The organism is Curtobacterium sp. ME-Dv--P-122a (genome assembly GCF_030209645.1).
In the GTDB taxonomy this organism is placed as follows: domain Bacteria; phylum Actinomycetota; class Actinomycetes; order Actinomycetales; family Microbacteriaceae; genus Curtobacterium; species Curtobacterium flaccumfaciens.
Genome location: NZ_JARVRO010000001.1, coordinates 1 through 57,671 on the forward strand (window position 1 = coordinate 1; position 57,671 = coordinate 57,671).

Here is a 57,671-nt window from a genome sequence, read left to right on the forward strand (position 1 = left end):
GACTGTTGACTGTCTACTGACAATCTTCAATCCAAAAGGAATTGCTTCATGACCCAGTCAGCAAGCCGACCAGGCACGAGGTCAATCAATAAATTGGCATTGACAATGTGCACGCTGTTGAGTTCTCAAGGACCAGACGCACTTGCTCCTCGGCTCGAGTTCGAGCTTCAGCCACAAGGCTTGTGTTCTTGGCTTGCCACCGGTTGTTCGTCGGACCCGGAGGTCCAGTGGCTCATCCCGAGGGGAGAGAACCGGTGGGCTTGTCATCCTAGGCGTCGAAGCGATCCGGCGCAAGGCCCGATCTGAACTTCAGTGGAGGATGGTCCCGCTTGAGGGCCGACGTGCTCTGGGCTTTCGCTCCAGCCGCTCCGCCGCACCTTTGGGGTGACGAGTAAGAACTATACGCAGCCCTCAGCGAGTGCGCCAAGCCAGCCCCCATCCCGGGCGTGTCGCGTTGTGCAACACGCGTCGCCCGGACGCAGCGATGCCCGGTTCCACAGGGGAACCGGGCATCACAGGGGTCGAGCAACCGGGATCAGGCGAGCGTCACTCCGGCGAGGGTCTTCTTGCCACGACGGAGGACGAGCACTCCCCCGGGCAGGGCGAGGTCGGACAGCGGGGCGGCCGGGTCCTCGGCCCGGACGTTGTTCACGGAGACGCCGCCCTGGTCGATCGCGCGGCGGGCTTCACCGAGGGACTTCACGAGTCCGGTCTCCACGAGTGCCCGTGCGATGTCCGCTCCGGAGTCGAGCGTGACCGACCCCGGCAGCGCGGCGATCGCCGACCGCAGGGTCTCCGGGTCGAGCGCACCGAGGTCACCGTTGCCGAACAGCGCGGCCGCGGCATCGATCGCCGCCTGGGTCGCCGCCACTCCGTGCACGATCGAGGTGACCTCGAAGGCCAGGGTCCGCTGGGCCTCTCGTCGGAAGGGCTCGTCGGCGACGGCCTGCTCGAGTCGTTCGATCTCGGCGCGCGTCAGGAACGTGAACTGCCGCAGCCGGGCGATCACGTCGGCGTCGGTCGTGTTGAGCCAGAACTGGTACATGGCGTAGGGCGAGGTCATCTCGGCGTCGAGCCAGATCGCATTGCCCTCGCTCTTGCCGAACTTCGTGCCGTCGGAGTTCGTGATGAGCGGGGTCCCGAGGGCGTGCACCGTGGCACCTTCGGCACGACGGACGAGCTCGGTGCCCGAGGTCAGGTTGCCCCACTGGTCAGACCCACCGGTCTGCAGCGTGCACCCGTACTGTCGCCAGAGTTCGCGGTAGTCGAGCCCCTGCAGGATCTGGTAGCTGAACTCGGTGTAGCTGATCCCTGCATCGGAGTTCAGGCGCGCGGCCACCGCATCCTTCTTGAGCATCGAGTTGACGCGGAAGTACTTGCCGACGTCGCGCAGGAAGTCGATCGCGGACAACGGTGCGGTCCAGTCGAGGTTGTTCACCAGGCGGACGCCGTTGTCGCCGTCCGGACTGAGGAACCGGGACACCTGTGCCTGCAGTCGGGACACCCACTCCGCCACGGTCTCCGGCGTGTTCAACGTGCGCTCGGCTGTGGGACGCGGATCGCCGATGAGACCGGTCGACCCGCCCACCAACGCGAGCGGCTTGTGCCCCGCGAGCTGCAGCCGACGCATGGTCAGGAGCTGCAGGAGGTTGCCGCAGTGCAGCGACGGCGCGGTGGGGTCGAAGCCGCAGTAGTACGTGATCGGTTCACCGTCGAGGGCCTCTTGCAGCGCGGTCTCGTCGGTCGAGACCTGCACCAGCCCGCGCCACTGCAGTTCGTCCCACACCGAGTCGAAGGCGGGGTCGTTCTGCTGGCGCGTCAGGACGTCTTGAGCGGTATCACTGGACACCCCGCCATCGTAGCGGCGACGGACGTCCGACAGGCGCGGCAGCCGGGAGGCCCGTGGCCGGGTTCACGAGTCGAGGGCGCCCTTGTGCCGTCGGTACGTCGAGACCGTGGGGTCACCCGTCAGCCAGAAGCGCCAGGGGTACCGCACCCCGCCGGCGATGCCGCCGACGCCGGTGCGCGGGCCGCGGGAGATCCGTGGGACCGCAGCGCTCGCGGGCGGACCGGCCAGGGTCTCGGACAGGAGCTCGTCGATCACGTGGGCCGGTCCGGCGGAGGCGACCCGGGCCTCCAGGCCGGGTGCCAGGGTGAGCACGAACGGGCCGGACCCGTCGAGGAGCGACGTGCCGTCGTCCTGCCCGAGGACCGCTCCGAGCGCACCACCGAGGTTGCCGGGCCCGCGTGCCAAGGCGACGTCCGCGACCTTCGACCCGCGACGCGCTCGCGCGACGTCGAGTCCTTCGACGACCTGCGCACCGCGCAGCAGGGAGCCCGACGAGGTGCCGGCCGGCCCGCTCACGACGTTGACGCAGGTGTGGATGCCGTACGAGCGGTAGGCGTACAGCGTGCCGGGCGGACCGAAGAGGTGGCGGTTGCGCTCCGTCATACCCCGGTGACCGTGTGATCCCGGATCGGTGGGGCCGGAGTAGGCCTCGACCTCGGTGATGCGGAGCGCTACGCCGCGCCCCGCGATGGTCGCACCGAGCAGGGCCGGCGCGGCGATCGGGGCGGGCTCGGCGAGCAGCGCGGCGATCCCCTCGGTCATCGCGAGAAGGGTGCGCCCTCGGCCAGGTCGCGGACGCGGCGGGTGACGGACGCGAGTTGCTCGGCGACCCGGTCGGGTGCGGTGCCCCCGACGCCGGAGCGCGATGCGACGCTGCCCTCGATGGTCAGGACGGAACGGACGTCGGGCGTGAGGTGCTCGGACACCGACCGGTACTCCTCGTCGGTCGGCTCGTCGAGCTCGATGCCGCGCTCCTCGCAGTACCGGACGAGCGCGCCGGAGACCTCGTGCGCATCCCGGAACGGGACCCCCTGGCGGACCAGCCACTCGGCGACGTCCGTCGCGAGCGAGAACCCCTGCGGCGCGAGCTCGGCCATCCGGTCGGTGTCGAAGGTCAGGGTCGCGATCATGCCGGTGAACGCGGGCAGCAGGACCTCGAGCGTGGCGACGGAGTCGAAGACCGGCTCCTTGTCCTCCTGCAGGTCGCGGTTGTAGGCCAGCGGCAGGCCCTTGAGGGTCGCGAGGAGCCCGGTCAGGTTGCCGATCAGGCGCCCGGACTTGCCCCGGGCGAGCTCGGCGATGTCAGGGTTCTTCTTCTGCGGCATGATGCTCGAGCCGGTCGAGAAGGCGTCGTGGAGCCGGACGAAGCCGAACTCCTTCGTGTTCCAGAGGATGACCTCTTCCGACAGGCGCGAGACGTCGATGCCGATCTGCGCGAGGACGAACGCGAACTCGGCGACGACGTCGCGGGCGGCCGTGGCGTCGATCGAGTTGTCCGCCGGGCGGTCGAAGCCGAGCTCCGCGGCGATCGCGGCGGGGTCGAGACCGAGCGAACTGCCCGCCAGCGCACCGGCGCCGTACGGGCTGACGCTCGCGCGGCCGGCCCAGTCGCGGAGGCGCTCGAGGTCGCGGACGAGCGGCCAGGCGTGCGCGAGCAGGTGGTGGGCCAGGAGCACGGGCTGCGCGTGCTGCAGGTGCGTGCGGCCCGGCATGATCGCGGCCGGGTGCTCGGTCGCCTGCTGGGTGATCGCGTCGACGAGGTCGATCACGAGCCGGCCGATGCGCCGCCCGTGGTCGAGCATGTGCATGCGACCGAGGGTGGCGATCTGGTCGTTGCGGCTCCGACCAGCGCGGAGCTTGCCGCCGAGCTCGGGACCGAGGTCGGCGATGAGCAGGCGTTCCAGGGCGCCGTGGACGTCCTCGTCGGAGTCGTCGGGCTGCAGGCTCCCGTCGACGTGCGCCGCTTCGAGCCGGTCGAGGCCGGCGAGCATGCGTTCGAGCTCGTCGGCGGTCAAGTAGCCCGCGGTGTGCAGCGCTCGGGCGTGGGCTCGGGACCCCGCGATGTCGTACGGCGCGAGCTGCCAGTCGAAGTGCGTCGACTTCGAGAGCGCGGCGAGGGCCGCACTCGGGCCGTCGGCGAAGCGGCCGCCCCAGAGGGCACCGGTGTTGGTGGCGTCGGTCTTCTCGTCGGTCATGTCGTCCTGCGTCGTTTCGTCTGTGGTGCGGCTGTTGGTCAGTTCGCCGCGTCACGGCGGGCGGAGATCTTGCTGGGCAGTGACCAGAGCTCGATGAACCCCCTGGACACGGACTGGTCGAACGCGTCGCCGGTGTCCGACGTCGCCAGGTCGAAGTCGTAGAGGCTCTGCTCCGACCGACGGCCCGTCACGGTGGCACGCCCGCCCTGCAGCCGCAACCGGACGTCGCCGGAGACGTGCTGCTGGGTGTGCTCGACGAAGGCGTCGAGACTGCGCTTGAGTCCGCCGAACCACAGGCCGTCGTAGACCAGGTCGGCCCACTCGGACTCGACGCCGCGTTTGAACCGGGCGACGTCGCGCTCGAGGGTGAGGCTCTCGAGCTCCTCGTGCGCAGCGATGAGCGCGATCGCGGCCGGCGCCTCGTAGACCTCGCGCGACTTGATGCCGACCACCCGGTCCTCGACGACGTCGATCCGCCCGACGCCGTGCTTGCCGGCGACCGCGTTGAGCTCCTGCACCATGCGCAGCACGCTGAACCGCTGCCCGTCGAGGGCGACCGGGACACCGCGGTCGAAGGTGATCGTGACCTCGTCGGGCTGCTGCGGGAGCGCCGGGTCCTGCGTGGTCGCGTAGAGGTCGGCGGCGGGGGCGGTCCACGGGTCCTCGAGGAGCCCGGTCTCGATCGCTCGGCCCCACACGTTCTGGTCGACCGACCACGGCTCCCGTTCCGAGTGCTGGATCGGCAGCCGGTGCTCCTGCGCGTAGGCGATGGCGCGGTCGCGGGTCAGGGCGAGGTCCCGCACCGGTGCGACGGTCCGCAGGTCCGGTGCGATCGCCGCGACGGCTGCCTCGAAGCGGACCTGGTCGTTGCCCTTGCCGGTGGAGCCGTGCGCGACGCTGTCGGCACCGAGTTGCTTCGCCGTCAGCGCGAGGTGCTTCGCGATGAGCGGGCGGCTCAGTGCCGAGACGAGCGGGTACCGCTTCTGGTAGAGCGCGTTGGCCCGGAGCGCCGGCACGATGTACTCGTCGGCGAACTCGTCCTTGGCGTCTACGACGAGTGACTCGACGGCGCCGCAGTCGAGCGCACGCTGCCGGACCGCCTCGAGGTCCTCGCCGCCCTGGCCGACGTCGACCACGAGTGCGACGACGTCCTTGCCGGTGGCGTCGCGCAGCCAGCCGATCCCGACGGAGGTGTCGAGACCGCCGGAGTACGCGAGGACGACGCGGTCAGCCACTGGTGTCCGATCCGTCGGCTAGTCGTTGGCGAGCAGCCAGGCCAGCAACGCCTTCTGGGCGTGCAGACGGTTCTCCGCCTCGTCCCAGATGATGCTGCGGGGGCCGTCGATGACGTCGGCGGTCACTTCGAACCCCCGGTCGGCCGGCAGGCAGTGCATGAAGACGGCGTCGTCGGCGGCGTGCGCCATGAGCGCGTCGTCGACGCGGTACCCCGCGAAGGTGTCGAGGCGCGACTGCTTCTCGGACTCCTTGCCCATCGACACCCAGGTGTCGGTGACGACCACGTCGGCACCCGCGACCGCGGCCACCGGGTCGCTCACCACGAGGACGGAGCCGCCCGTCACGGCGGCGCGTTCCTCGGCGTCGGTGACGACCTGCGCCGACGGGGAGAACTCGGCGGGTGCGGCGACGCGGACGTGCATGCCCGCCGTCGCCCCGGCGAGCAGGTACGACTGCGCCATGTTGCTCGCACCGTCGCCGATGAACGCCACGGTCTGCCCGGCGAGGGCGCCGCGGTGCTCCCGGATGGTGAGCAGGTCGGCGAGGAGCTGGCAGGGGTGGAAGTCGTCGGACAGCGCGTTGACGACGGGGACCGTCGTGCCGGCGGCCATCTCCTCGAGCCCGGCCTGACCGTAGGTGCGCCACACGATCGCCGACACCATGCGCTCGAGCACGCGGGCGGTGTCCGACGGGGTCTCCTTGCCGCCGAGCTGGCTGTTCGCCGTCGAGATGATCAGCGGGCTGCCGCCGAGGTCGGAGATGCCGACGTGGAAGGACACCCGGGTTCGGGTCGACGACTTGTCGAAGATCACCGCGACGCTCTGCGGACCGGCCAGCGGCTTCTCCGCCCAGCGGTCGGCCTTCATGCGGTCGGCGATGTCGAGGATCGCGGACTGCTCGGCCTGGCTCAGGTCGTCGTCGCGGAGGAAGTGGCGGGTCATGCGGTGGGCTCCTGCGCTGCGGCGACGGCCGCGAGGCTCTGGGCGAGGATCGACAGGAACTCGTCGATCTCGGCATCGGACACGATGAGCGGCGGCGCGATGCGCAGGCTCGACTCGTTGGGGGCGTTGATGATGAGGCCGCGCTCGAGGGCGGCTGCGTTGACGGCCGGGCCGATCGGACCGGTCAGACCGACGCCGATGAGCAGGCCGGTGCCACGGACCTCTTCCACCAGCGGGGACCCGATGGCGCGGATGCCGTCACGGATCCGCTCGCCCTTGACCACTGCGCTGGCGACGAGCTCCGCACGCTCGATCTCCTCGAGCACCGCGTTGGCGACGCGGGTGCCGAGCGGGTTGCCGCCGAACGTCGACCCGTGCTGGCCGGCCGAGAACAGGTCGGACGCCCAGCCGAACGTGACGAGGGCGCCGATGGGGAAGCCCCCGGCGATGCCCTTCGCGACGGTGATGGCGTCCGGCGTCACCCCGTGGCCCTGGAACGCGAACCAGTTGCCCGTCCGGCCGACACCCGTCTGGATCTCGTCGAGGATCAGCAGTGCGCCGTGCTCCGCGGTCAGTCGGCGTGCCGCCAGCAGGAAGCCCTCGGGCAGGTCGACCACGCCGGCCTCACCCTTGATCGGTTCGAGGATCAGGGCGGCGACGGAGTCGTCGATGGACGCTTCGAGCGCCTCGATCGAGGTGTCGATGTGCTCGACGCCCGGGATCATCGGCAGGAAGTCCTGCTGCAGCGCGGGCTTGCCGGTGAGCGCGAGGGCACCCATCGTGCGCCCGTGGAAGCCCTGCTTGAGCGCGAGGATCCGGGTCTTCGTGCCGTCCGCACCCTTGTTGAGGCGGGCCAGCTTGAACGCGGCCTCGTTCGCCTCGGCACCGGAGTTACCGAAGTAGACACGGCCGGCGTCGCCCGCACCGGTGATGCGCTTGAGGCGCTCGGCGAGTTCGAGCTGCGGCGGGGTGGCGAAGTAGTTCGACACGTGCACGAGCTTCGCGGCCTGGTCGGCGATCGCCTCCACCAGGGCGGGGTGCGCGTGGCCGAGCGAGTTCACCGCGATGCCGGCGAGGAAGTCGAGGTACTCGTTGCCGTCGACGTCCCAGACGCGGCAGCCCTGGCCACGCTCGAGCATGATCTTGGGCGGGGTCAGGGATCGCATGAGCGACGCCCCGAACCGGTCGTTCCAGGTCTCGGTCTGCGTCTCGGTGCTCACTGCTGGTGTCCCTTCTCGTCCGTACCCGCCACGTGCTGGCCGGTACTGCTGTCGATCGACGGCGACGCCACGCGACGGCCGATCTCGGCGTGGGTCATCTGGTTCTCGGTTCGTCGGCTCGGGTCCGGGATCACCTCGGTGCCCGCACCCCGCAGGGTGAAGACCTCGAGCAGGATCGAGTGCGGGATCCGGCCGTCGATGATCGTCGCACCGCCGACCCCGCCGACCACGGCGTCGAGGCACGCGGTCATCTTGGGGATCATCCCCGACTCGAGGCTCGGCAGGAGTTCGCGGAGTTCGTCGACCGCGATGAGGTCGACGATCGAGTCACGGTCGGGCCAGTTGCGGTACAGGCCGGGGACGTCGGTGAGCATCATGAGCTTCGAGGCCCGCAGCGCGATCGCCAGGGCACCCGCCGCAGCGTCCGCGTTCACGTTGAGTGCCTGGTCGGGGTGCGCGTCGTCGATGGCGATGCTCGAGACGACCGGGATCCGGCCGGCCTCGATCGCGGCGAGCACACCCGACGGGTCGACGTGGGTGATGTCCCCGACGTGGCCCAGGTCGTACTCCTGCCCTTCGACGACGACGCCCTTCTTCTCGCCGGTGAACAACGAGCCGCCGTCGCCGAACACGCCGACGGCCAGGCCCTCGCCGTGTTCGTTCATCAAGTCGACGATCTCGCGGTTGACCTCGCCGGCCAGGACGTCGCGGACGACGGTGATCGCCTCGGTCGTCGTGACGCGGTAGCCGCCGCGGAACTCGGACTCGATGCCCTGTTCCTTGAGGGCGGCGGAGATCTGCGGCCCCCCGCCGTGCACGACGACGGGGTGCAGGCCGGCGTAGCGCAGGTAGACCATGTCCTCGGCGAAGGCGCGCTTCAGGTCCTCGTTCACCATGGCGTTGCCGCCGAACTTGACCACGACGACCTTGCCCGAGAAGCGCTTCAGCCAGGGCAGCGACTCGATGAGCGTCGCGGCCTTGACCGCGGCGAACTCGTGTTCTTCTTCCTTCGTGAGGGGCGTACCGGCCCCGTTCGTGTCCGCCGCCATCAGCTGGAGTACGCGCTGTTCTCGTGCACGTAGTCGTGCGTGAGGTCGTTGGTCAGGATCGTGGCCGAGTGCGTGCCGACACCGAGGTCGATGCGCACGTGGGTGTCACGCGGCGTCAGGTCGACGGCGTCGCTCGGCTCGTCGGGTGCGCCCGCGTGGCAGACCCGGACGCCGTTCATGCTGACGTCCACCGCGTACGGGTCGAACTCGGCGTCGGTGGTGCCGATCGCCGCGAGCACCCGGCCCCAGTTCGGGTCGTTGCCGAAGACGGCCGCCTTGAACAGGTTGTTCCGGGCGACGCTCCGGCCGACGGTCACGGCGTCGTCCTCCGTCGCGGCGTGCACGACCTCGATCGCGATGTCGTGGCTCGCGCCCTCGGCGTCCTGCTGCAGCTGGCGGGCCAGATCGGCGCAGACCGCGGTCAGGGCTTCCTGGAAGTCACCGACCTCGGGCGTCACGCCACTCGCACCCGACGACAGCAGCACGACGGTGTCGTTCGTGGACATGCAGCCGTCGGAGTCGACCCGGTCGAACGTGATGCGGGTGGCGGCACGGAGCGCCTGGTCGAGCTGGTCCGGCGTCTGCACGGCGTCGGTCGTGATGACGACGAGCATCGTCGCGAGGCCCGGGGCGAGCATCCCGGCACCCTTGGCCATGCCGCCGACGGTCCAGCCGTCCTCGGTCACGACGGACTGCTTGGCCTTCGTGTCCGTCGTCATGATCGCGGTCGCCGCATCCGGACCGCCGTCGCTGCTGAGTGCGGCGCTCGCCAGGTCGACGCCGCGGAGCACGTTGTCGCGGAAGGTCTGGTCGCCCACTCCGATGAGCCCGGTGGAGCAGACGACGACGTCGCCGGCTCCGATCCCGAGGGCGTCGCCCGCGGCTTCGGCCGTCAGGTGCGTGGTCTGGAAGCCGAACGGGCCGGTGAAGCAGTTCGCGCCGCCGGAGTTCAGGACGACGGCACGGGCGACGCCGTCCCCGACGACCTGGCGGGACCAGATGACGGGGTGCGCCTGGGCTCGGTTGCTGGTGAAGACGGCCGCCACGGCCGCGTCGGGACCGTCGTTGACGACGAGGGCCACGTCCGGCTTGCCGCTCGTCTTGAGGCCTGCGGTGACACCGGCGGCGCGGAAGCCCGCTGCCGCGGTGACGCCCTGGAGGCCCGGCTCGGTCTGGGTGGTCGTGCCTGCGTCGGTCACGGTGCGACTCCGTCCACGCTGAGGCCCGTGGTCTCGGGGAGACCGAGGGCGATGTTCGCCGACTGGACCGCGGCGCCGGCCGTGCCCTTGGCGAGGTTGTCGAGCGCGGTCACCGCGACGACGCGGCCTGCGGCCTCGTCGACGGCGATGCCGACGAGCGCGGTGTTCGCACCGATCGTGTCCGCGACCCGGGGGAACTCGCCCTCGGGCAGCAGGTGGACGAACGGCTCGTCGGCGTAGGCCTGCTCCCAGGCGAGCCGGACGTCGCGTGCGCTGACGCCGGGCGAGAGCTTCGCGGTGGTGGTCGCCAGGATCCCCCGCGACATCGGGACCAGGACCGGCGTGAACGAAATCGTCACGTCGGCGGCCCCCGCGACCTGCAGGTTCTGCTGGATCTCGGGGACGTGCCGGTGCGAGCCACCGACGGCGTAGGCGCTGGCGGACCCCATGATCTCGGAGGCCAGGTAGGTGGTGCTGAGCTTCTTGCCGGCGCCGCTCGGGCCGACGCTGAGCACCGCGACGAGGTCGTCGGACTCGACGAGGCCGGCCTGGATGCCCGGCTGGATGCCGAGCGTCACCGCGGTGACGTTGCATCCGGGGACCGCGATGCGCTTCGTGCCGACCAGGGCGGAACGCTGCTTGCCCTGCGACGCGATGTCGTCGACCTCGCGCCATTCATCGGCCGAACCCGGGGTGGGCGCCGCGAGCAGGAGCTCGGGCAGCCCGTAGGTCCACGCGCCGAAGTAGTCACCGCCGTAGAACCGCTCCCACGCCGCCGGGTCCGTCAGCCGGTGGTCGGCGCCGCAGTCGATGACGAGCGCGTCGTCGCCGAGTTCCGCGGTGATCCCACCCGACTGCCCGTGCGGCAGCGCCAGGAACACCACGTCGTGCCCGCGCAGCGTCTCGGCCGTCGTCTCCGTCAGCGTCAGGTGCGACAGGGAACGGAGGTGCGGCTGCGTCGCGATCAGGGGCTGTCCGGCGTTCGAGAACGCCGTCACCGTCCTGACCTCGAACTCGGGGTGGGCGGAGAGCACGCGCAGGAGCTCACCACCCGCGTAGCCGGAGGCTCCCGCCACGGCGACGGATACGGACATGGGATTCCACCTTTGGTCGGACTGGTCGTCGAGAGAGTCGGAGGCGGCGACCCCGGGCGGTGCTGATCCCGTGTGGGTCAGTCGCGCAGGGTCGCCCCGAATCGCTCGCCGGCACGTCGGACAGCGCCGTCACGGGCCTCGGTGGCCTCGGCAGCGGTCAGCGTGCGGTCCGTGGCACGGAAGCGCAGCGCGAACGTCAGGGACTTCTGTCCCTCGTCCACGCCGGAGCCCCGGTAGTCATCCACGAGCCGAGCATACTCCAACAGGTCTCCGGCGCCAGAGCGCACCGCATCCAGCACGTCACCGGCCGGCACGCCGGCATCGACGACGAGCGAGAGGTCCTGCGTCGCCGCCGGGTAGGAGACGATCGGCGCGACCGCGACGAGTTCCGGGGCAGCGGCGACGAGCGCGTCGAGGTCGAGCTCGACGACCGCCACCACCCGGGGCAGGACGGCGGCCTCGGCCAGTTCGGGCAGGAGCTCACCGGCGACGCCCACGACCGTGCCGTCGACGAGCAGCGACGCGGCCCGGCCCGGGTGCAGGGACGGGTGGGTCGTCTGCGCGACGGTGAGTTCCACACCGACGGCCCAGGCGACCTGGCGGGCAACGTCGATCGCGTCGGCGATGCCGAACGGTTCCGCCGTGGTGCCGGGCTGCTTGACGACCCGGTGGCCGGTGAGCAGTGCGGCGACGTGGAAGGGCTGGGCGGGCAGCGAGGCGTCCAGCGCCTCGAGCGTCGCACGGTCGGGCCGGGTGGCGCCCGCCGGGACCTCGTCGGTGCCGAGCGTCACGCCCGTCACCGGCAGGAACACCCGGGACGTCTCGTAGAGCGCGACGTCGACGAGCCCGCGCGACACGTTGCGACGGGCGGCGTCGACCAGGGCCGGAACGCCGCTCCGGCGCAGGAGGTTCTGCTCGCTGTCCAGGGCATTCGCGAGCACGACGCTCGGTCCGCCCTGCGGGTCGATCCCCGGGTAGGCGTCCTGCGTGGCGGCCGACACGAACGGCGCCGTGACGACCTCGGTCAGGCCCGCCGCGGCCAGCGCCGAGGCGACCCGACGACGAGCCTGCTGGTGCCGGGTCAGGCCACGGCCGGGCGGGGCGACCGGCAGCACGCTCGGGATCCGGTCGTAGCCGACGATGCGCGCGACCTCTTCGACGAGGGTGGTGTCGTCGGTCAGGTCGGGACGCCAGGTGGGCGGCGTGACCGCGAGCTGCTCACCGTCGGTCTCGACCGTCGCGCCGATCGCGCGGAGCGTGTCGATGACCTCGGCGTCGGTGTACTCGACGCCGACGAGCTCGGCCGGACGCGTGAGGCGCATCGTCACGGTCGCCCGCGGCTCGGTGTCGACGAGCGTGGACCCGAGGGCGTCAGCGGTGCCGCCGGCGAGCTCGACGAGGAGCTCGACGGCACGGTTCGCCGCGGCCTCGGCCACCTGCGGGTCGACCCCGCGCTCGAAGCGACGGGATGCCTCGCTGGGGAGCTTGTGGCGACGAGCGGTGCGGGCAATGGAGACCTGGTCGAACCCGGCGGCCTCGATCAGGACGTCGGTGGTGCTCGCCGAGATCTCGGTGCGGGCTCCGCCCATGACGCCGGCGAGGCCGACGGGACCGTCGTCGTCGGTGATGACGAGGTCTTCGGGGTCGAGCTTCCGAACGGCGCCGTCGAGGGTCTCGAGCGTCTCGCCAGCGGTCGCCCGGCGCACGCCGAGGCCGCCCGCGATGGTCTGCAGGTCGTAGCCGTGGAGCGGCTGGCCGAGCTCGAACATGACGTAGTTCGTGATGTCGACGGGCAGGGAGATGGAACGCACCCCTGCCAGCGACAGACGCGACACCATCCAGGACGGTGTCTTCGCGGCCGGATCGATCCCGCGGACGACGCGGGTGACGAACGTCGACGCTCCGACCCGACCCCGCACCGGGGCCTGGTCGTCGATCGTGACCCGGAAGCCCTCGGCCGCACGCGGCGCGACGCGGTCGACGGGGTCGTGGAAGCTGGCTCCGGTGGCGTGCGCGTACTCACGGGCGACACCACGCATGCTGAGCACGTAGCCGCGGTCCGGCGTGACGTTGATCTCGACCGCGGCGTCGTCGAGGCCGAGGAGCGCGATGGCGTCGGCACCGACGGTGGGGTCCATGCCGAGGTCGGCGAAGCGCAGGATGCCGTCGTGCTCGTCGCCCAGCCCGAGCTCGCGGGCCGAGGCGATCATGCCGTCGGACACGTGCCCGTAGGTCTTGCGGGCGGCGATCGGGAACGGCCCCGGCAGCACTGCGCCGGGCAGCGTGACGACGACGAGGTCGCCGACGTCGAAGTTGTGCGCGCCGCAGACGATGCCGCGGGGCTCGGCTTCGCCGACGTCCACCTGGCACCAGTTGATGGTCTTGCCGTTCTTCTGCGGCTCGGGGACGCGCTCGAGGACCCGACCGACCACGATGGGACCGGTCAGGTCGAAGGTGTGGACGTCCTCTTCCTCGAAGCCGACCGACACGAGCGCCGCGTGGACGTGCTCGAGGGTGACGTCCTCGGGGAGGTCGACGGACTCACCGAGCCAACGGAGTGGGACGCGCATCAGACCACCGTTCCGAACTGCTGCGAGAAGCGGATGTCGCCCTCGAGGAAGTCACGCATGTCGTTCAGGCCGTTGCGGAACTGCAGAGTCCGCTCGATGCCCATGCCGAACGCGAAGCCCTGGTACTCGTCCGGGTCGATGCCGGCGGCACGCAGGACGTTGGGGTTCACCATGCCGCAGCCACCCCACTCGACCCACCGCGCGCCACCCTTGGCGTTCGGCTGCCAGACGTCCATCTCGGCGCTGGGCTCGGTGAACGGGAAGTAGTTCGGGCGGAGCCGGATCTGCGCCTCGGCGCCGAACATCTGCCGGGCGAAGTGCTCGAGCGTGCCGCGCAGGTGCGCCATCGTCAGGCCCTTGTCGATCGCGATGCCCTCGACCTGGGTGAAGACCGGCAGGTGCGTGGCGTCGAGCTCGTCGGCACGGTAGACGCGACCGGGCGCGATCACGTAAAGCGGGAGGTCACGCGACAGCAGCGACCGCACCTGCACCGGCGAGGTGTGGGTGCGCATGACCAGGTGCCGGTCGACGGGCTCGACGAAGATCGTGTCCGCCATGGCCCGGGCCGGGTGGTCCTGGTCGAAGTTCAGGGCGTCGAAGTTGAACCACTCGTGCTCGAGCTCGGGGCCTTCTGCCACTTCCCACCCCATGCCGACGAAGATGTCGGCGACGGCTTCGTTCAGCAGCGAGAGCGGGTGGCGGGAGCCGGTGGCGCGGTGGACCGGCAACGCGGTGACGTCGACGCGCTCGGCTTCGAGCCGTGCGTGTTCCTCGGCCACCGCGAGGACGGATTCCTGCTCGGCGATCGCCGCGTTCACCCGCCCACGGGCCTGCCCGACGAGCTTGCCCGCCGCGGCCTTCTGCTCCGGCGGCACACTGCGCATCGATGCGTTCATCCGCGCCAACGGTGACTGCTCACCGGTGTGCTCGGCCCTGGCCTGCTTCAGTTCGGCGACCGTCGTCGTGGCACGGACGGCGGCGAGGGCCGCGTCCACCGCGTCGGCGACGGCCGATTCGCTGATCTCGAGAGGTTCTGACACGAGACCCAAGCCTACCGGCCGTCGGGATACCACCCACCTGCACCGAGCGGACGGTGGATGACCGATGCCGACGACCGGCCTGGGGAGGGAGGAGCGTCAGCTCCGGAGCGCGAAGGCCGACTCGTACAGGCACACCGACGCGGCCGTGGCGAGGTTCATCGACTCCGCCTGCCCGTAGATCGGCACCTTGACGGCCCGGTCGACGAGCGCCAGGTCGTCGGCGGTGAGTCCGCGGGCCTCGTTGCCGAAGACCCACGCGGTCGGTCCGTCGAGCATCCCCTCGGCGCGGACCACCGGCAGGTCGTCGCCGGAGACGTCCGCCGCGAGCACCGTGTAGCCGAGGGCCTTCGCCCGCTCGATCGTGTCGGCCAGGGTCACGCCGACGGACACCGGGACGTGGAACAGGGACCCGGTCGTCGACCGGACGACCTTCGGGTTGTACGGGTCGACCGAGCGTCCGGTCAGCACCACCGCGTCGGCGCCGGCCGCGTCGGCGGCCCGTATGATCGTGCCGGCGTTCCCCGGGTCCCGGACCTCTTCGAGGATGGCGACCAGTCCGGGCAACGCGGCCTGCTCGTCGGACGCATCACGGGCCTCCCGGTCGGCGGCGGCCGCAGCGCGGTCCGGGAAGACGTCCTTCACCGACGTCGGGAACTGCTGGCACACCGCCACCACGCCCTGCGGGGTGACCGTGTCGGCCATCGCGTCGAGCACCTGCTCGGTCACGAACCAGGTGTCCACCGGCGCGTCGTCCAGCCCGTAGCGGGCTGCGGCGGTCGGCGTCACGTAGAGCTCGCGCAGGAGCTCCGGGGCGTACTCCAGCGCTTCGCGGACGGCTTGGGGCCCTTCCAGCAGGAACAGGCCGGTCTCGGCCCGGACGTCCTTCTTGGCCAGGGCCGCAACGGCCTTCACGCGTCCGGCACGGGGGTTCTCGAGGAGATCGCTCACGACCCAAGTCTAGGAACGACGAAACCCCCGCCGTGCGGCGGGGGTTTCGCGAGCAGAAGAACTGACTACGCAGCCTTCGGGGCCGAGGTGTCGGCCGGGAGGGCCTTCTTCGCGGTCTCGACGAGCGCGGTGAAGGTCTCGGGGTTGTTCACCGCGAGGTCGGCGAGGATGCGACGGTCGACCTCGACGCCGGCCAGGTTGAGACCCTGGATGAGGCGGTTGTAGGTCAGGCCGTTCGCACGTGACGCAGCGTTGATGCGCTGGATCCACAGGCGACGGAACTCGCCCTTCTTCGCGTGACGGTCGCGGTACGCGTAGACGAGGGAGTGGGTGACCTGCTCCTTGGCCTTGCGGTACAGGCGCGAACGCTGGCCGCGGTAGCCCTCGGCGCGTTCGAGGATGACGCGGCGCTTCTTGGCGGCGTTGACCGCTCTCTTTACTCGTGCCATTGCACTATTCCTTTACGATCCGGGGGCTCAGTGGCCGAGGAGCTTCTTGACGTTCTTCGCGTCACCCTTGGAGAGGACCTGGTCCTCGTTCAGGCGGGCCTTGCGCTTGGAGCTCTTGACCTCGAGGTTGTGACGCATACCGGCCTGCTGCTTCATGATCTTGCCGGTACCGGTGACCTTGAAGCGCTTCTTCGACCCGGAGTGGGTCTTCTGCTTGGGCATGGTGGTGCCTTTCCGTGGGATGGATGGGGGGCCGCGTCGTTGCGGGTTCGGTCCGGGGACCTATTCGGCCGCGGCGTCCGTGGATTCCGCAGCTGCCTCGGACGTGGAACCGGCCTCGGCCTCGTCCTTGCCCTTCGCGGCGTGCTCGGTGGCACGACGCTCGGCCTTCTGTGCAGCACGCTTGGCGTTCTGCTCGCCCTTGACGTCGGACTTGTTCTTGAGCGGGGCGATGATCATCGTCATGTTGCGACCGTCCTGGGTCGGACGCGACTCGACGACACCGAACTCGGCGATCTCTTCCGCGAACTTCTGGAGGAGACGGACACCCTGCTCCGGACGCGACTGCTCGCGGCCACGGAAGAGGATCATCGCCTTCACCTTGTCGCCGCCGAGGAGGAACCCCTCGGCGCGCTTGCGCTTCGTCTCGTAGTCGTGCACGTCGATCTTCAGGCGGAAACGGACCTCTTTCAGGTCCGTGTTCACCTGGTTGCGACGGGCTTCCTTGGCCTTCTGAGCGGCTTCGTACTTGAACTTGCCGTAGTCCATGATCTTGGCCACGGGCGGCTTCGAGTTCGGCGCGACCTCGACCAGATCCAGTTCGGCTTCCTGCGCGAGACGCAGTGCCATGGCGATCGGGACAACGCCGACCTGCTCACCCTGCGGACCGACGAGTCGGACTTCGGGAACGCGGATTCGGTCGTTGGTACGGGGATCGGTGATGCGGAGCTCCTTCAATCAGGTGGTGGCCGTCCGGGGCGTTTGCCCTGGACGACAGCACGAGAGAGGAGATCTGACGCACGGGATGTCGACCCGTTCGGCAGCCGCCCTGCATCGGATCCGTGGGATCCGACCGACGGGTGCAACACGTGCACTCGCGGAGCGGTGGTGACCCGGTAGCCTGGTGGAACGCGGCCGCGGGTGGGAGAGACTCCTCTTTCGTGACACCGTCCGGGTGTTGTCGAGGATCTTGATCTCAGGAGAACTGATGTCAAGGGAACTGACGGCACACGGACAGCATCTGCCGCGAGCAAGCCTAGCAGAGGAGCACCGTGAGCGACACCCCGATCGACGACACCGGCATCGACGCCGCCAGGGACATCGCGGAGGTGCCGGCGGTCGAACTCATCAACACCGTTGCGGTGCACCTGCTCAGTGCCGCGGCCGTGAAGGTGGGCCTGGCAGACGACCCGCAGGAGCAGACCGACCTGGACGAGGCGCGGAAGCTCATCACCGCGCTGGCCGGCCTCGTCACCGCAGCCGCGACCGAGATCGGCGACCACCACGCACGTCCGCTCCGCGACGGGCTGCGTTCGCTGCAGCTCGCCTTCCGCGAGGCGTCGGCGATCCCGGACCCGATCGGTGCCGGACCGGGCGAGAAGTACACGGGTCCCGTCAACTAGACGACGTCACCCGGTGACGGACGGGAGGCCCGTGGCGGTGTCGCCACGGGCCTCCCGTCCGTTCGTGGTTCGCGGTCAGGACCCGCTGTCGCCGACCAGGCGCGCGACGGCCGCGAGCGGGATGCCGACCCAGTCGGGTCGGTTGCGGGTCTCGTAGACGACCTCGTAGACCGCCTTGTCGAGCTCGAAGGCGTCGAGCAGTGCGCTGTGGGCGGCGAGGTCCGCGCCGGTGCCCCGCCGGTAGCCCTCGAGGAAGCGGGCCCGCGCCTCGGCCGCCCAGGCGGCCGCGTCGACCGGTTCGGCGTCGTGCGCCAGCGCACCCGCGACGTAGTCGAACGAGCGGAGCATGCCCGCGACGTCGCGCAGGGTGACGTCCGGCAGCGAGCGTTCGTCGAGGGGGCGGAGGGGTTCGCCCTCGAAGTCCAGGAAGACCCAGCCACGGGGATCCGGTGCCGACAGGACCTGTCCGAGGTGCAGGTCACCGTGGATGCGCTGCAGGTCCGGCCACGTCGCGTCGGCGGCACGGGCGTAGACCGCGCGGACGGCATCGACGTGGTCGGCGACGGCCGGGGCCTCGCGGGCAGCGGTGTCGAGTCGGGCGTGCATCGTCGCGACGGCGGCGTCCCGTCGGGGTGCGTCTGCCGGTTCCGTCGGCAGCTCTCCGGCGAGTGTGCGGTGCACGTCGGCGAGCGCGGTGCCGAGCTGCTCGGCGCGGTCACCGAACGGGGTGCCGGCCTGCGCCTCCTGCAGGGCGACGCGCCAGGCGTCGTCGAGCCCGGGGAGGAACTCCTGGGCGAAGGCGAGGTGACCCGTCGCCGTGCCGTCCGGGCGTCCGACGTCGGGCCAGTCGGCGCGGAGGGCGCCGTAGACCCGCGGCACGCGCGTGCTGCCCGCCGCCGTGAGGGCGAGCTGCGTGGTCACGTCGGGGTTGTCGCCGTGGTGCAGCACGCGGAAGACCTTGATGATCACGCGGTCGCCGGACTCGGTGTCGCAGATGACCGATGTGTTGGACTGCTCACCCGTCAGGACGCGGGCCGCGGTGACCCGACCGATCGGGCTGAGGCTGTCCGGTGCCGCGTCGATGCGTGCGGCGAGTGCCGACACCCACGCGAGGTCGGTGGTGGCGTCGACGAGCGCGCCGTCGGGGCCGCTGGTGATCGGTGATTGGTAGAGGACGGGGACCGCGGGGGCCTCGTCGAGCACCAGCCGGGTCCCGTCGTCGGTCGAGATCGTCCGGAGGCGTGGCACGGATCCCTTCGAGGCGTACCAGCGGCGGTCGGCGATCCAGGACTCGAGGTCGCGATCGCTCGGCGTGCTGGTGTCGGGGGCGCTGGCGTCTGCGCTGGCGTCTGCGCTGGTGTCTGCGCTGGCGTCTGCGCTCGTGTCCGCGCGGGTGTCGGGGGCGCTGGGTGCTCCGTCGCTCATGCAGCGGAACCTACGCGCCGGGGCCTGGCGAGGTGCCGAGTCCCCCACAGGACGGGACGGGCAGGGCTCTGTCCACAGAACCCGCTGCCCCCGGTCTGACACGGGTGCGTCGGACGACACTTGCGGCATGCCCCGATCCGCTGCCGCTCCTCCTCCCGCCGCTGACGCTGCACGTGCGCTCCCCGACCCCCGCCGGACCTGGCGGATCCTCGACGACCGCAGACTCCCCGCACTCGAGCCGTTCGCCGCCGACGTCCGCCGCCACGGAGCGGTGACGGTGCGCGAGACGGTGTGGGACTCCGACGACCGGGTGCTCGCTGCCGAGGGGGTCGTGCTCACACGCTTGCCGGACGACACCTGGACGATCGACCGGGGTGCTCACGGGGTCGGCCCGGAACCGCTCGACGGCGCGTCCGACGATCCCCCACGGGACGCGGTCGAGGTGTTCCTGCGTGGTCGTCCGCTTCGGACCGTCCTGGTCCGTGACACCACCACGACGCTCGTGACCCTCCGCGGCAGGGACGGCCGGGTGCGGGCCGAGGTCGCCGACGTGCGCGTGGACGATGGTGACCCGGACACCACCGTGCTGCGGTCGTCGCGGTGGTGGGCCCTGACCGACGACGGACGCGACGGCGCCACGGCACGAGCGGCCGAACGAGCGCTGCACGACGCGGCGACCGATCCCGTGGACGTCTCGTCGGTTCCGCTCCCCCGCGGCCCGGAGCCCGCCCCGGAGCGCCGACGCGGCCGAGCGAAGCGCCCCCGGCCGGACACCGCCGCGGGGCTGGTCCTGCGGGTGCTCGATGCCCTGCGGCGCGACCTCGTCGCGGCGGACCCCCGGGTCCGAGCCGACGAGCCCGAGGCCGTGCACGACCTGCGGAAGGTGCTGCGCCGCCTGCGGAGCGTGCTCGCGGCGTTCCGCGGCGCGCTCGACCGTCAGGCGACCGAGGAACTCCGTGCCGCCCTGGCCGAGACCGGACGGATCGCCGGGACCGCTCGCGACGCCGAGGTGCTGCACGCCGGCCTGTCCCGGTCGGCGGCACACGCCCCCGACGGGTACGTGGACGCCGAGACCCTGGACCGCATCGCGTCGGAGACCGCGGAACGTCGCAACGTCGCTGCGGCCGAACTCCGGCGATCGCTGCGCTCCGACGCCTGGTTCCGGACACTCGATGCCCTCGACGACCTGCTGCTGCGGGCACCGGCCGGCCCGCACGCGGACGACGACGCGGCCACGTTCGCCGCCCGGCGCATCCGGCACGAGCGGGCACGCGTCGGTCGGCTGCTGGGTGATCCGAGCGATGACCTCGACACCCTGCACGAGGTCCGGAAGGCCGCGCGCCGGTTGCGCTACGCCCTGCAGGCGGCCGGTGACGTGCCCGACGTCGGGAAGCGCCGGCTCGGTCGACTGCGACGGGTGCAGGAGACCCTCGGCGAGACGCTCGACGCCGCACACGCCGCCGATGCGTACCGACGGCTGGGAGCCGTGGCAGCGCAGCACGGCGAGGACACGTTCGGGTACGGCGTCCTCGCGACGACCGAGCAGGCGGCCAGCACGCAGGGCCTGCGCCGATCACGGAAGCTGCTCGCGCGGCTCTGACCGGGTGCGAGAATCGGGCCGTGCCGCACTACTTCGAGGACCTCGCTGCCGGACAGACCTTCACGACGCCGGGGCGCACCATCACCGAGGCGGACGTTGTGTCGTTCGCCTCGTGGACGAACGACAACAACCAGGTGCACACGGACGTCGAGTTCGCGGGGAAGACCCGGTACGGGCAGCGGATCGTGCACGGGTTGCTCGGCACCTCGCTGTGCCTCGGGCTCATCGCGCGCACGGGCGTCTTCGAGGGGTCCGCGGTGGCACTGCTCGGGATCGACCAGTGGCGGTTCACCGAGCCCGTGTTCATCGGCGACACCGTGACCTGCACCGTCGAGGTCCTCGGCACCCGGCTGACGAGCTCGGGGACGACCGGGATCGTCGAACGGGCGGTGGCCCTGCGGAACCAGCACGGCGTGGTCGTCCAGCAGGGACGGATGGACGTCATGGTGCTCACGCGCGACGCCGCGATCGACTGAGCGACCGCTCGACGAGCGCCCTGCGGAGCCTGCTCTGCGCAATCCCGACTCCCTCTTTACAACGAGCCCTTTACAACGATGTACCAGGACGGGAGCATGGACGCATGAGCACGCTCGACGGCATCGTGGCCGCACCTGACTCCGCTTCCGCCCCCGGCCTCCCCCTCGCTTCGCGGCAGGACGGCACGTACCCCCGGCCGCAGATGCTCCGCACCGCCTGGGCCGACCTCGACGGCACGTGGTCGTTCCGGAACGACGGCGACGACGACGCCTGGCGCACCGGCTTCACCGACGCCCGGGACATCGTCGTCCCGTTCCCGCCCGAGTCCCCGGCCTCGGGCATCGACGAGCCCGGGTTCCACCCCGTGGTCTGGTACTCCCGCGCGATCACCCGCTCGGAGCTCGACGCCGCCGGGTTCGGCACCGGCGCCCCTCGACTCGTGCTGCACTTCGGCGCCGTCGACCACCGCGCCCGCGTCTGGATCGACGGGCAGTTCATCGGCGAGCACGAGGGCGGCCACACCCCGTTCTCCTTCGACGTCACCGAGGCGCTGACCACGGACGCCGACGCCGTGCACACCCTGGTGGTCCGCGCCGAGGACGACCCGCACGACCTGACCCAGCCGCGCGGCAAGCAGGACTGGCACGAGGACCCGCACGCGATCTGGTACCGCCGGACCACCGGGATCTGGCAGACGGTCTGGCTCGAGGCCGTGCCACCCGCCTCGATCGCGTCCCTGCGCTGGACGAACGTCGACCACGCGACCATGCGGCTGACGGTCCGACTCGACGGTCACCGCACCGGCGGCGAGCGCCTGCGCGTCGAGGCCCGCTGGGACGACCGCGACGAGCACCTCGCCACGATCGAGACCACCGTCGGCGAGACCGGGGACGAGTTCGACGTGGTCGTGCCGATCGCGCGGCAGACGAACGGGCAGGCCGAGGACGAGCTGCACTGGACGCCGGAGACGCCACGGCTGATCGACGCCACGGTCACGCTGCTGGCGCGCTCCGGCAACGGCACGCGGGTGGGCACGGGCGCGCTCGACGCGGTCGCCAGCTACTTCGGGATCCGGACGGTCGGGGTCGACGGCGGCGCGTTCCTGCTCAACGGCCGACGCCACGACGTCCGCAGCGTCCTGAACCAGGGCTACTGGCCCGAGTCGCACATCGCCGCCCCGTCCCGCCAGGCACTCCGCCGCGAGGTCGAACTCATCAAGGAGCTCGGCTTCAACGCGGCCCGCAACCACCAGAAGATCGAGGACCCCCGGTTCCTGTACTGGGCCGACCGGCTCGGACTCCTGGTGTGGGGCGAGGCCCCCGGCGCCTACGCGTTCTCCCCCCGCGCCGTGCAACGTCTGATGCGCGAGTGGATGGACGCCGTCGAGCGTGACGCCTCGCACCCGTCGATCGTCACGTGGGTGCCCGCCAACGAGAGCTGGGGTGTGCAGCACATCGCCACCGACCCCGCCCAGCAGGCCTACGCCCGGGCCCTCGCCGACGTCACGCGGGCATTGGACCCGACGCGTCCGGTGATCTCCAACGACGGGTGGGAGCACACGAACTCCGACATCGTCACGATCCACGACTACGAGGGCGACGGACCCCGGCTCGCTGCCACCTACGCGGACGAGACCGCACGGACCCGACTCCTCGGTGGCATCGGCCCGGCGGACCGTCGCATCCTCGTCGGCGGCGCCGAGGACCTCGGCCAGCCGGTGATGCTCACCGAGTTCGGCGGCGTGAACTACCAGCCGGGCGTCCAGCGCGAGGACGGCTGGGGCTACACGTCGGCCACTGACGGCGACGACTGGGTGGCCCGCATCACCGCGCTGTACGACGCGATCCGCGCGAGCTCGTTCCTCGCCGGGTCCTGCTACACGCAGCTCACCGACACCATGCAGGAGACGAACGGCCTGCTCAACGCAGACCGCTCCCCGAAGGTCCCGATCGAGCAGATCCGTCGCGCGGTCACGGAGCGCTAGCCGGGAGGCCCGCACTTCGTGAGCAGGAATGGTCGGGTCCGGCAGGCGGACCCGACCATTCCTGCTCACGATGCACACGGGTTGCCTCGCGCCGGGCGGGTGGCGGCCCGCGATGCGGGGCGCGGCCTGCGATCTGGGAGGATCGGGCGGGTGACGAGCGTGGCGGAAGCGAGCCGGGCCTCCCGGCGGGGGTTCCGCAGCCTGCTGACCGGACGGCACAGCGCCTGGACAACACCGCTGCTGATCTGGGCGGCCTCGCGGGTGGTCAGCACGGTGCTGCTGGCGACCGTGTACCTGCTGGCGACCGCGAACGGCTGGCCGTTCGCCTCGTACCGGCAGGATCCCTCGTTCTTCACGTTCTCGGGCTCGTGGGACGCCTCGTTCTACCGGACCATCGCCGAGCACGGGTACCCGGCAACGCTGCCGGTCGACGACTCCGGGCACGTCCTGCCGAACGCGTGGGCGTTCCTGCCGGTGTTCCCCGCGGTCGTGCGGATCCTGATGACACTGACCGGCGCCTCGTTCTGGGTCGCCGGGGTCGTGGTGGCGTCGATCGCCGGAGCGGGTGCCTGCGTGCTGCTGTACCGGCTGGTGCTCGCCGTCGGGTGCTCGCACCGGGCCCGCTGGGCGACGGCCCTGTTCGCGTTCGCGCCGACGGGGTTCCTGCTGCAGGTCGCCTACGCGGAGAGCCTGCTGCTCGTGCTGCTGTTCGGCGCGCTGCTGGCGCTTGTGCGGCGTCGGTACTGGCTGATCGCGCCGCTCGGTGTCGTGGCGGCGTTCACGAAGCCCGGGGTCCTCGCGCTGGCGCTGGCACTGGCCGTGCACCTGGTCCTGCGGTGGGTCGGAGCGCACCGCATGGGTCGCGCTGCCGAAGTGTTCCCGTGGCGTGACCGGATCGCGATCGTGGTGACCGGCCTGGTCGTCGCGGCTGCGGGACTGGCGTGGCCCGTCATCGCGACGGCCGTGACGGGGCGGCCGAACGCCTACCTGGACACCGAGCTGTCGTGGTGGGTGGGGTTCGTCGGTCGCCAGCACTTCGCGCCGCTGACGCCGTGGTTCACGATGGCGTCGACGTGGCTCGGGCCGCTCGGCATCGTGCTCGTCGTGGTGGTCCTCGCCGGCGCGGTGTGGTTCTTCTCGCGCAGGAGCACCAGGGCCCTGGGTGCCGACGTGCTCGCGTTCACAGCCTCCTACGGGCTGTACCTGGTGGCGGTGTTCCTCCCGCAGCAGTCGTTGCCACGGTTGCTCATGCCGATGGCGCCGCTGCTCGGGTCGGACGTGTTCGTGGGGACACGGCGGCGGGCGGTGACGTGGCTGGTCGTCGGGGTGTGCCTGCAGCCGGTCGCGGTCGTGCTGCTGTGGTTCCTCGGGTACCCGTGAGCGGCGCTGGGCAGCGCTACGCGTCGAACGTGTGGAACCAGGCCGATCCGCCGGGGTGCTGCACCGTGATCATCTCGTCGAGGTCGCGGTAGGGGCCGTCCTGGTTGTGGCTCGCCGACTTGATGCGGATGGTGCCGTCGGGCTCGGTGAAGACCTCGGACACGATGGTGGTGTGGTCCGGTGACCCGTTGGCGTTCCAGTCGAAGAACACGATGTCGCCGACCTGCACCTTGTCGCGCTCGTCCGACGAACGCCGGGTGAGTCCGAACTCGGCCGCGTTGGTCTCGAGCCACGGGTCCATCGTCGGGCAGTAGGTCCACGTCGCGCTGTGCTCGGCACCGGCCGCGCGGTTGTACCAGTCGGAGCGCTGCTCCCACCCACGGGCGATGAGCGTCTGGCTGACGTAGTTCGCGCAGTCGCCGCCGATGGGGTTCATCGTGCCGTACTCGGCGAGGTTGTAGTCCTTCCAGTACCGCATCGCGTACGCGAGCTGCCGGTCGACGTCGGTCAGTGCGGCGTAGGCGAGGGTGGTCGAGGCGACCGCGCTGCCCGCAGCGGGCGTCGCGGCGGCGGTCGGCGTCGGCGATGCGGTCGCGGTGTCCTGGGTGGCACCGCTCTGCCCGTCGTTCGCGGCGCTGCCGTTGCCGTCGGAGGACTGGTTCGCCGACGCGGTGGGCTCGATCACCGAGGTGAAGAGCGCGACGTCGGCGTCACCGGCGGTGTACATCGCCTGGTGCGGGGCCGTGAAGGTCACCTTCGACGCGGTCGCCGTGACGTCGCGTGCCGCGACACCACCGACGGTGACGCCCTTGACGGCGGCGAGTCCGGTCCCCGTCACGGTGATCGTGACGCCACCGGCGAGCGGGACCTGCGCCGGAGTGACGGCCTTCGCGACGGGCTTCGCCGTCGGGGTGGACGTTGCATCCCCACCCCCGGAGCTCCCGCGCCCGCCGCCCGAGCCCTTGCCCGAGCCCTTGCCCGAGCCCTTGCCCGAGTCGCTGCCGGAGGAGCACGCAGCGACGGCGAGCCCGATCCCGGCGACGCCGGCGAGGGACAGGAGTGCGCGGCGGTTCATCGAGGCAGTCATGACACGACCAGCGTAAGCGACACCTCCGTCGTTCCGACACGGCATGATCGTCTTCGGGGGCGAGCGTCCTCCGTGTCCCAGCGGACCCGTTCGGAAGGAACACACATGCCCGAGAGCCACGACTTCTTCGTCGCCACTGACCCCGAGACCGCCCGTGCCCAGGTGCGCGAGGCCCTGTCTCGCGAGGGCTACACCGTCGACGACGCCGAGCAAGGGGCACTCCGTGCGACCCGCGGCAGCCTCGGCCTGACGCTCCTCATCGGCGGCATGGCGAACGACCGCACGTTCCACACCCGCCTGGACGTGCAGATCATGATCGCCCCGGACGGCCGGACGGTCGCCCGACTGCTGCGCGGCTCGGGCAAGTCCGCGATCAAGGGTGGAGCGCTCGGCATCTCGCGCGGCAACCGTGCCTTCGAGCAGGCCGCGAACGCGATCCACACCACCTTCGCGCAGTCCGGCGTGCTGACGGAGAGCATCGCCGGCTGACACATCCACGGCGGAGACGGGTCCGACGCGACCCGCAGACGGACGGGAGGCCCGGTGCCAGCTGGCACCGGGCCTCCCGTCCGTCTGGGGTCACGACGTCACGACGTCACGACGTCACGACAGTGCGATCACGTGCAGGAGACGTTGCGGTCGATGCTGCCGGACCCGTAGGGCACCACGACCTGGACCATCGCGATGGTGCCGCCGGGCAGCGGGGTGCCGGAGCAGGCCTTCCGCGCCTTGGTGACCGTGCTCCGGCCGAGCGCGATCCAGTTCGAGCGGCCGTACAGCGTGCTGTTCGACTTGACCGTGCCGGCGATGGTCTTCCACTGCGAAGTGGTCGAGTAGAGGCCGATCCGCTTGATGCCGGCGGTCTTGAGCCCGACGATCATGCCCTGCATCGCCGCGCGGTTCTGGGCGGTGTCGCGCTGGTACGACAGACCCGTCTCGACGTCGATCCACCAGCGGTAGGCGGACGGGTTCGGGACGCCACGACTCTGGACGTCGTCGTACCCACGGGCGTAGCCGTACATGAACGAGCACGCCAGGGTGACCTGCTTCTTGCCGCCCTTGGTCACGCACTTGCCGAACGGGTTGGTGGGCACCGTGTTCTGGTACCGGTTCGACGTGGGCCAGACCGACGCCTTGAGACCCGGGTTGGCGAACAGCGCGTACAGCTGCGTCTTCGGCTGGGCCGAACCCCCGACGGACTTCGCCGACCAGGCGAGCTGTTCGGCGAGGCACGGGTTCGTGGTGTTGCCGAGGGACTCGTTGACGCCGACGATGCCGAACGCCTGGTCGGTCGGCACCTGGCTGCCGCACTGCGGCCAGGAGATGTCGACACCCAGCGGCGTGACCGCTGCGGATGCACCCGACGACGGGCCGGCGACGGCGATGCCGGCGGCCACCACCACCGTGGTCGCGATGGTCGCGACGAGACGACTGATACGGAACATGCTCTCCCCCTGATCGGGCCGAACCGGTCGGCCGCGCCCCACCGGCGCACGGGGAGTCTAGGTGGAAGCTTCGGACGACACACCGGCTCTGTCCGTCGACTGTGTCGAACGACGCACTGCACTCGGTCTGTGGAGGACTTCGCGGAGCAGTCGACACCGCACACCCTGGAAGATCACCTTGCTCGGCGTACTACGTCCGGCGTACTATGTGCAGCACAGTGAGCAACGAGAGGGGGTCCCGATGATCAGCGCCGATGCCATCCGCGGGTACGTCGACCTCATCGTGCTCTCGCTCGTCCGGTCCGAGCCGTCCTACGCGTACGAACTCGCGCAGCGGATCAGCACCGTGACCGGGGCCGACTACACGATCAAGCAGACGACCCTGTACTCCGCCGTCAAACGCCTCGAACTCGCCGGGCTCGTGACGTCGTTCCACGGCACCTCCGAGTCCGGCAAACTCCGCACCTACTACCAGATCACCGGATCGGGTCGCGCGCACCTCGACGACAAGACCGAGGAGTGGCGCGACACCAAGTCCGTCATCGACCGCTTCGTGGAAGGGACCAACGCGTGAACGAGATCAGCGAGTACCTGGAGACGATGTTCCGCCCCTACCCGCAGACCCCCCGCCTGCGCGAGGCGAAGGCGGAGCTGCACGGGATGATGGAGGACGCGTACGCCGGACTCATCGCCGACGGTGCGACACCGAACGAAGCGATGGTCCAGATCGTCAGCGACTTCGGCAGCCTCGACGAGCTCGCGCTCACCCTCGGCATCACCGCGGACCTGGAGCCCCGGGCGGGCGGTCCGGTGCGCCCCTCCGACGAGCGGGTGCCCGTGCACGCGCCCATCTCGATGGACGAGGCGAAGGGCTTCACCGAGGCGCACCGTCGGACGGCGCCACGCCTCGGTGCCGGAGTCGCGCTCTACGTCCTCGCCGCGATCCCGCTCGTGCTGCTGCTCGGCGCGTCGGACCAGCCGGCTTTCCCCCTGGACGCCGGCGTCGCGATCGCGATCGGGCTCGTCCTCGCACTCGCCCTCGGAGCGATCGCGACGGTCACGATCGTACGGGTCTCGGGCGCGTTCGCTCCCTTCGCCCGGATCCAGGAGCGCCGTTTCAGCCCGGACGCGGACGTCATCCGCTGGGTCAACGAGGTCGCCAGGGCGAACGAACGACGTCAGACGAGGTCGCTGACCGTCGGGGTCCTGCTCTGGGTCCTGTCGCCCGCAGCCCTCATCATCGTGGTGCTCGCACCGCCCACCTCGCTCCAGAGCGTCTGGATCGGGGCGAGCACGGCGTTCCTCCTGCTGGTGGTCGCGATCGGCCTGTTCGTGTTCCTCCGTGAGACGTGGGCGAGCAGTGCCGCCGGCGCCATCAACCGCGGCGTCCCGAGGACCGCCACCGTGCCGGTCTGATCACCCCGTCCGGGCAAGGAGCCCTTCGAGGAGGGTCGCGTACCGTGCCGCGATGAGCGTCGCAGGTCGCAGGTCGACGCGCGTTCCCTGCGGCTCCACGGCCAGCGTCACCCTCGAGTCACCGGTGTCGAGCACCACGGTGACGTCGACCGTCTCGTGCGCCGTGGTCGGTGCGGACACGGAGCCGAGCCGGACGGCGACGACCTGCCCGCCGCCCTCGACCCGGACGGGCGTGTGCCGCGTGACCGGGGTCGCCGTGACGAGGTGCCGCTCGATCTGGTCGACGTTCGCGTGGTGGTCCGCCGACTCCGGGAACGGGACGCTCCGCAGCCCGTCGTCCTCGTGCACGAGGACCGCCTGCGGAACCCGCGTCGCCGTCAGCCGGAGGGCGAGCATGAACGCGTACACCGCCCGCGCCCGGTGGCGCTGGTCCCAGGACACGTCGACGACGATCCGACCGAGGAGTTCGTCGACGCCGTCGAGCTCCGGAACGGTGACCCGCTCGACGACGAGTCGACGGTTCCCGGACGCTCGGACGCGGTCCGCGAGAGCCCGCAGGTCCGGGCAGGAGAACAGGTCACCGATGGTCAACGCCCCGGGGAACGCGGCATCGAGCTGCCCCTTGACCTGCATGATCGTGAGCGAATCGCCACCGATCTCGAAGAAGCTGTCGGTGACCGCGACACCACGGATGCCGAGGACGTCCGACCACACCGCCGCGATGCGCTGCTCGACGTGGTCACCCTCCGCCGTGGACGTCGGCAGTGCATCCCCGTGCGGGCCCCCGTCATCACCCGCCGGCCACGGCAGCGCCCCCGTGTCGAGCTTGCCGTTGACGTTGAGCGGGAGGGCCGCGAGCGGCACGATGTGCCGCGGCACCATGTAGTCGGGGAGCAGCCGGCGCAGCCCCTCGCGCACCGTCGACGCGGTGACGTGTGCCGCGCCGACGACGAAGCCGGCGAGGACCGTCGGGGAGCCCGCGACGCTCCGCGCCACGACGACGACGTCGCGCACCCCGTCGACCTGCGCGATGGCCGCTTCGACCTCGCCGAGCTCCACGCGGAACCCACGCACCTTAACCTGGGCGTGCTCGGTCACCCGGCCGAGGAAGACGAGCGTGCCGTCGGCCTGCCACTGGACGCGGTCGCCGGTGCGGTAGCCGACGACACCGTCGAGCACCGGGAAGCGCTCGGCGGTCCGGTCGGGCATCCCAAGGTAGCCGAGCGCGAGGCCGAGACCCGTCGCGACCAGCTCGCCCTGCTCGCCCGGTCCGCACAGCGATCCGTTGCGGTCGAGGACGACGACACCGCCACCCGCGATCGGCGCACCGATCGGCACGGTGCGCCCGACGGGGAGCACCCGAGGGATCCGGTACGCCGTCGTGAAGGTGGTGTTTTCGGTCGGGCCGTACACGTGGAACATCTGCAGCGCACCGCTCGCCCCGTACAGCTGCCGCATGCGCTCGGCGTCCGCTCGCTCGCCGCCGGTCATCACGACGCGCAGGGCCGCCAGGACGCCCGGGTCCTGACCCACGAGCGAGTTGAAGAGTGACGTCGTCACGAACATGACCGTCACACCGTGGCGAGCGAACAGCTCGGCGAGCGCCGACGCGTCGACCAACGTCGCACGGTCGGCGATCACCGCCCGGCCGCCGTGCAGCAGCGGCCCCCAGAGCTCCAGCGTCGCGGCGTCGAACGCGACGGAGCTCCCGGCGAGCACGACGTCGTCGCCCGTGATGGGGATGTCCGGGTTCTCCCAGGCGATCCGGAGCACCGCCCGCTGCGGCACCACGACCCCCTTCGGGCGTCCCGTCGTCCCCGAGGTGTACATCACGTACGCCTCGTCGTCGCCCCGTCGCTCGACCGGCACCATCGGCGGTGCCGTCCGCCCCTGCTCGACGCCGATCACCGGCAGCGGGAGCCCCGCCTCGTCGGTGAGCCGCCGACCGGCGGCATCGACCGCGAGGACCGCGGTGACGCCCGCGTCGTCGAGGACGAGCCGGGCGCGGGCCGACGGCGCGTTCACGTCCACCGGCACGTACGAGCCACCGACGAGCACGACCCCGACGAGCGCCACGGTGGTCGCGATCGATGCCTCCCCCGCGATGCCCACGCGGTCACCGGGGAGCACACCGCCTCGGCGGAGGTCCCGCGCAACGGCGGAGGCGCGGGCCCACAGCTCGCGGTACGTCAGCGACTCCAGATCGTCGGCGATCGCGACTCGGTGCGGCACCCTGGCGGCGACGGCGACGAACGCCGCACCGAGCGCTCCCGGCAAGCGCGGAGCGACCGCGCCTGACGTGTCCTGTGGCAGGGCGGCGAGGACCCGTTCCGGAGTCGCGCCGGCCTGCGCGACCGACATCCCGTCGTCGTGGCAGAACGCCTCGAGCACGTCGATCACCCGGTCACCGAGCCGGTCGATGTCCGAGCCGCCGAAGTGGCCGGCGTCGTACAGCCAGACGAGCAGCAGCTCGTCGCCGGTCCGCTGCGCCGTCAGCGTGAGTGGAGTCTCGGTCTGCTCTCGGCCGCGCACGAAGGCGAGACCGGCGTCGTCGAGGGCGTCCGCGTCGAGGCCGTAGTTCTCGAAGGTGTAGAGACACGACACGAGTCGGTCGTGACCGACGAGGCTCTGCACCCGTGCGAGCGCCGTGTGGTCGTACTGCATCGCGGCGACGGCCTGCTCCCGGACGTCGTCGAGCAGTGTCCGCACGGTCTGCGCCGGCTGCCAGCGGACGCGCGCCGGGATGGTGTTGATGAAGAGGCCGGTGGCGTTCTCCAGGCCGGCGGCCGTGCCGTCGCGGCCCGACACGACCTTGCCGATGACGACGTCGTCGACGTCGAGCGCTCGACCGAGTGTGAGGGCGAGTGCGGCCTGGACGAGGTGCGCCAGCGTCGTCCCCGTCGCCTGGAAGCGGGCGGTCAGCCGCGCTGCGAGCGCCGCATCCGAACTGCGGCGGGCACGGGCAGCCGTCGACGACGCCGCGAGCGACTCGGTGAAGGGCAGAGCGGTCTGCAGCTCCGGCGCTCCGTCGTACCCGTCGAGGACGTTGCGCCAGTACGTGTCCGACGCGTCGAGCGGTCGGCGAGCCGCTGCGGCGATGACGTCACCGAAGACCGTGCGCTCCGCCGGTCCGATCGCCTGGAGCTCCTCGCCCCGCAACAGTGCGACGAGTTCGTCGAGGATCCTGGCGAGACTCCACCCGTCGAGGATGATGTGGTGGTAGGTGAGCACGAGCGTCTCGACGTCGTCGGCACGGGAGGTGTCGGTGACGACGGTGACCCGCATCAGCGGTTCTGCGGCGAGCACGAAGCCGCGCTCGACGTCCTCGTGCAGGAGGGCATCGAACGCGTCCCCGCCGTCGACCGACGCGGAACGGACGGACGGCCCGGAGTGCTCACCCGCTGCGAGCACCACCTGCCGGGGCCGGCGCAGACCGTCCGCCGCGAAGCGGGTCCGCAGGACCGGGTGTCGTGCCGCGAGCTCGGCGACGGCCGCTCCGACCCGGGCGGAGAGGCCGCCACCGGAACCGCGCCACGGTGTCGCGGAGGTGCGCCGGAGCGGCTCTCCGACCTCGAAGACCTGCTGCACGACGGAGGCGCGACTGCCCGGCTCCCGGAGGTGGTGGAGGAGCATCCCGTGCTGCAGGGGACTCAGGTCGATCACGTCGTCGACGTCGCCGTACGCGCGTTCGATCGCCTCCTGCTCGTCCAGGTGCAGGTCGGAGGCCCGCACGAGGTCACTGGGCGTGCGTACGCGAGCCGACCCGCGCCTCCCGGCCGTGGCGAGTGCCGCGAGGCGGGGGCCGAGCTGCTCGACGGCGGTCACGATCACCGGGTCCGCACCCGGGCCCACGGACGTGAGCACCCGCAGGCGTCCGTCGGCGACGAAGGCGTCGACCTGGACGCCGACGGGGACGCGGTTCCCCGGAGCCGATGCGGTGCCTGCGGCATGCAGACGGTAGGCGCCCGAACCGGCGCCCCGGGCGGCGGCACCCTGGTCGCCGATGTAGTTCACGGAGATCGACGGCCGGGCACGGCGATCCTGGTCGTCGTCGACGCGGTACCCGACGCCGCCGAGCGGGACGCGACGGACCGCCTCCTTGGCGAGCACGATCGAGCGGTGCGGTGATGCTGCGTCGCACTCCACGAGGACCGGGTGGATCGCGGTGAACCAGCCCACCGTCCGCGACACGTCGGGCAGGAGCGGGTGTTCTGGTCGTCCGTGCGCCTCACGCTGGACGACGATCGACGACCGTCCGTCGACGGCCGCGACCGCCGCGCCGACAGCGGCGAGCAGCAGGTCCTCGATCGTCGCTCCGTAGGCGACGGCCACCCGCTTCAAGCGGGCGGTCTGCTCGGCGTCGAGCACGATCGGCGCCGGTTCGGCCTGTTCGGCCGGTTCGGCCGGTCCTGCCGGTGCGGTCGATCCGGCCGGTGCCGTCGGCAGGTGGTCGACGGGCGGGTCCTCCGGACGCTGCTCCGCCACGAGGGCGCGATCGATGTCGCTCCACACCGTGCGGTCCGACGCCGACTGTGCGCGGACCGCCGACACGATCGCCTCGGACCACTCCCGGAGCGAGGCCGTCGAGGGCGGCAGGGTGACCTCACGGTGTGCACGCGCCGCGTGGACAGCGCTGACGAGGTCCTCGACGAGGACGTGCCAGGAGACCACGTCGACGACCAGGTGGTGCGCGCAGAGCAGCAGCGTCGCACCGCTCGGGGCCTGCACGAGACCGGCTGCGAGGAGCGGGCCGGTCCCGAGGTCGAAGCCTGGCTGCAGCTGCCGCGCCAGGTCGGCCACCGCGCCGTCCACCTCGGCATCCGCCGCGACGTGCACCTCGGCGAAGACGTACCGCGCGTCGTCCGGACGTCGGACGGTGAGCTGCTGCCCGTCGAGGACCGCCCGCAACGCGTCGTGGTGGACCCAGACGGCGTCGAGCGCCACGCGCACGTGCGCCGTCGACACCCTGCCGAGGTCGACCACGGCGTCCTGGTTGAAGTGCGCGGGCTCGGCGAGACCCCAGGCGAGGAACTCGTCGACCATCGGGAGACGCCCCACCGGCCCGTGCAGGTGCCGGACCGGGGCGGCCGCCGGTGCCGCCACGTCGATGTGCCGAGCGATCTCGTCCACTGTCATCGACTGCATCACCCGGCTCACCGAGCAGTGGTAACCCGCTTTGCGGAGCAGCGAGACCGTCCGGATGGCCGTGATGGAGTCACCGCCGAGCTCGAAGAACGAGTCGTTCCGCCCCACACCCGCCAGCGACAGGACGGTGGCGAAGGCGTCCGCGACGGCCTGCTCCGCGCGGGTCCGCGGAGCAGCGTCGGCCGCGGCCACGGCCGGGTGCTCCGCATCGAGGGCCTGCAGCGCTGCGACGTCACGCTTGCCGTTCCCGGTGAGCGGGATCGACGGGGTCCGGAAGGCACGGGCGGGAACCATGTACGAGGGCAGGACCCGTGCCGCACGTTCGCGGAGGTCGGCGGCATCGGTGTCGGCGACGAAGTAGGCGTGGAGGCGGGTCGTCCCCGAGTCGTCGCGCCGCGCCGCGACGACCACGTCGTCGACGCCGTCGAGGGCCAGCAGGGCAGCCTCGACCTCGGCGAGTTCGACCCGGTGCCCCCGGACCTTCACCTGTCGGTCGTCACCGATCCGGCCCAGGTACTCGACGGTACCGTCCGCCAACCAGCGACCACGGTCACCGGTGCGGTACTCGAGACCGTCGGACGTGCGCACGAAGGACTGCGCCGTCAGCTCCGGCGAACCCAGGTACCCGTCAGCGACGCCGTCCCCACCCGCGACGACCTCGCCGACCTCGCCGATGCCGCAGGCACGGTCGCCGTCCCGGACGATGCGCACACGGGTGTTCCCGATCGGCTTACCGATCACCACCCGCGTGAATCCGCGCTGGAAGGGGTGCACCGTCGTGAAGGTCGTGTTCTCGGTCGGCCCGTAGCCGTTGAACACCTGAATCGCAGGGTTCTCCCGGTGCAGCCGGTGCACGTGCTCCGCGGCGACGGTCTCTCCCCCGATGACGAGCCGCTCGACCCCGTCGAGCGCCCGCGGGTCCGTGGTCACGACGTGGTTGAACAGCGAGACGGTCAACCACATGACCGTCACGTGGTGCTGGTCGACGAGCGCGCCGAGCGACGCGGGGTCGACGACGGCGTCACGGTCGTCGAGCACGAGCGTTCCGCCGTTGAGGAGCATGCCGAACACCTCGAAGGTCGACGCGTCGAACGCGAGCGACCCCGTGAGCAGCAACGTGTCGGAGGCGTGCAACGGGAGTGCTTCGTTGTCGAGGACGAGCCGGAGCACGGCGCGGTGCGGGACCACGACACCCTTCGGTCGCCCTGTCGTCCCCGAGGTATACATCACCGAGGCGGCGCTGTCGGGCGTCGGGGCGCCCGGCCCACTGCCCGTGTCCGCCGTTCCGCCGGCGGCGCGCCGGTCGGCGTCGGGCAGGGCTGACGCGTCGAGCAGGGCTGACGCGTCGAGCACGAGGACCGGGTCACGGGGGTCCAGCAGCCCCCAGGCGTCGACGAGTCGGGCCGCCGACGCGTCCGCGCAGACGACGACCCTGGTACCCGCGTCCGCGGCGATGGCGCCGAGCCGCTCCGGCGGAGCTGCCGGGTCGAGCGGAACGAAGGCGGCACCTGCCAGCGAGATGCCGAGGATCCCGGCGAGGAGCGGTGCGGTCGGAGTGCCGAGGACACCGACGCGGGCGCCAGGACCGACCCCTGCCTCCGTGAGGACCGACCGCATCCGGTCGGCCATCGCGGCGAGCTCCGCGTACGACAGGGGAACCCCTCGATCCACGACTGCGGTGCGGTCGGCGTTGCGGGTCGCCGCGGCCGTGAACGCCGCACCGATCGACGACACTCCGAGTGTGCTGTGCGAGGTGGTCGCGAAGCCGTCCACCGTCACGCGCTCCTCGGCACCGACGCTGTCGACCGCACCGACGAGGGCGTCGTCCTGACCCGCGAACGCCCCGAGCACCCGGACGAGTCGATCGACGACCGTCTTCGCATCGGCGACCGCCAACCGCGCCGGATCGACCATGACCACGAAGCGCAGGGCGTCGTCGACCGGCTGCACGGTGACCGTGAGGGGGTAGTCGGTCTCCTCGCGCGCCGACTCGAACCGCAGCCCCGCATCGACGAGGTCCTCGTCCGCGAGGGCGAAGTTCTCGACGGCGAGCAAGCACTCGAACAGATCGCGGTGCTCGGCGAGGGACTGGATGCGCGCGAGCGACCCGTGCGAGTGCGCGGCTGTGGCGAGCGCCTGTGCGCGAACGACGTCCAGCAGACGGTCGACCGTCCCGCTCGGGTCGACGGTGACCCGGACCGGGACGGTGTTGACGAACAGCCCCACGACCTCGTCGAGACCGTCGACGTCCACGTCGCGACCGGACACCACCTTGCCGAACACGACGTCCGTCGTGCCGGTGGCGCGCGCGAGCACGACGGCCAGCGCAGCCTCGACCAGGTGCGCGAGCGTGATCCCCCGCCCCGCGTACCGCGTGGCGAGGACGCCGGGGAGGCCAGCGGCCGTCGTCACGGCGTACCGCGCGCGGTCGGCCGGGGCTCCGTCGACGGCGTCCGCGCCCGTCCCGTCTGCGTCGGTGGCGCCGCCCGTCCCGTCTGCGTCGGCGGCTGCGCCGCGCGTCCCGTCTGCCCCGCCTGCCCTGTCTGCCCTGTCTGCTCCGCCTGCTCCGTCTGCTCCGGCGGCGGCGGCGTGCTCGGGTTCGCGCTCCACGCTGGCGAGCCGTGCCGGCGGCTCGACACCGCGCATCAGGTCCGACCAGTAGCGGTCGAACGCCGCGCGGTCCCGCGACGCCGACCAACCGACGTAGTCGGCGTACTGCCTCGCACCGACGGCGTCCCGGTCCGCCCGACCGAGCACCTCGTCACGACTCCCCGTCCGGGCCAGGTCGCTGTACTCGCGGAAGTCCGCGAACAGGCGCGCCAGGCTCCACCCGTCCATGACGACGTGGTGGTAGGTCCACACGAGCCGGAGCCGATCGACGCCCTCGCGGCCCGTCAGGACCGCGGTGACGCGCAGCAGTGGATCGAGGTCGAGCCGGAAGCCCCGGGCGACGTCGTCAGCGAGGAGCCGATCGAGCCGGAGCTCGGCGTCGGTGTGCGAGTGCGCCCGGAGGTCGACCACGGTGAACTCGGGCTCGCGGTCGGTGAGGACCACCTGACGGGGCCGCGCCACGCCGCTCGTGACGATGCTCGTCCGGAGCACGGCGTGCCGACGTGCGAGCGCCGCGACCGCGACCCCGATCGCCTCGACCTCGTCCGCCGGGTCGCCGAGAGCATCCACCCTGAAGATCTGCTGAACGACGTACGGGCTCGTGTCGCTGTCGGTCAACGAGTGGAAGACGAGGCCTTCCTGCTGCGGTGCGAGATCGAGCACGTTCTCGATCCTGGAGCTGACGATCCGCTGATCCATTGGGTCCCCTCACCATCTGGTGCGTTCCGGAGTCGCTCGTCGAACACGTCCCCGAGGTCCATCTTGGTGTGTCGGAGCGATGGATCATGCAGTCGCCGGAGAAAAAAGTTGGCATGTGATCACGCAGACCCTTCTCAACCTCACAGCTTGCGCTAGAGTCTCGGACGGGGGACGAACGGCTGGATCGCGATGACGCGATCCAGCAGACCCCGTCGAGCTCGATGACGACGACGGATCAAGGTGGGGGCAGGGCGATGACGAAGGCCGCTTTTCTGTGTTCGGGGCAGGGCTCGCAGTACGTGGGCATGGGGCGCGAGCTCGTCCGCGACTCGACCGCTGCCGCGGCGGCGTTCGACGAGGCATCGGAAGCCATCGGGATCGACCTGCGCGCCCTCTGCTTCGAGTCCACCGCAGCAGAACTCGCCCGTACCGTCAACACCCAACCGGCGATCCTCACCCTCAGCGTCGCGCAGGCCCGCGCGAGTGCCGAGCGTGAAGCACTGGACCCGGCCGTCATCGCCGGCCACAGCCTCGGCGAGATCACCGCACTCACCCTGGCCGGGTCGATCGGGTTCGCTGACGCCGTCCGGCTCGCCCGTCGGCGTGGCGAGCTCATGCAGCAGGCCGTACCGGAAGGCCACGGGCTCATGCTCGCCGTGATGACGCGAGAGCACGAAGCCGTGATCGACCTGTGCGCCCAGGTCTCCGAGCAGATGTTCGACGTCGTGCAGGTCTCCAACCTGAACTCGAACACCCAGGTCGTCGTCGCCGGAAGCGCGTCAGCGGTCCTCGCCGTCCACGGTCGACTCGAGGACGACGGGATCCGCTCGACGCCGCTCAACGTGAGCGTTCCGTTCCACTCGCCGCTGATGGAACCGGTCGTCGCCCCGTTGCGCGAGCAGCTGGCGTCCATCGAGATCACCGCCCCGCAGGTGACCGTGCTCTCGAACGCGACCGGACGCCCGTACCGTGCCGAGGACGAGATCGTCGAGCTGTTGCTGCGTCAGGTCGTCGAGCCGGTCCGCTGGGTGGAGAACCAGCGGTGGATGCGCATGCACGGCATCGACTACGCAGTCGAGTTCGGTCCCGGACAGACGCTGTCCGGACTCATGCGGCACACGCACCGCGAAGTCCCGGTCTTCAGCTACGACTCAGCCGACGCGCGCGCATCGCTGCAGGTCATGATCGAGCGGACGACCGTGCCGTTCCTCGCCCGCGCACTCGGCATCGCCGTCGCCGTGCGCAACACGAACTTCGACGCCGACGACTACCGCGAGAAGATCGTCACGCCCTACCGGTCGCTCGAGAAGCTCAGTCGCCTCGTCGACCGTGAACGGCGTGACGCCACCGACCAGGAGCGGCGTGAGGGTGCTGAGCTGCTCATCGGGATCCTCCGGGCGAAGGGCAGCACGCCTGCGGAGATCCAGAGCCGGCTCGACACCCTGTCAGCGGACTCCCGCACGGAGCCGCTGTCCGTCGACGACCTGCTCGCCCACGTCTGAGCGCCGCACGTCGATGCTGGGCAACGAGGACCTCGACGCGCTGCTGCGGGCCGCAGCGGGCACACGACCGGACGGTCTCACGATCGAGTCCCCCGCTGTGTCCGCCGACGCGACCGCCAGGGCAGACGGAGCCATCGCGATCATCGGGATCTCGGCCCGGGTCGGTGCCGCCGGGTCCGCCCGGGCGCTCTGGGATGCGGTGAACAGCGGTACGGACCTGATCAGGCCGTTCCCGGCGGATCGGTTCGCCGATGCTGACGAGCTCGCGCTCAGTGCTCTGGGCTCCGCCCTGGCGGACCCGGTCCCGTACGCGTACCTCGATGACGTCGACCGTTTCGATCCGTCTCGGTACGGGATCTCCCGCACCGAGGCAGAGCTCATGGATCCCCACCAGCGACTGTTCCTCGCCGCCTGCGTCGACGCGATCGAGGACGCCGGGTACGGTGGCGTCGCGTTGCGCGGCTCGAAGACCGGCGTCTACGCGGCATCGGGACTCGTGCCGGGGCTCTACCTCAGCGGTCACGAAGCGCGCGACGCCGCGGAGGCTGGGCTCGGTACGTCCGGTGGCATCGCTTCGGTCGTGGCCAGCCGCATCAGTCACATGCTCGACCTCACCGGTCCCGCGATGATCATCGACACGGCGTGCTCGTCGTCCATGACGGCCCTCATCACGGCGTGCCAGGACCTCCGCGCCGGTCGCGTGACGACGGCGATCGCCGGTGCCGTCCGTCTCACGCTCGTCCCGCCGACGCACAAGGAGCGTTCCTTCGGCATCGAGGCGGCCTCGCACCGGACGCGGACCTTCTCGTCCGACGCCGAGGGCACCGGCGGCGGGGAGGGCACCATCGCCTTCCTGCTGAAGCCGCTCGCCCGGGCGCAGCGCGACCGCGACCACGTCTACGGCGTCGTCAAGGGCTTCGCTGCGAACCAGGACGGTGCGACGACCGGCATCACGGCGCCCAGCGCCAGCGCTCAGGCGGCCGTCGTGCGAGCGGCGTGGCGGGATGCCGGCATCAATCCGGGCACCGTGGGCTACGTCGAGGCCCACGGGACCGCGACGAAGCTCGGGGACCCCGTCGAGATCGACGGCCTCGTCGAGGCGTTCTCGTCGTGGACGGACGCCCGGCAGACGTGCGCCGTCGGTTCGGCCAAGTCGAACGTCGGCCACCTCGACTCCGCCGCCGGGGTGACCGGGGTGCTGAAGGTGCTCGGGATGTTCGCCGACCAGGTCATCCCGCCGACGCTGCACTTCGTCGCCCCGAACACGGAGATCGACTTCATCGATTCCCCGGTGTTCGTCGCCGACACCCTGCGCCCCTGGGCGAGCAGCGGACCGCGCAGGGCCGGCGTGAGCTCGTTCGGGATGAGCGGCACCAACACGCACGTCCTCCTCGAGGAGCCACCGGTCCTGCCCGAGCGTGCAGTGGACGCCGGACCGACCTGCGTCACCGTGTCGGCGCAGTCGTCGCCCGCACTCCGCCGAGCACTCACGGACCTGCTCGGCGCCCTCGACGACCAACCGGACCTCGCCCTGGTCGACGTCGCACGGACGCTCAACACGGGACGCGCCGTGCTGCACCACCGCGCAGCGCTCGTCGTGCGGTCCGTCGACCAACTCCGCGCCCACATCCGCCTCCTCCTCGCAGGCACCGTGCCGACCGGGGCGTTCCTCGGCGAGCGGGGCACCAGGCCCGTGCAGGACACCACACCGTCCGATGCCGAGGGACCGCTCGACGAGCAGGCTGCCCGAGCGATGCGGAGTGTCGCCGGCGGTGACCGCGACGACGGACTCGTCCAGCTCGCCGCACTCTTCGTCGCCGGCGCCGACGTCGACCTCGCCCCCCTCGACACCGCCGGCACCGCGCGGCTCGTGCCGCTCCCCGGCGTCGTCGGCCAGCCGACCCGCGTGTGGCGGCCAACGACGGGCAGTGGACCCGGTGCGTCCCGGCACGGGGCCGGCGCGTCCCGGCACGGTGCCGGCTCCGGCCCGCACCCCCTCGTCCACCGGCACCAGTTCAACGGGCCCGGGGTCGACGTCTTCGAGTCGGACTTCTCCGCATCGCGCACCTTCGAGCTCGGCGAACACGTCGTCGACGGCAGCCACGTGATGGTGGGCACCGGGTTCCTCGAGATGGCCTACTCGACCGCACGTCGATTCCTCGGCGACGCGGTACGGATCGACAACATGCACTACCTCGACCCGCTGGTCACGCACGGAGACGAGGTCCGTCGTGTCCAGCTGGTGATGAACCACCGCCCCGACGAGGCGTCGATCGACTTCCTCGTGCGGTCGTTCGACGTCGCGACCGACGTCTGGGCCGAACACGCCCGTGGCGTGTTGACCGCGCTCGACACGAGCCGACGGCCGGAACGCGTGGACGTCTCGGGGCTGCTCGCCGACTACCGCCGGGCCGACGGACCGATCGTCTACCGCCGCGACCTCGTGCAGACGGCGGGTCGGTACTGGAACGCCGCCCAGAGCACGCACTTCTCGGACGATGCGCGCATCCTGCTGCACTTCGAAGCCGACGCCCCGACCCGAGCCGCCAAGCGGGACTACGCGTTGTTCCCGCCGATCATGGACTCGTCCCTGAACCTCGCGCTCCTGAACGAGGTGGACGCGTTCCTGCCCCTCGCACTCGGCCACGGCGAGATCTACGGCCCGCAGCCGGACGCCGGCTACAGCTGGATGGTGCCCGAGGTCCGTGACGAACTCGCCGACACGTCCGTCCGGACCTCGCGGGTCGTCATGTGCGACGAAGCGGGCAACGTCTTCGCGAGGTTCGAGAACTACACCGTGGGACGCCTGACCGACCGGTCCAGGTTCCAGCGTCCCGACGACGGTGCCTCCCCGTTCCACACGATCACGTGGCGCGAGACGGTCGCGCGCCACGAGACCCCGGCGGCCCGGCACGGGATCACGGTCATCGGTGGTCCGGAGGACCAGGACCTGCTGCGCGAGGCCGCCGGCGCGATCGGAGCTGCCCACGCCGTCGTCCCCGCTGATGCGTCGGACGCCGATGTCGAAGCGGTCGCGGACGAGATCGAGGCCGTCGGGACCACCGACGTGGTGCACCTGCTCGCCGGCCCGGGACACCCGGCCGAGGCTCGCCTGCACGGGCTGTTCCGCCTGCTGCGCGCCCTGCACCGACGGCCGTGGACCGCAGGGCTGCGGTACCGTCTGCTCACCCGCGGAGCCCACTCGGTCGTCGACGGTGAGACGGTGGACCCGGCCGCCCACGCTGCCGACGCCATGGTCGTCGCGCTCGTCGGCGAGCACACCCGCCTCACCCTCGGAGTCCTGGACATCGCGGCCGACGGAAGGGCGGACGTCGTGCACTCCGGTGTCGAGCGGGCACTCGCCGACCTCCCGCGCGCACGGTCAGCCCTGCGTGACGGACGTCTGTTCGAGAGCACGATCGCCGCGGCGCAGCGGGACGACGTCCCCGTCCCTGCCGGTGCGGTCCTCGTCACGGGCGGGACTGGCGGCATGGGCACCGCCATCGCCCGTCGCCTGGTGCGGGACGACCCGGACCGGACCGTCGTGCTGGTCGGACGCCGGTCTCCGGCAGAGGTCGCCGACCGGTTCGCCGAGCTGCCGGCGGAGGAGCGGGATCGCATCCTGGTGCTCCGCGCCGACGTGCTGGATCCGGCGCAGACAGCGGCGGCGATCGCCGTCGCACGCTCGCAGCGAGGGGGACTCGCCGGCGTCGTCCACGCGGCTGGACTCCCGGGTGACGGCTTCATCATGTCGAAGGACGACGCGACCTTCGCCGCCGTCCTCGAGCCGAAGGTGCGCGGTACCGACGTCCTCCTCGCTGCGCTGGCGGACGACCCGCCCGCGTTCGTCCTCCTCTGTTCCTCGATGACCGCCGTCTTCGGCGCGGTCGGCCAGTCCGACTACGCCGCGGCGAACGCCTACCTCGACGGCACGGCGCTCCGAGGCGGTGCCACACGGATCGTCGCGCTCGACTGGACGGGTTGGGCCGAATCCGGGATGGCCCACGAACGCGGCATCGAGGGCGGCGGGTTCCGGACGGCCTTTGTGGACGACGAGACCGGAGCCGGCCTCGCCGTCGCCGCGATCGGGTCCCGATCGGCGCGTCTGCTCGTCGGCTCCTTCGACCCGGAGGTCGTCGCGCGGGAACACGACGAACTGGAACGCGTCGTGGACGTCGCCCTCGTGTCCGCACGTGCTCCGCGGGGTGTCACGCCCGCCGCGCGAATCGTGTCGGGCAGGGCCGGGCTGCGCTCCCTCGAGGAGATCGTGGTGCGCGGGGTCGACGAGAACGCGATCAGCGACGTGGAGCGCGTCGTGATCGAAGCGTGGGCGACGGCACTCGGCGTCGACGAACTCGACGTCGACCAGGCCTTCTTCGACGCCGGCGGCAACTCGCTCCTGGCATCCCGGCTGCAGGTCATCCTCGACGAACGGTTCCCCGGCGTCCTCAGCATCGTCGAGCTGTTCGTGTACGACACGGTCGCCAAGCTCGCGGCGTACATCACGGAACAGACCGTCCCCGCGGCGGACCGACGCGACGGCGTGCACCGGTCGTCGGCGCCGAGCCGAACACCGGCGGCGCCCCTCGCCCAGCTGCTCGACGAGTTCCTCGAGGGGAAACGGAGCATCGAGGACGTCCTGAGCGAATGAACCACATCGACTCCCGCTGCGGCGGACACAACGACATCCCCGGCCTGCCGGGGCGGGAAAGGCCAGTCCGATGAGCGGTGTCAAGCGCGTCATCCTCGAGAACCTCTCGAGCGGGAACCTCACCAAGCAAGAAGCCCTGGAAGCGCTCGAGGCGCTCGATGCCGGCGCACGAACCGGCCCGACACCGAGCGCCCCGCTCGAGGAGATCGCGATCATCGGCATGGCGGGGACCGTCACGATGGCGGAGGACCTGGACCAGTTCTGGGACAACATCGTCAACAACCGCAACTGCTTCGTCTCCAAACCGGCCGAGCGGCTCGTGGAGGACCGTGTCTGGGCCAACCCGCACTACGCCGAGCTCTTCGAACGCCGTCCCCACGAGGACAAGGACGAAGACCTGGAGCGCTTCGTCGGGCCGTACCTGCCCAGCACGACGGGGTTCGACGAGAAGTTCTTCGGCATCAGCCCCGAGGACGCCGACACGATGGACCCCCAGCACCGCGTGTTCCTGCAGCAGGCATGGCGGGCTTTGGAGGACGCCGGCTACAGCGAGCGGACGGTCCGCGGCTCACGGACCGGGGTGTTCGCCGGTCGCGACGGGACGAGTTCCAACATCTACCGACGGGTCATCGAGACCGACAACGTCGGCGGGATCTGGGAGGGGATCCTCTCGAGCCGGATCAACTACGAGTACGACCTCAGGGGTCCCGCGTACGTCATCGACACGGCGTGCTCCTCCAGCCTCGTGGCGATCCACATGGCCGCGCAGGCGCTGCGGAACGACGAGTGCACGATGGCGATCGCCGGCGGGGTCTGCTTGACGGCCGGCGGCCTCGACCACGACGAGGTCGACCTGGCGTCCATCCGCCAGCGCACGCCCGCCCCCGGCAACGTGGTGTCCAAGCACTTCACGATCTCCACGTTCGACGCCAAGGCCGACGGCACCGTCTTCGGTGAGGGGGCTGCTGCGATCATCCTCAAGAAGCTCTCCGACGCCGAGCGCGACGGCGACCACGTCTACGGCGTGATCGCCGCGACCGCCACCAACAGCGACGGGGCGTCGAACGGCCTGACCGCACCGAACCCCCGCGCGCAGTCGCTCCTGTTGGCCGATGTGTGGGAACGGGCGGGCATCAACCCGGAGCACATCGACTACATCGAGGCGCACGGCACGGGAACGACCCTCGGGGACCCGATCGAGATCCTCGGCATCTCCAACGCGTTCAAACGGGTCACCGACCGCCGGCAGTTCTGTGGGATCGGCTCCCTCAAGACGAACATCGGTCACACGGCCGGCGCTGCCGGCGTCATGAGCATCATCAAGTTGCTGCTCTCCATGCGGGAGGAGCTGATCCCGGCCACCAGGAACTTCGAGGAGCCGAACGGCCAGATCGACTTCGTCGACTCCCCCGTGTACGTCGTCGACCGGAACACGCCGTGGCCCAAGCGGGACACCCCGAGGTACGCCGGCGCGTCGGCCTTCGGGTTCTCCGGAACCAACGCGCACGTCCTCCTGCGCGAGTACCAGGGACCCGCCGGCGCACCGGTCGAGATCGAGCCGGTGCGTCCGCGGCTGTTCACGGTGTCGGCGAAGACCGAGACGGCCTTCGAGAACTACCTCGCGCGGTACGAGGAGTACTTCGACTCGGCGCCGGTGGTGTCGCTGCGCGACCTCTGCTTCACTGCGTCGACGGGTCGGGACCACTTCGAGTACCGCCTTGCCATCGTCGCGACGAGTATCACCGAGCTCGCGACGAAGTTCGCGCTCCTCCGGGAGTCCGGCAACCGAGCGAACCCGGCGAAGGGCATCGTCATCGGTCGTCACCGGGTGGTCTCCGAACGCACGTCGACGCTCGAACAGGGCGACATCAGGACGTCCGAGTGGAACACGCTCAGCACCGACGTCGTCGGACGCGTTGCCGACCGCGCTCGGGTGGAGACCGCCACGGGGCTGGCCGAGATCGCGCGTGACTACATCCGTGGCGCCGACGTCGACTTCGCGTCGCTCTTCGCGCCCGGTTCTCGACGCGTCCCGCTGCCGACCTACCCCTTCGACCGGAACGTGCACTGGGGCCAGTCCCGCGTCACGCGGATCGAGCCGGAGCGCACGGCGACCGGCGACCCCGTCTCCATGCCGTTGCTGCACCGGCGTCTGGTCAGCACCGAAGAGGTCACCGTGTACGAGACGACGCTGGACCACTCGCAGTGGGCGATCACGGACCACAAGATCCTCGGTCAGTACTTCGTCGCGGGCACGGTGCTCCTCGAACTGGCAGCGGAAGCACTGTCGGACCACTTCGGGACCGACGCCCTGCAGCTCGACGAGGTCCTGTTCCTCGCGCCGGTGCTCGCCGAGGAGACCGTCCCGATGGCGGTGCAGGTCGTCCTGCAGCAGGACCGGGCCGGCGCCGTGCGTATCCGGATCGCTTCCCGCCCGGCAGGGTCCGACCAGGACTGGACGTCCAACGTCACAGGCCTCGGACGCTCCCACGCCGAACAGCCGCCGGTACCGGTGCGCGCGGGCAAGGACCTCGACGGCGACCCGGACCTCACGGCCTACCCGCCGGTCTTCCGGAACGTGGAGTTCGGACCACGATGGAAGAACCTCGTCACACTCTGGCGCTCCGCGGACGACCCCGACGTCGCCTACGGCTTCGCCGAGCTCCCCGCTGCGTACCGCGGGACCGCGGACCACGAGGGCTACGTCCTGCACCCAGGACTCATCGACTGCACGGTGTCGATGGTTCCCTTCGTCACGTGGCTGCGGCCACGCGTGTTCCTCCCGATGACGTACCGCAACATGACGGTCTACCGTTCCGTCCCGGACTCGTACTACGTCAAGAGCGAGCGCCTGCCGAGCAAGAGCGAAGAACTGATGAGCTTCCGCACCGTGCTCTTCACGGAGACGGGCGAGGTCATCGCCGAGATCGAGCAGTTCGCGATGAAGCGGGTCACGGAGCTGAACGACTTCGTGTCGGGGTCCCTCAGTCGACTCTCGTGGACCGAGACGCCACGGTCCGGGCCCGCTGCGCAGCGTACGGGAGCCATCCTCGCCATCGGGGCCCCGGAGGCGGTGCTGACCGAACTGGCCACCCAGGCCCCCGGGCGGACCATCGCCGCTCTCGACCTGTCCGTGCTCGGCGCCGACGCTCCGCTCACGCAGGAGACCGTCGGCGCGGCGCTCCGCGACATCGACCTCGCTGGCGTCTCGGACGTGCTCGACTTCTCTTCGTACGCCCCGGCGCGGGGACGCGTGTCCGAAGCAGACCTCGACCGCGGCGTGACCGAAGGCCTCGACGGGCACGTCACGTTCCTGCAGGCACTGTTCGCCAGCGCCAAGACCGGGCTCGACCTCGTCGTCGTCGTCGACAACGCCCACTCCGTCACCGGCACTGAGCGCTACGTCGACGCTGTGCACACGGCGAAGGCCGCTGTCGTCCAGTCTGTGCGGCACGAGGTGCCGAACATCGGCTTCGGCGTCCTCGACGTCGACGACGCCACACCGGTTGAGACAGTTGTGGCCGAAGCGCTCAGCGGGTCGGTCGGCCCGCTCACGGCCTTGCGCGGAGGGGACCGCTACACCGCGCGGCTCGTCGAGATCCCCCTCGAGGACGCCCCTACTCGTCCGGTCACGATCAAGCCGCACACCGAGGGGTTCTACCTCGTCACGGGCGGGCTCGGTTCGCTCGGCTCGGCGACCGCCTTGATCCTCAGCCACCAGTCCGATCAGCCGATCGCGTTCGCGCTGTCGAGCCGGCGCGACCACCTCCCACCGCGGGACGAGTGGGCGAGCGTCCGGGACGCGGATCCGTCGTCGAGGACGGGCCAGATCCTCACGAGCCTGCTCGAGCTCGTCGCGGGCGGACACATCGTACGGATCGTCGAGATGGACGTGAGCGACGCCGACGCGGTCGCCGGCGCACTCGATCCGCTCCGCGCCGAGTTCGGGCCACTGCTCGGCATCGTGCACGCTGCCGGTGTCGCGGGGGACGGCTACCTCTTCACCAAGTCGACCGCGGAGTTCCAACGGGTGCTCGCTCCCAAGGTCAGCGGCCTGCGCAACCTCGTCGCGTGGACGGGTGACGCCCGGCCCGACTTCATCGTGTCGTACTCGTCGATGACCGCCGTCATCGGCGGTGCCGGCCAGTCCGACTACGCGGCGGCCAACGCGTTCCTCGACGGGTACACGCAGCAGCTCCGTCGCGACGGCTACAACGCGTCCTCGATCAACTGGCCGGGGTGGTCGGAGCGAGGCATGGCGGTCGATGCCGGGCTCGGCGCGAACGAGACCTTCTTCGAGCACCTCACGACCGGGTCGGGTGTGACCGCCTTCATCGAACTCCTCACCCGAGACGTCACCGGCACGATCCCGTCGCGGCCCAACATCGCGATGCTCGCGCGGGTCGGTGAAGACTACTTCGCGTTCGACTTCTCCGATCCGCTCCGACGGTCCGTACGCCGACACGTCGCCAGGCTCTCGTCTGCGTCACCGTCGGGCGACGTCGCCGTCGCCCCCGGTGCACCCGAGCTCGGCGGACGATCGGAGATCGACGTCAGCTCGATCTCGATCATGGGCAAGGCGGACGAGCATCTCGACGACGTCGAGCGAGCCGTCGCGTACACGTTCGCATCGGTGCTCTCGATCGAGGAGATCCACGTCAACGACTCCTTCACCGCGATGGGCGGGAACTCGATCGCCGCGACCGAGCTCATGCGTGCGCTCAACGCACAGTTCGACGACCTGTTGAACATCTCCGACATCTTCAGCTACAACTCGCCCGCAGAGCTGTCCGGCCGGATCATCGAGCTCGGTGGCGCTGCTCAGGCACCCGCCTCTGCGCTCTCGGCCCCCGCTGACCCGCAACCGACGACGCGCACCCCGACGCCTGCCCCCGAAGCCCCGGACTACGACGACATGGTCGACGCGCTGGAACGCGGCGACATCGACGCCGCGTCGTTGCGCGAGTTTCTCGCGAAGGAGCTGTGACGGTGGCCGCGCACGCCACGAGCGGCTCTTCCGATCCGGGGGACCGGACGGTGCCGTCCGTCGCACTCGTCTTCGGCGGTGTCGATGCGTACCGGGTCGAGATGGGCGTCGAACTGCACGAGCACTCCCCGCCCTTCGCGGAGAGCGTCGAGGCGCACGACGCCGTGATGCCCATGCCCCTGGCGGATCGCCTGTGGTACCCGGCAGCGTCAGCGGCCCCTCCCTCCGGGCTGCAGCGCGCTGCGGCCGTCCTCACGATCGGGGTCGGCGCAGCCCGGGTGTTCCGGAGCGAGTACGAGGTCGAGGTCTCCCGGTACTCCGGACGAGGCGTCGGTACCGTCGCAGCTGCCGTCGCCGCGGACCTGGTGTCCCTCCCGGAGGCGCTGCACTGGCTCGGCACAGAAGGGGTGCCCGCGGGGGAGATCCGCCGGCGCATCGAGGAGCGCCGTGCCGGATCGCCGATCCTGACCGCGTACGGAGAGCCGGAGGAACTGCTCGGGGCCGCGACCGACGTCGACGCGGTCGTGGACGTCGGCCCGGGGGACGTGGAGGCACGCCTCCTGCGGCGAGCCCCAGGACGAGACGTCCCCGTCGGCTCGTGGGACTCGGCCACCGACCGACTCCGGGTGCGTGACCACCTCAACCGGCACCCCTTCTACAACCCTCGATACCTCGTCGAGCGCACACTCGGAGAGCTCGCGAGCACGCGGAGGACACCCCGGACGGCCGACGACCATGCTCGCGTCACCGAACTGGCGCGCTCACTGCGGACGGTCCTGCGCCGGACCGACCTGCCGACGAGTGTCGTCCGTGCGGACACGGAGCAGGTCTCCGCACTCATCGGCGACGCGGTGTCGACCTGGATCGAGAACGGTCGGTCGAAGGGACACTCCCCCGCCGAGATCGTCGCGAGCATCGCCGCGCTCGAGGACGAGACGCTCTTGCCACTCCGCCGATCCCTCGGCCTGGACACCGACCGACTCGAGATCACCGAGAGGAACCGGCCCCGCCATGCGTCATGACATCAGTGCGCTCGTCCTGCGCGAACTCGAGGCCGGCACCATCGAGCGCGGCGCCGCGGTGCGCCTCCTCAAGCAGTTGTCGCAGAAGACCCCGATCGCCATCGTCGGGATGGGTGCGATCGCCCGGGACACGGACGACTACCGCGCCGTGTGGCGCCGGTACCGCGCGGGCGAGTCGTTCATCGGGCGTGCATCGCAGCAGCGTGGCGACCTCATCCGTTCCGCCCTGCCGGCTCCCCTGGTCGGAGCACCCGAGCAGATGGCCAAGGGCAACTTCCTGGACGACATCGACACGTTCGACCACGACCTCTTCGGGTACTCCGCCGACGAGGCCAGGAACCTGTCCCCACACGCTCGCCTCGCACTCATGGCAGCGTTCCGTGCCGTGGAGGACGCCGGTCTCGGCGCGGAAGGCGACGCCGCGCACACGACCGGTGTCTTCGTCGGGAACAACTTCGTCCGTGACCAGATCTTCTCCTACATCAACATGGCGCTGCGTCAGGGGGGCGACCCCGAGGAGCTGCTGTTCGGGAACTGGACCTCGGGGATCGCGACACGGATCTCCCGCGCCTTCGACTTCCGCGGTCCGTCCCAGGTGATCGACGGCGCGTGTGCCTCGTCGACGATCGCGATCGTCAACGCCTGCAACCAGCTGCACGAGGGCTCGATCGACGCTGCGATCACCGGCGGCCTGTACCTGGACATGACGCCCATCACGACGTTCAACCAGCCGGGTGTCTTCGCCACGGCGACGGAGGACGCCGTACCGAAGCTCTACGGACGCGACAACGTCGGTGGGTTCGGCGGCGAGTACCTGGGGTTCGTCGCGCTCAAGACGCTGGAGCGTGCGACTGCCGACGGCGACCGCATCCACGGAGTGGTCCACGGCTGGTCGGAGAGCAACGCCGGCGCAAACGGCGGTTTCGACCAGACGTCGCCGGACTCCGCCGCGGCCGCTGTGCGTGACGCGCTGAAGGCATCGAGGACGGACGTGCACGACCTGGGACTCGTCTTCGCCGAGGGCTTCGCCCAGCCGATCGAGGAAGCACTCGAGACCGACGGGATCGCGAAGGGGATCGCATCACTCACCGATCGTCGGCAGTTCGCCGCGATCACCACCGCCTCTCCTGCGATGGGGTACATGCAGTCGGCCATCGGTGTCGCACAGCTCCAACTGATGGTCCAGGCCCTCGGCGACGAGGTCATCCCGCCCACCCTGTACTTCGACAGCCCGACGGAACTCGTCGACCTGGTCGACTCGCCGTTCTACGTCCCCGCGCAACCGCAGGACTGGCCGCCACCGGAGAGCGGCGAACGCCGAGGGTTGCTCTACTCGAACGCCTACGGCGGGTTCTACCTCACCCTGGTTGTCGGCCCGGCCCCAACGGCCGCGGTGCCGTCGACCGCCGAGTCGGCCGACGCGACCCTGCTCATGGTCGTGACGGGATCGAGCGTGGAGGGGCTCAGGACGAAGCTCGCCGCCGACCTCGAGATCGTCCGTGATGCCGACCCCCGACGAGTCGCGGAGCTCTGCTACTCGAGCGCTGTGCGGCGTCCGACGCAGGTCGAGCACCGGGTCGTGGTCGTCGCCGACGACGTTGCCGCGCTCGTCGACGGGCTCGTCACCGCGCTCGAGACGGCGGACCACGACGGGCCGCGATCCGGGGCAGGGTGGCGCCTCTGGTCTGGTCATGGTCGCTCCACGATGACCACCAGGACCTCTCCCACCGGCGACCTGGGCACGCACGAAGCCGCAGAACGGTTCTGCCGTGGCGAGCACGTGCGGTTCGGACACCTGTTCGCCCCCGTCCAGCGACGCTTCGCCCCGCTCTCCCCGCACCCGTTCCAGCGCACACGGGCGTGGGCGATGCCCGAGTTGCGCCTCGATCAGATCGGAGAAGACCAGTGAGCCTCCCGTTCCTCTTCTGCATCCCCTACGCGGGCGGATCGGCGTCGGTCTTCCTGAAGTGGAAGCGCCCGCTCCAGGACCTCGTCGAGGTCGTGCCGATCGAGCTCGCCGGGCGTGGTGCGCGCATGGCCCAGCCGACCGTGTCCAGCGCACGCGAGCACGGCGAGGACGTCGCCGGCGCCATCGCGGCGCGCCTCGCCGACGAGCCGGATCGGGCGTACGTGATCTGGGCCCACTCGATGGGGACGCTGGTGGCCTACGAGGCGTACCACGCGCTCCGCCGTCGGCGCGAGCGGGAGCGGACGCTCGAGCTCCCGGCACACATGGTGCTCTCCGGGCGGACGCCGCCGCACGTCCCGGTGACGAAGACCGAGTACCACCGGTTCGACGACGAACGATTCATCGACGCCGTCGACTCCTACGGTGGCGGGACAGCCTCGGTCCTCCGCTCGTCCCCCGAGCTCCGCGAGCTGTTCCTCCCCATCCTCCGAGCTGACTTCCGTGTCTCCGAGACCTACGAGTGGACGGACCCGGGGGTGCGCATCGCGAGCGCCCTCACGGTGCTCAACGGAGGCGACGACCGCAGCATCGACCATGCCCTGCTCGACCGGTGGCAGGAGCTCGCCGAGCGGCCGGTCACCCACCGCACCGTCGGCGGCGGTCACTTCTTCCCGTTCGACCAGGACGACATCGTCCGCGAAACCGTGCACGCCGTGGTGTCCTCCATGCCCACGCGTGCGTCCACCTCTGCACGAAAGGCGCTGTGATGACCATCGAGGCGAAGGACCTCCGCAAGACGTTCGGGAAGCACGAGGTCGTCCGGGGCGCGAGCTTCGTGATCCCGGAGGGGCAGACCGTCGGACTCCTCGGTCCGAACGGTGCCGGGAAGACGACCACGATCAACATGATGCTCGGGCTGCTCAGACCGACCTCCGGATCCGTGACGGTCTTCGGACGTCCGGCAGTCGGACTGCCCGCGGAACTCAAGAGCAGGATCGGCTACGTCCCGCAGGACATGGCGTTCTTCCCCGAGCTGTCGGGGCTGGCCAACGTCACCTACTGGGGTCGGCTCTACGGTCTGCGCGGAGCAGCGCTGAAGGCCGCCGTGCAGGAGTCGCTCGAGTTCACCCAGCTCTGGGACCGACGCAAGGACGCGGCGAAGAGCTACTCGGGCGGCATGCAGCGACGACTCAACATCTCCTGCGGCATCGTGCACAAGCCGAAGGTCCTCTTCATGGACGAGCCCACCGTGGGCGTCGACCCGCAGTCGCGCAACCACATCCTGGAGTCGGCTCGGCGCCTCGCTGAACTCGGTTCGAGCATCGTCTACACGTCGCACTACATGGAGGAGATCCAGACCCTCTGCGACAGCGTCATCATCATCGACGAGGGAACGGTCGTCGCCGACGGGCCCCTCGATGCCGTCATCGCCGAGAACGCGCCGGAGCCGTCCGTCGTCCTCGACTTCGGCGACGTCGCCACCGCAGGTGCCGGGGAACAGGTGCTCCTGGCGGACGGACTGCTCACCGAGGGTCGCTACGTCACCCGCGGCGACACGATCCAGCTGCACCGACCCGCCGACGTGAGCTTCACCGCCTACGCGCAGCGCGTGCTCGCCTCCGGGCTCGACCTCACCAGCGTCCGCGAGGACCGGCCGACGTTGGAGAACGTCTTCCTGAACCTCACCGGGAAGAAGCTGAGGGACTGATCGCCGTATGAACAACTTGATCACCCACTTCACGTTCGCCCTGCGCAAGGCGTGGGTCGAGAAGCGTGTGAACGTCCTGCGTCTCGGCCAGTTCGTCCTCGCGACCGTCATCCTGTCGTTCGCCTTCGGGTCCGCCTTCCAGACGAGCGACTTCGAGAAGGTCGACATCGCCTACTCACTGGAGGACGCAACACCAGCGGTGGAGGCGTACTTCGACCAGCTGACCGAGAACGAGGACCTCGGCGCCCTCGTCGAGTTCCACGAGGTCGGTGACTTCGACGACGGACGAGCGAAGGTCCAGGACGACGACTTCGGCGCCTTCGTCTACGCGACGACCGAGTTCGCCGAGGCACTCGACAGCGACGACGAGCAGGCGACGCTCGAGGTCTACTCCCAGCAGTACTCGGGCATCAACTACATCGTCGTCTCGTCCGTCGTCGATGCGTACAACAGCGGCGCCAACGCGACCTGGGCGGCGCAGCAGATCGGCACGCAGATCGACCCGGCGAGCTTCTCGACGCCCGCGATCGAGGGAACGAGCGTCGAGCAGGACCGTGCGATGACGTCGCTCATCTACTACTCCGTCGGCATGCTGCTCTTCCTCCTGCTCTTCGCGACGGAGTTCGGCTCCTTTGGCATCTCCGACGAGTACCTGGGCACGATGCAGGCCCGCAGCATGCTCGCGCCGCAGAAGCAGTGGCAGATGATCCTCGGCAAGCTCAGCGCCTACTCGGTGTTCGTCCTGGCGATGGCCGCGCTCTACATGCTGGCGACCTCGTTGCTCCTGAAGATGGACTGGGGGCCGAACCTCGGGCTCGTCCTACTCGTGGTCTACACCTTCGCAGTGCTGTCGATCGCGCTCGGCATGGTCTTCATGGTCCTCACTCGGGACATGCAGCGGACCACCGTGCTCATCCAGGTCGTGGTGATCGGGTTCACGCTCCTCGCCGGCGGCTTCATCGCCACCGGCTTCGGCGGGCTCGAGCGGATCTCGCCGAACCTCTACGCACGAGACGCGCTCTTCGCAGCGATCTTCGATGACCGCATCGACGAGGTCTGGTCGAACCTCGGCGTGCTGTGGGTCATCACCGCGGTCCTCATCGCCGTCTGCACCATCGCGTCTTCCAGGAGGGCGAAAGCATGACCATCTTCACGAACAACCTGCGGCGGCTGCTCCGCAAGCCGTCGAGCTGGGTGTACCTCATCCTGATCCCCGTCGTCATCAACGTGTTCGTCGTCGGCCTCAGCATTCAGCAGGCGCAGTGGGTCATCGGGGTGCACGACTCCGACGACACCGGGGTCACGCAGCAGTTCGTCGATTCGTTCGGGGCCGACGGCAAGATCGTCGTGATCGAGGACCCGGCGACCGTGACCGCCGACCTCGACGACGCTCGGTACGACATCGCGATCGACTTCCCCGCCGGGTACACGCAGGACGTCATCGACGGGAACAGTCCCGTGCTCGAGGTCGTCGACCGCGGGGACAACAACCAGACCGACTCGCTGAAGGTCGAGTTCTCCTCCCACTTCGCCAGCGTCAACGCCCTCGGCGTCGCCGCCGACGGCGACCAGGACGCGTTCTTCGAGGCGTTCGGGGACTACGTCGATGAGAAGTTCACGGCGGACTACCTCAACTTCGACGGCGGTTCCACGGAGGAAGCGTCGCGCACCATCGTCACCCTGGGGTACCTGTCGTTCGGCATCACACTGATGATGTCGTCGGTCGGCCTCCTGCTCCTCACCGACCGACTCAGGGGCGTGTTCGACCGTGCACAGTTGACTCCGCTCACCAAACCGAGCTACTTCGGGCAGTACTTCCTCAGCATGCTGGTGATCGCGGTCGCCCAGCTGGCGCTCGTCATGGTCGTCCTGCCGATCATGGCGCCGGTGAGCTACGGAACCACGCTGGCCCAGACGGGTGGCGTGGTGCTCGCCGCACTGAGCTTCACCCTGTTCATCGTGGCGAAGAGCTTCCTGATCCACCGCCTCGCGAAGAACCAGCTCGTCGCGGCCACCGTGAGCTCGGTGATCGACCTGCCGATGCTGATGCTCGGTGGTGCCCTGTGGCCCCGCGACGTCGTCCCGGAGCTGCTCCAGCAGATCGGTCAGTTCTCGCCGGTGTGGTGGTTCCTCGATGCTGCGGAGCACGCCCTGCGCGGGGCGGACGCGGGGGCGTACGCGGTGCCGGTGCTCGGTCTGCTCGGACTCGCGGTCCTGCTCATCGTCATCACGTTCTCGGTCCGCACGGAGCGCGTGCGTTGAGCATGCGTGACGAGGCCGAGCTGCCGACGAAGGGGCACATCATGAACGGCAAGGTCGTCGCGCTCGCCGTGAGCGCGCTCGAGGTCGCCGTCTACCTCGTCTCCGTCGTCGTGACCGGGATCGTCGCCGGGGCGGTGACCAGAGCCGTCGAGGAACTGGACACGACAGGCGGCATCACCGGCGCGGGGGTGGCCGCCGACATCCTCCAGGTCATGCCGGCCGACGCGCTGCTCGGCTGGATCCTCGTCGACGCCGTCATCGTGCTCATCCACCTGGACGACCTGCGCGGCACTGGCGCGCCTCCGCCCAGGAACGGACGGGCAGGGTTCGGCGGACTGATCCTCCTCGTGCTCGCCGTCCAGGTCGGTGCCCTCGCGCTCGTCAGGTGGACCGGGCTCGACGCGGGTTGGCTCGTCATCACCGAGACCGGTGAGCAGGACTTCCTCGCGGGATCCGACATCCCCACGGCGCTCATCATCCTCGCTGTCCTGCTCCACCCGATCGCGGTCGAGGTCTTCTTCCGCGGAGAGTTGATGCACCGGCTCCGAGCCGCTGGATTCGGTACCGCACCGGTCGTCCTCGTCCCGGCCGTGCTCTTCGCGCTGGTCCAGCCCAGCTGGGTCCTGGCTGCCGTCGGTCTCGTCTTCGGTGTCGCCGTCGGGACCGTCCGCCTGCGTACGCGATCGCTGCTGCCGGCGATCGTCTCGCACATCCTGTTCCTCGTCGCTGGCGTCGTCGCCTGGCAGGTCGTCCCCGGGGCAGGACAGGGCGACGTCGTCCCGGTCGTCTTCGTCGTGCTCTCCGTGCTCGCGACGGCACTCGCGCTGTGGATGCTGTGGCCACGGCACGCCGAGGAGCCGTGGGACGAGCCCGCGCGGACGAACGGTGCAGCGGCGTGAGGGCGACGGATGCGAGTGCGTCCCCCGGACTCGACACCACCGCCCTGCGAGTCGCCCCGGCGATCGCGGAGCACGCCGACGAACGACCAGAGACCGTCGCCGTCGTGGACGGCGACTCCCGCCTGACGTACGCGCGGCTGGCTGCACGCGCCGAGGCGGTCCGGACGTCGCTCGTCGAACGCGGCGTCGGCGCCGGTGACCGCGTCGCGCTCGTGCTCCCGCCCGGCTGCGCGCAGGTCGCCGCGGTGGTCGGCGTCCTCGCCGCCGGAGCCGCCTACGTGCCGATCGACCCGGAGGAGCCGGCAGCGCGCCGGGCGCACATCCTCGCCGACGCGGATCCGGTCCTGACCGTGGTCGACTCAGCCACCCACCTCGGATCGGTGGACGGGTCCGTCCACATCGGCGACCTCGACATCGCCACCGCCGACGACACCGCGCCCCTCCGTCCCGCTCCGGTCGCGGACGACGAACCGATCTACGTCATGTACACGTCCGGCACGACCGGGGACCCCAAGGGCGTGGCGCTCACACACGGCGGGGTCGGGAACCTCCTGCACGCGCTCGTCGAACGCTGCCGACTCGACGACGTCGGTGCCGTCCTCATGCGCACACGGTTCTCGTTCGACGCGTCGGTGCCGGAACTGCTCCTGCCGCTCGCCTTCGGCAAGACCATCGTCGTGGCTCCCGACGGACGCGACCTGCCCGCGGTCCTCGACCTCGTCGCCCAGCACCACGTGCAGATGGTCACGATGGTCCCGTCCCTCACGGCGGCCCTGCTCACGTCGGGCGCACCACTGGGAGCGCTCGCCGGGGTTCGACGGTGGCTCTCGGTCGGTGAGGCCCTGCCCGCACGGACTGCCCGTGACCTGCTCGAACGTGCCAGCGCTGAAGGCAGCCCGATGCAGCTCTTCAACATGTACGGCCCGACCGAGGCTTCCGTGTTCCTCAGCGGCGGGCGGGTCTTCGAGGAGGACGTCCGCACGGGCCTGGAACGGGTGCGGCTCGGACGCCCGTTGCGGAACTACCGGGTCCACGTCCTCGTCCCCGGTTCGCTCACTGCCGTCGCCCCCGGGGAAGTCGGCGAGATCTGCGTCGCGGGTCCCGGCGTCGGGCTCGGGTACCTCGGGCGCGCGGTCAGCCAGGCGTTCACCGAGGAGCCGACCACCGGGCACCGGATGTACCGCACCGGCGACCTCGGATGCGTCTTCCCGGACGGCACGCTCGACTACCGCGGCCGACGCGACGACCAGGTGAAGATCCGTGGGCTCCGTGTCGAGCTCGGGGAGGTCGATGCTCGGCTCGCCGCGTGCGCGGGCGTCGTCGACGCCGGGTCCGCCGTCGTCCACGACGGACCGCACGACACGCTCGTCGCCGCCGTCGTCCTCGAGGACCCGGGAGCAGGGACGTCCGGTCTCCCCGCTGTGCTCGCCGACTCGCTGCCCGCCCCGATGATCCCGACGACGATCGTCGCGGTCCCCGCGCTCCCAACCACTCCCAACGGGAAGCTGGACCGCGCCGCCGTCGCCGCGGCTGCGGCCGTCACGGCTCCGATTGACGCTGCGGGGACGGACGGGACGCTGGATGCGGACGAAGCCCTCCTCGCCGAGGTGCTACTCGCGGCAGGGCACGGTCGACCGACTGGCGGTGTCGGCCCGGCATCGACGGCCTACGACCTCGGCGTCGATTCGCTCGGCGCGACGGTCGCGGCCGGCATGCTGCGTGCCCGCGGACGTTCGCTCCCGGTCCGCGACGTGCTCGAGGGCCACACGCTCCGCGTCCTCGCCACCCGCCTCCGCACGATCGAGTCGGCAGACGTCGCGTGGGCCGACGACGGCTGGCAACCGAGCGCGTGGCGTCCACACGGGAAATCCGGTGTCGACGCGGTCGCTCCGCTCGTCCCGGTCCAGGAGGGCCTGCTGGCCGTCGCGGCGCAGGACCCGTCCTCCACGCACTCCATCGTCCAGCAGGTGTACGACGTGGCCGACGGACGGATCGACGGTGGGCACCTCGCCGACGCGCTCCGCGAGGTCACCCGGCGTCGAGCTGCCCTG

General features: G+C 70.7%; 38 protein-coding genes (1 of these 38 running past the window's edge). 19 read left to right on the forward strand and 19 right to left on the reverse strand.

Annotated features, from left to right (window positions below; all coding sequences use genetic code 11):
- Positions 1-535: 535 nt before the first annotated feature.
- The 15 genes from tyrS to infC all read right to left on the reverse strand — a co-directional run bounded on the left by tyrS (position 536) and on the right by infC (position 16,747).
- Positions 536-1,849, reverse strand: coding sequence for a tyrosine--tRNA ligase (gene tyrS, locus QRN49_RS00005; RefSeq protein WP_284753100.1), 1,314 nt, complete (start codon positions 1,847-1,849; stop codon positions 536-538).
- A 63-nt stretch (positions 1,850-1,912) separates the two neighbouring features.
- A complete protein-coding gene (locus tag QRN49_RS00010; protein WP_209135948.1) occupies positions 1,913-2,611 on the reverse strand; it encodes a DNA-3-methyladenine glycosylase in 699 nt (232 codons plus the stop codon).
- Positions 2,608-4,044 (reverse strand): argininosuccinate lyase, encoded by a 1,437-nt coding sequence (gene argH, locus QRN49_RS00015; protein WP_284753106.1) that lies wholly within the window; start codon positions 4,042-4,044, stop codon positions 2,608-2,610. Before argH ends, QRN49_RS00010 begins: the two co-directional genes overlap by 4 nt.
- Positions 4,045-4,082: 38 nt before the next feature.
- On the reverse strand, positions 4,083-5,279 hold the full coding sequence (locus QRN49_RS00020; protein WP_259588971.1) for an argininosuccinate synthase: 1,197 nt from the start codon (positions 5,277-5,279) through the stop codon (positions 4,083-4,085).
- Positions 5,280-5,297: 18 nt separating this feature from the next.
- Positions 5,298-6,221, reverse strand: a complete 924-nt coding sequence (argF, locus tag QRN49_RS00025; protein ID WP_284753110.1) for an ornithine carbamoyltransferase — start codon at positions 6,219-6,221, stop codon at positions 5,298-5,300.
- Positions 6,218-7,441: an acetylornithine transaminase gene (locus tag QRN49_RS00030; protein WP_284753112.1), complete on the reverse strand. Its 1,224-nt coding sequence runs from the start codon at positions 7,439-7,441 to the stop codon at positions 6,218-6,220. Before QRN49_RS00030 ends, argF begins: the two co-directional genes overlap by 4 nt.
- On the reverse strand, positions 7,438-8,490 hold the full coding sequence (gene argB, locus QRN49_RS00035) for an acetylglutamate kinase (protein WP_284753115.1): 1,053 nt from the start codon (positions 8,488-8,490) through the stop codon (positions 7,438-7,440). Before argB ends, QRN49_RS00030 begins: the two co-directional genes overlap by 4 nt.
- A complete protein-coding gene (argJ, locus tag QRN49_RS00040) occupies positions 8,490-9,689 on the reverse strand; it encodes a bifunctional glutamate N-acetyltransferase/amino-acid acetyltransferase ArgJ (protein WP_284753116.1) in 1,200 nt (399 codons plus the stop codon). Before argJ ends, argB begins: the two co-directional genes overlap by 1 nt.
- Positions 9,686-10,783, reverse strand: a complete 1,098-nt coding sequence (locus tag QRN49_RS00045; protein WP_284753118.1) for an N-acetyl-gamma-glutamyl-phosphate reductase — start codon at positions 10,781-10,783, stop codon at positions 9,686-9,688. The genes argJ and QRN49_RS00045 overlap by 4 nt, the downstream gene beginning before the upstream one ends.
- Before the next feature lie 77 nt (positions 10,784-10,860).
- The gene (gene pheT, locus QRN49_RS00050; RefSeq protein WP_284753120.1) at positions 10,861-13,353 is read right to left on the reverse strand and encodes a phenylalanine--tRNA ligase subunit beta; all 2,493 of its coding nucleotides are present in this window, start codon (positions 13,351-13,353) and stop codon (positions 10,861-10,863) included.
- Entirely contained in the window at positions 13,353-14,393 is a 1,041-nt protein-coding gene (gene pheS / locus QRN49_RS00055) for a phenylalanine--tRNA ligase subunit alpha (RefSeq protein ID WP_071405145.1), read from the reverse strand. The genes pheT and pheS overlap by 1 nt, the downstream gene beginning before the upstream one ends.
- Before the next feature lie 96 nt (positions 14,394-14,489).
- Entirely contained in the window at positions 14,490-15,341 is an 852-nt protein-coding gene (locus QRN49_RS00060; protein WP_071405146.1) for a TrmH family RNA methyltransferase, read from the reverse strand.
- A gap of 65 nt (positions 15,342-15,406) precedes the next feature.
- Positions 15,407-15,790 (reverse strand): 50S ribosomal protein L20, encoded by a 384-nt coding sequence (rplT, locus tag QRN49_RS00065; RefSeq protein ID WP_017887975.1) that lies wholly within the window; start codon positions 15,788-15,790, stop codon positions 15,407-15,409.
- Between the two features lie 27 nt (positions 15,791-15,817).
- A complete protein-coding gene (rpmI, locus tag QRN49_RS00070) occupies positions 15,818-16,012 on the reverse strand; it encodes a 50S ribosomal protein L35 (protein ID WP_017887976.1) in 195 nt (64 codons plus the stop codon).
- Positions 16,013-16,072: 60 nt separating this feature from the next.
- Complete coding sequence (gene infC / locus QRN49_RS00075; protein WP_081827403.1) at positions 16,073-16,747, reverse strand: translation initiation factor IF-3; 675 nt, start codon at positions 16,745-16,747, stop codon at positions 16,073-16,075.
- A 314-nt stretch (positions 16,748-17,061) separates the two neighbouring features.
- Here infC and QRN49_RS00080 point away from each other — a divergent pair, with 314 nt between their 5' ends.
- Positions 17,062-17,412: a DUF1844 domain-containing protein gene (locus QRN49_RS00080; RefSeq protein ID WP_027466553.1), complete on the forward strand. Its 351-nt coding sequence runs from the start codon at positions 17,062-17,064 to the stop codon at positions 17,410-17,412.
- A 75-nt stretch (positions 17,413-17,487) separates the two neighbouring features.
- On the opposite strand, the gene QRN49_RS00085 is transcribed toward QRN49_RS00080, so the two are convergent.
- Complete coding sequence (locus tag QRN49_RS00085) at positions 17,488-18,837, reverse strand: phosphotransferase (RefSeq protein ID WP_284753152.1); 1,350 nt, start codon at positions 18,835-18,837, stop codon at positions 17,488-17,490.
- A 127-nt stretch (positions 18,838-18,964) separates the two neighbouring features.
- Here QRN49_RS00085 and QRN49_RS00090 point away from each other — a divergent pair, with 127 nt between their 5' ends.
- From QRN49_RS00090 to QRN49_RS00105, 4 genes are all read left to right on the forward strand, one after another.
- On the forward strand, positions 18,965-20,437 hold the full coding sequence (locus QRN49_RS00090) for a CYTH and CHAD domain-containing protein (RefSeq protein WP_284753154.1): 1,473 nt from the start codon (positions 18,965-18,967) through the stop codon (positions 20,435-20,437).
- 20 nt (positions 20,438-20,457) lie between these two features.
- A complete protein-coding gene (locus tag QRN49_RS00095; protein WP_027466555.1) occupies positions 20,458-20,913 on the forward strand; it encodes a MaoC/PaaZ C-terminal domain-containing protein in 456 nt (151 codons plus the stop codon).
- Between the two features lie 104 nt (positions 20,914-21,017).
- Positions 21,018-22,898, forward strand: a complete 1,881-nt coding sequence (locus tag QRN49_RS00100; protein WP_282819840.1) for a glycoside hydrolase family 2 protein — start codon at positions 21,018-21,020, stop codon at positions 22,896-22,898.
- 150 nt (positions 22,899-23,048) lie between these two features.
- On the forward strand, positions 23,049-24,278 hold the full coding sequence (locus QRN49_RS00105) for a putative hexosyltransferase (protein WP_284753158.1): 1,230 nt from the start codon (positions 23,049-23,051) through the stop codon (positions 24,276-24,278).
- Between the two features lie 16 nt (positions 24,279-24,294).
- Here QRN49_RS00105 and QRN49_RS00110 read toward each other — a convergent pair whose 3' ends face one another.
- Positions 24,295-25,365, reverse strand: a complete 1,071-nt coding sequence (locus QRN49_RS00110) for an amidase domain-containing protein (RefSeq protein ID WP_282820202.1) — start codon at positions 25,363-25,365, stop codon at positions 24,295-24,297.
- A gap of 105 nt (positions 25,366-25,470) precedes the next feature.
- On the opposite strand from QRN49_RS00110, the gene QRN49_RS00115 reads away from it, so the two are divergent.
- Positions 25,471-25,854, forward strand: a complete 384-nt coding sequence (locus tag QRN49_RS00115; RefSeq protein ID WP_071405149.1) for a response regulator — start codon at positions 25,471-25,473, stop codon at positions 25,852-25,854.
- 128 nt (positions 25,855-25,982) lie between these two features.
- Here the strand turns inward: QRN49_RS00115 and QRN49_RS00120 are convergent, their stop codons facing one another.
- Positions 25,983-26,810: a glycoside hydrolase family 25 domain-containing protein gene (locus QRN49_RS00120; RefSeq protein WP_282818418.1), complete on the reverse strand. Its 828-nt coding sequence runs from the start codon at positions 26,808-26,810 to the stop codon at positions 25,983-25,985.
- Between the two features lie 241 nt (positions 26,811-27,051).
- Here QRN49_RS00120 and QRN49_RS00125 point away from each other — a divergent pair, with 241 nt between their 5' ends.
- Positions 27,052-27,384: a PadR family transcriptional regulator gene (locus QRN49_RS00125; RefSeq protein WP_111233681.1), complete on the forward strand. Its 333-nt coding sequence runs from the start codon at positions 27,052-27,054 to the stop codon at positions 27,382-27,384.
- Positions 27,381-28,226, forward strand: a complete 846-nt coding sequence (locus QRN49_RS00130) for a permease prefix domain 1-containing protein (protein ID WP_282818416.1) — start codon at positions 27,381-27,383, stop codon at positions 28,224-28,226. The genes QRN49_RS00125 and QRN49_RS00130 overlap by 4 nt, the downstream gene beginning before the upstream one ends.
- Here the strand turns inward: QRN49_RS00130 and QRN49_RS00135 are convergent, their stop codons facing one another.
- On the reverse strand, positions 28,227-36,644 hold the full coding sequence (locus QRN49_RS00135; protein ID WP_284753166.1) for a non-ribosomal peptide synthetase: 8,418 nt from the start codon (positions 36,642-36,644) through the stop codon (positions 28,227-28,229).
- Positions 36,645-36,934: 290 nt separating this feature from the next.
- On the opposite strand from QRN49_RS00135, the gene fabD reads away from it, so the two are divergent.
- From fabD to QRN49_RS00190, 11 genes are all read left to right on the forward strand, one after another.
- Entirely contained in the window at positions 36,935-38,182 is a 1,248-nt protein-coding gene (fabD, locus tag QRN49_RS00140; RefSeq protein ID WP_284753167.1) for an ACP S-malonyltransferase, read from the forward strand.
- A 13-nt stretch (positions 38,183-38,195) separates the two neighbouring features.
- Positions 38,196-42,833, forward strand: a complete 4,638-nt coding sequence (locus QRN49_RS00145; RefSeq protein WP_284753168.1) for an SDR family NAD(P)-dependent oxidoreductase — start codon at positions 38,196-38,198, stop codon at positions 42,831-42,833.
- Positions 42,834-42,903: 70 nt separating this feature from the next.
- Positions 42,904-47,820 (forward strand): SDR family NAD(P)-dependent oxidoreductase, encoded by a 4,917-nt coding sequence (locus QRN49_RS00150; RefSeq protein WP_284753170.1) that lies wholly within the window; start codon positions 42,904-42,906, stop codon positions 47,818-47,820.
- 2 nt (positions 47,821-47,822) lie between these two features.
- A complete protein-coding gene (locus tag QRN49_RS00155) occupies positions 47,823-48,842 on the forward strand; it encodes a hypothetical protein (protein WP_284753172.1) in 1,020 nt (339 codons plus the stop codon).
- Complete coding sequence (locus tag QRN49_RS00160; RefSeq protein ID WP_284753174.1) at positions 48,832-50,751, forward strand: beta-ketoacyl [acyl carrier protein] synthase domain-containing protein; 1,920 nt, start codon at positions 48,832-48,834, stop codon at positions 50,749-50,751. The genes QRN49_RS00155 and QRN49_RS00160 overlap by 11 nt, the downstream gene beginning before the upstream one ends.
- Entirely contained in the window at positions 50,748-51,518 is a 771-nt protein-coding gene (locus QRN49_RS00165; RefSeq protein ID WP_284753175.1) for a thioesterase II family protein, read from the forward strand. Before QRN49_RS00160 ends, QRN49_RS00165 begins: the two co-directional genes overlap by 4 nt.
- Complete coding sequence (locus tag QRN49_RS00170) at positions 51,518-52,459, forward strand: ABC transporter ATP-binding protein (protein ID WP_111032394.1); 942 nt, start codon at positions 51,518-51,520, stop codon at positions 52,457-52,459. Before QRN49_RS00165 ends, QRN49_RS00170 begins: the two co-directional genes overlap by 1 nt.
- Before the next feature lie 7 nt (positions 52,460-52,466).
- On the forward strand, positions 52,467-53,603 hold the full coding sequence (locus QRN49_RS00175; RefSeq protein WP_284753178.1) for an ABC transporter permease: 1,137 nt from the start codon (positions 52,467-52,469) through the stop codon (positions 53,601-53,603).
- Complete coding sequence (locus QRN49_RS00180) at positions 53,600-54,721, forward strand: ABC transporter permease (protein ID WP_284753179.1); 1,122 nt, start codon at positions 53,600-53,602, stop codon at positions 54,719-54,721. Before QRN49_RS00175 ends, QRN49_RS00180 begins: the two co-directional genes overlap by 4 nt.
- 2 nt (positions 54,722-54,723) lie before the next feature.
- Positions 54,724-55,620: a CPBP family intramembrane glutamic endopeptidase gene (locus QRN49_RS00185; RefSeq protein WP_284753410.1), complete on the forward strand. Its 897-nt coding sequence runs from the start codon at positions 54,724-54,726 to the stop codon at positions 55,618-55,620.
- Positions 55,617-57,671, forward strand: partial view of a non-ribosomal peptide synthetase gene (locus QRN49_RS00190; protein ID WP_284753180.1) — the start only. The gene runs 4,272 nt beyond the window's last position; the window shows 2,055 of its 6,327 coding nt (coding positions 1-2,055); its start codon is at positions 55,617-55,619; its stop codon lies beyond the right edge, outside the window. The genes QRN49_RS00185 and QRN49_RS00190 overlap by 4 nt, the downstream gene beginning before the upstream one ends.

Bases quoted from the DNA above. Each gene is read 5' to 3' on its own strand.
- argB (WP_284753115.1), bottom strand. From the start codon at position 8,490: ATGGCGGCGGACACGAACGGGGCCGGTACGCCCCTCACGAAGGAAGAA.
- QRN49_RS00100 (WP_282819840.1), top strand. From the start codon at position 21,018: ATGAGCACGCTCGACGGCATCGTGGCCGCACCTGACTCCGCTTCCGCC.
- QRN49_RS00185 (WP_284753410.1), top strand. From the start codon at position 54,724: ATGCGTGACGAGGCCGAGCTGCCGACGAAGGGGCACATCATGAACGGC.
- rplT (WP_017887975.1), bottom strand. From the start codon at position 15,790: ATGGCACGAGTAAAGAGAGCGGTCAACGCCGCCAAGAAGCGCCGCGTC.
- QRN49_RS00010 (WP_209135948.1), bottom strand. From the start codon at position 2,611: ATGACCGAGGGGATCGCCGCGCTGCTCGCCGAGCCCGCCCCGATCGCC.
- QRN49_RS00145 (WP_284753168.1), top strand. From the start codon at position 38,196: ATGCTGGGCAACGAGGACCTCGACGCGCTGCTGCGGGCCGCAGCGGGC.
- QRN49_RS00120 (WP_282818418.1), bottom strand. From the start codon at position 26,810: ATGTTCCGTATCAGTCGTCTCGTCGCGACCATCGCGACCACGGTGGTG.
- fabD (WP_284753167.1), top strand. From the start codon at position 36,935: ATGACGAAGGCCGCTTTTCTGTGTTCGGGGCAGGGCTCGCAGTACGTG.
- QRN49_RS00045 (WP_284753118.1), bottom strand. From the start codon at position 10,783: ATGTCCGTATCCGTCGCCGTGGCGGGAGCCTCCGGCTACGCGGGTGGT.
- argF (WP_284753110.1), bottom strand. From the start codon at position 6,221: ATGACCCGCCACTTCCTCCGCGACGACGACCTGAGCCAGGCCGAGCAG.
- pheT (WP_284753120.1), bottom strand. From the start codon at position 13,353: ATGCGCGTCCCACTCCGTTGGCTCGGTGAGTCCGTCGACCTCCCCGAG.
- QRN49_RS00180 (WP_284753179.1), top strand. From the start codon at position 53,600: ATGACCATCTTCACGAACAACCTGCGGCGGCTGCTCCGCAAGCCGTCG.
- QRN49_RS00090 (WP_284753154.1), top strand. From the start codon at position 18,965: ATGCCCCGATCCGCTGCCGCTCCTCCTCCCGCCGCTGACGCTGCACGT.
- QRN49_RS00160 (WP_284753174.1), top strand. From the start codon at position 48,832: ATGCGTCATGACATCAGTGCGCTCGTCCTGCGCGAACTCGAGGCCGGC.
- QRN49_RS00115 (WP_071405149.1), top strand. From the start codon at position 25,471: ATGCCCGAGAGCCACGACTTCTTCGTCGCCACTGACCCCGAGACCGCC.
- QRN49_RS00150 (WP_284753170.1), top strand. From the start codon at position 42,904: ATGAGCGGTGTCAAGCGCGTCATCCTCGAGAACCTCTCGAGCGGGAAC.
- QRN49_RS00170 (WP_111032394.1), top strand. From the start codon at position 51,518: ATGACCATCGAGGCGAAGGACCTCCGCAAGACGTTCGGGAAGCACGAG.
- rpmI (WP_017887976.1), bottom strand. From the start codon at position 16,012: ATGCCCAAGCAGAAGACCCACTCCGGGTCGAAGAAGCGCTTCAAGGTC.
- QRN49_RS00125 (WP_111233681.1), top strand. From the start codon at position 27,052: ATGATCAGCGCCGATGCCATCCGCGGGTACGTCGACCTCATCGTGCTC.
- QRN49_RS00085 (WP_284753152.1), bottom strand. From the start codon at position 18,837: ATGAGCGACGGAGCACCCAGCGCCCCCGACACCCGCGCGGACACGAGC.
- QRN49_RS00110 (WP_282820202.1), bottom strand. From the start codon at position 25,365: ATGACTGCCTCGATGAACCGCCGCGCACTCCTGTCCCTCGCCGGCGTC.
- QRN49_RS00175 (WP_284753178.1), top strand. From the start codon at position 52,467: ATGAACAACTTGATCACCCACTTCACGTTCGCCCTGCGCAAGGCGTGG.
- argH (WP_284753106.1), bottom strand. From the start codon at position 4,044: ATGACCGACGAGAAGACCGACGCCACCAACACCGGTGCCCTCTGGGGC.